The sequence below is a fragment of the Amycolatopsis sp. H20-H5 genome (assembly GCF_035828755.1).
Classification (GTDB): Bacteria; Actinomycetota; Actinomycetes; order Mycobacteriales; family Pseudonocardiaceae; genus Amycolatopsis.
Genome location: NZ_JAYMZS010000007.1, coordinates 91,389 through 146,882 on the forward strand (window position 1 = coordinate 91,389; position 55,494 = coordinate 146,882).

Here is a 55,494-nt window from a genome sequence, read left to right on the forward strand (position 1 = left end):
AGGTCGATCCGGTCGAGGCCGAGGTGCTCGCGCAGCGCCTCGACGTCGTCGACGAGCCGGTCACAGCGGTAGGACGTCGTGTCCACGGGCACCGCGGAGGCGCCGGTGCCGCGCAGGTCCAGCAGGATCAGCCGCCGGTGGGCGGACAGGCCGCCGAGTTCGTCGAGGTACGCCGAGGCCTGCATCGGGCCGCCGGGCAGGCAGATCAGCGGCGAGCCGTCGCCGAACACGTGATAGGCGAGCTCGGTTCCGTCGGCCGCGGTGAAGGTAGGCATGCCGCCATCTTGTCAGCGCGTCTTGTCCAACCGGGCCAGGGTTTCCGCATAGCCGCTCACGAGTTCGGCGATCACGTCGGCGACCGGGCGGATCCGGTCCATCCGGCCGACGATCTGGCCGACCGGCATCGACACCACCGTCGGGTCGCCGGACTGGTGGATCCTGTTGTGCGCGGGGGAAACCAGCAGGTTCTGCAACGGCATCGGCAGCGGCTCGGGCGCGTCCGCGGCGGCCCACGCCTCCGTCCACCGCGTCTTCAGCAGGCGGGCCGGTTTTCCGGTGTAGATCCGCGTTCGGACGGTGTCGGCCGACCCCGCGGCGACGAGCGCCTGCTGCATCGCCTCGGACCCGGTCATGGTCTGGCGGTATTCCTCGGTCGCCAGCCAGAACGAGCCCATCCAGACGCCGGCCGCCCCGAGCGCGAGCGCCGCGGCCACCTGCCTGCCCGAACCGATGCCGCCCGCGGCGAGCACCGGCACCCGGTCGCCGACGGCGTCGACGACCTCCGGCAGCAGGACCATCGACGCGATCTCGCCGGTGTGCCCGCCCGCCTCGTAGCCCTGCGCGACGACGAGGTCCACGCCGTTGTCGACATGTCGAACGGCGTGTTCGGCCTTGCCGGCCAAGGCCGCCACCGGGACGCCGTGGGCGTGTGCCTGCTCGATGACGTCCACCGGCGGTGAGCCGAGCGCGTTCGCGATCAACCCGATCGGGTGTCTGAGCGACACCTCGACGTGCGCCCGTGCGACGGAATGCAGCCAGCCGAGCACGCCCGCGCGCTCGTCGACGTCGTCGGGAAGGGGTGGCACCGCGAGCTCACGCAGGGTCCGGTCGACGAACTCGCGGTGTGCCTGGGGGATCAGCTTCGCGAGATCCAGCGAGGTCCCCTCGGCGGGGACCTTCGCGGGCATCACGATGTCGACCCCGTACGGCTTGCCGCCGGTGTTCTCGTCCATCCAGCCGAGGACCGCGTCGAGCTCCTCGGCGTCGTTGAACCGCACGCAGCCGAGCACGCCCATCCCGCCCGCGCGACTGATCGCGGCGGCGACGTGCTCGGACGGGGTGAACCCGACAATCGGCAGGTCGATGCCCAGTCGGTCACACAGTGACGTGCGCATCGGGGCCCTCCGTGGGTTCGTGCTCGTCGGCGTAGGCCTGCGCCCACCGGTAGTCCGGTTTCCCGCTCGGGGTGCGGCCGATCTCGTCGGCCACCCAGACCGTGCGCGGCACCTTGTACCCGGCGATCTCGGTGCGCACGTGCGCCTCGATCCCGGCGAGGTCCGGCGTCGTGCCGGGCCGGGCCTGGATCACCGCGGCGACGCGCTGGCCCAGCCGCTCGTCGGGAACGCCGATGACGAGCGCGTCGAAGACGTCCGGATGCGACTTCAGCGCGCCCTCGACCTCTTCGGGATAGACCTTCTCGCCGCCGGTGTTGACGCATTGCGAGCCGCGCCCGAGCAGCGTGACCGTGCCGTCCTCCTCGTATCGCGCGTAGTCGCCGGGCACCACGTACCGCGCGCCACCGGCCTCGACGAAGATCGTCTTGCTCTTCTCGGGATCGTTGTAGTAGCCCAGCGGTACGTGCCCACGACGGCCGATGAGCCCGATCGCGCCCGGTTTCGCCTCGACGATGCCGCCGTCGTCGTCCAGCAGGATCGCGTCCTTGCCGAAGCTGACGCGCGGGCCCGCGGAGTGGTCGGAGTCCTTGCTGACCATGCCGATCCCGGTGAAGCCGCTTTCCGACGAGCCGATCGCGTCGGTGACGACGACGTTGGGCAGCGTGCGCAGGAACTCCTGTTTGACGCTCTGAGAGAACAACGCGGCGTGGCTCGACACCGCGACGATCGAGGAGACGTCGTAGTCGCCCTCGCGGTAAGCCTCGATCAGCGGGCGGGCCATCGCGTCACCGACGATGGTGAGGACCTGGACCTTGTTGTCCTGCACGGCTTTCCAGACCTCATGCGGATCGAACCGCGGCACGAAGACCACCGTGCTGCCGGTGAAGAGCGCCCCGAAGGCCGCCCATTGAGCGGCGCCATGGATGAGCGGTGCGGCCGGGAGGCGGACGAGGCCGCCCGCCTTGCCCTGCTCGGCGAGCGTCCATTCGTCCTTGACGTACTCGCCGGTGACGAAATTGATGCCGCCACCGAGCGCACGCCAGATGTCCTCGTGGCGCCAGAGTACGCCCTTCGGATAGCCGGTAGTGCCGCCGGTGTAGAGGATGTAGAGGTCGTCGGCGCTGCGCTGCGCGAAGTCCCGCTCGGGGGAATTGCTCGCGAGCGCCTCGTCGTAGTCCACGCCGCCATAGGGCGACGGGTCGCCGTCGCTGCCGTCGTCGATGACGACAACGTGTTTCAGTTTTGGCATTTCGGGCAGGACGGCGGCGACCTTGTCGCAGTACCGCCGTTCGTGGACCAGCGCGACGAGATCGGCGTTGCCGAACAGGTATTTCAGTTCACCGTGGACGTACCGGTAGTTGACGTTGATCGCGATCGCGCGCAGCTTGTACGCCGCGATCATCGATTCCAGTGCCTCGATGGAGTTCCGTGAGTAGACACCGAGGTGGGACCCTGGCCCCACGCCGTGTGCGGCGAGATGGTGCGCCAGCCGGTTGGCGCGCTCCTCCAGTTCGGCGAAGGTGACCCGCCGGTCGCCGCAGACGACCGCGACGCGTTCCGGCACGGCGTCGACGGCGTGCTCGATGAGATCCGCGATGTTGAGTGCCACTCCCCCAAAGTAGAACATGTTATCGTTCTGGGCAATGGCCCCGACCGAGGAGGAGTGCCCGGTGACCGAACCGCACGCGCTGGTGGACAAGCACGGGCACACCCTGGTGGTCACGATGAACCGGCCCGAGGCGCGCAACGCGCTCACCGGCGAGATGCTCGGGCTGATGGTCGAGGCCTGGGACCGGGTCGACGCCGACGCCGACGTCCGGTGCTGCGTGCTGACCGGGGCGGGCGGCGCGTTCTGCGCGGGCGCGGACCTGAAGTCGATGTCCCGGCGGGCGCCGAGCGACGCGTTCGCGAGCGGGTTCGACCCGAGCCGGATCGAGGGACTGCTCAAGGGCCGCCGCCTGACCAAACCGCTGATCGCGGCCGTGGAGGGCCCGGCGATCGCGGGCGGCACGGAGATCCTGCAGGCCACCGACCTCCGGGTGGCCGGGGAAAGCGCGAAAGTCGGGGTGTCGGAGGCCCGCTGGGGCCTGTACCCGATGGGCGGCTCGGCCGTCCGGCTGCCGCGGCAGATCCCGTACACGGTCGCGGCGGACCTGCTCCTGACCGCACGTCACATCACCGCCGCCGAAGCGCGCGAGATCGGCCTGATCGGTCACGTCGTCCCGGACGGCACGGCCCTCACCCGTGCCCTGGAACTGGCGGACCTGATCGCCGCGAACGGTCCCCTCGCGATCCGCGCGATCCTCAAGACCATGCGCGACAGCGAGGCCATGCACGAGCACGACGCCTTCAAACTCGACGCCCAGTACGGCATCGAGGTCTTCGCCAGCGCCGACGCCAAGGAAGGCCCCCGCGCGTTCGCCGAAAAACGCCCACCCCGCTACACCGGCCACTGACCCGCCCAATCACGCGTGTGCGCTCCCCAATCACGCGTGGCGTCCGTCTGATCACGTGTGTCCGCCGTCTGATCACGTGTGGCTGAATCGGTGGGAGTGTGATCGGAAGGAGGGCATGCGTGATCAGACGGCGCACACGCGTGATTGGGAAGCGCACAAGCGTGATTGGACGGACGGGACTCGGGAGTCAGGGCCAGTAGGGGGCGCGGAGTTTGCGTTTGTAGAGCTTGCCGTTGGGGTCTCGGGGTAGGGCGTCGGTGTAGTCGATGGTGCGGGGGAGTTTGAAGCGGGCCAGGCGGGTGGCGGCGTAGGCGAGGATCTCGGCGGTGAGGGCCGGGGTGGGGGTGACGCCGGGGGCGGGCTGGACGACGGCCTTGATCTCCTCGCCCCAGTCCTCGTGGGGGATGCCGAAGACGGCGATGTCGGCGATCTTCGGGTGCATGATCAGCTCGCCCTCGATCTCCGCCGGGTAGATGTTGACGCCGCCGGAGATGATCATGTCGGCCTTGCGGTCGTGCAGGTAGAGGTAGCCGTCCTCGTCGAGGTGGCCGACGTCGCCGAGCGTGAACAGGTCCCCGGCGCGCGCTTTCTCCGTCTTCGCCCGGTCCTTGTGGTACTCGAACTTCGAGTCACCCATCCGCATGTACACCGTGCCGGGCTCCCCCACCGGCGCTTCCGCGCCGGCGTCGTCGAGGACCTTGATCGTCGAGCCCGGCCACGGCAACCCGACCGACCCGGGCTTGCGCAGCCACTCCTCCCCCGAGATCACCGTGCCGCCGCCCTCGGTCGCCGCGTAGTACTCCGTGACCACCGGCCCCCACCACTCGAGCATCCGCCGTTTGACTTCCAGCGGGCAGGGCGCGGCACCGTGGATCATCACGCGCAGCGAGCCGAGGTCGTAGCGCGAACGGACCGCGTCAGGCAGCCCGAGCAGACGCCGGAATTGCGTCGGCACCAGGTGACTGTGCGTCACCCGGTGCTCCTCGATCAGCCGCAGCATGTCCTCGGGGTCCCACCGGTCCATCAGCACCGCGGTATGCCCCAGCTGCACCGAAATCGCGACGAAGTTGAGCACCGCCGTGTGATAGAGCGGCGAACCGCACAGGTGCACGTGGCCGTCGGACGGGCGGATGCCGAAGACGCCGAAGAACCACGTCGACGCCGCCGGGACGTCGTCCGGGTCGGCGCCGGTCAGCGGCCGCCGGACGCCCTTGGGCCGCCCGGTCGTGCCCGAGGTGTACAGCATCGGCGAGCCCGCCGTACGCCGCTCGGGCCGTCCGTCGCCCTCGCCGGAGCCGAGCTCCTCGATCCGCCGGAACCCCGGCACCTCCCCGACCGCGAATCGGGCCTGAGCAGGCACACCTGCCTCGTCGGCCGCCGCAACCGCGACATCGGCGAAGCGCTCGTGCGCGAGAAACGCCTTCGCGCCGCTGTCGGCGAGGATGTACGCGACCTCCGGGCCGATCAGATGCCAGTTCACCACCACCACGTACAGCCCGGACTGGACGGCCGCGAAGTACGCGGCCAGCAGCTCGTCGCCGTTGGGCTGGAGGATGACGATCACGTCGCCGGTCTCCAGCCCGAGCGTCTGCAGCCCGCGCGCGTGGGAATTCGCCTTCGCCGCCAGCTCCCCGTACCCGACCGAACGGCCGTCCGGGTCGACGAGCGCGACCCTCTCCGGCTCCTGTTCGGCGATGCTCCACAGCCCGAGCGTCTCCGCGGTTGTCGTCGCCATACCCGCAAATCTAGAACCTGTTCCACCTCTAGGCAACCGTCCAGACCCATTTGCACGGCGATCTTGCCGACGAATCGAGAACGTGTTTCACTCAGGACGTGACTGAGACCACGCTGTCGGCACCCCTGGACGTGGGGTTCGACTACACGCGTTCGACCGGCCCGATCGTCGGCCGGTTCGTCAACTCGCTGCGCGAACGCCGCATCGAAGGCGTGCGCGGTAGCGACGGCCGGGTGCACGTCCCGCCGATCGAGTACGACCCGGTGACCGCGGCTCCGCTGACCGAGTTCGTCGAGGTCGCGACCGAGGGCACCGTCGTCTCCTGGTCCTGGATGGCCGGGCCCCTCGAAGGCCAGCCGCTGAGCCGCCCGTTCGCGTGGGCTCTGATCAAGCTCGACGGCGCCGACACCGCGATGCTGCACGTGGTCGACTCGGACACCGTCCACACCGGACTCCGGGTCCGCGTCCAATGGGCAGCCGAGACCGTCGGGCACATCCGCGACATCGCCTACTTCGTCCCCGTCGGCAGCGAGGGCACCGAGCCGACGTCACCGCCGCCGCCCGTCGCGAAACGCGACGAAGGCGCGCCGGTCACCGTGGTCATGACGCCCGTGCACCTGCACTACCTGCACTCCGTGTCCCCCGGGGAAAGCCGCTACCTGCGGGCACTCGGCGAAGGACGGCTGATCGGCCAGCGCTGCCCCGCCTGCGAGAAGGTCTACATCCCGCCGCGCGGCGCCTGCCCGACCGACGGCGTCCCGACCACGGACGCCGTCGAACTCGCGGACACTGGCATCGTCACCACGTTCTGCGTCGTCAACGTGCCGTTTCTCGGCCAGCGCATCACACCGCCGTACGTCGCGGCGTACATCCTGCTCGACGGCGCCGATATCGCGTTCCTGCACCTCGTGCTGGGCTGCGACGCCGCCGACGTCCGGATGGGCCTGCGCGTGCGGGCCGCCTGGAAACCCCGGGGCGAGTGGCAGACCTCGCTGGAGAACATCAGCCACTTCGCGCCGACGGGCGAGCCCGACGCGTCGTACGAATCCTTCGCCCACCACCTGTGAGGTCGCCATGCCAGACGTAGCCGTGGTCGGCTTCGCGCAGGCTCCCAACGTCCGCGAGACCGCGGGCACCACCAACGGCGTCGAGATGCTCGTGCCGATCTTCGCCGAGGTTTTCGCGCGAACCGGATTGTCCAAAAAGGACATCGGGTTCTGGTGCTCCGGCTCGTCGGACTACCTTGCCGGGCGGGCCTTCTCGTTCATCGCGGCGGTCGACGCCATCGGCGCGTTCCCGCCGATCCACGAATCGCACGTCGAGATGGACGCCGCCTGGGCACTGTACGAGGCCTGGCTGAAGATCAGGATGGGCGAGGTCGACACCGCGCTCGTCTACGGCTTCGGCAAGGCGAGCGCCGGGCAGCTACGCCGGGTGCTCTCCCTGCAACTCGACCCGTACGTCGTCGCGCCGCTCTGGCCGGACTCCGTCAGCATCGCCGGGCTGCAGGCCAGACTCGGCCTGGACGCGGGGCTGTGGAGCGAGAAGGACCTCGCCGAGGTCGCCGCCCGCAGCCGCCGGGACGCCGTCGGCAACCCCGCGGCACAGCTGTCCGGCGAGGTCGAGGTCGCCGACCTGCTCGACACCCCCTACTTCGCGGATCCGTTGCGGGCGCACGACATCGCGCCGGTCACGGACGGCGCGGCCGTCATCGTGCTGGCCTCGGCCGAACGCGCCAGCGACCTCGTCGACCGGCCCGCGGTCATCACCGGCATCGAGCACCGCGTCGACTCCCCCGAGCTCGGCGGCCGCGACCTGACCCGCTCGCCGTCGACCGAACTCGCCGCGCGGGCACTGGACCTCGACGGCGTCGAGATCGCCGAACTGCACGCGCCGTTCACCCACCAGGAGCTCATCCTGCGGACCGCGCTCGGGCTCGGCGACGGAGTCAGGATCAACCCGTCGGGGGGTGCGCTGACCGGGAACCCGATGTTCTCCGCCGGACTCGCCCGCATCGGCGAAGCCGCGGCGCGGATCCACCACGGCGACGCCCGCAAGACGCTGGCGCACGCGACCAGCGGCCCCGCGCTGCAACAGAACCTCGTGACCGTGCTGGAGGCGCGATGAGCAGGCAGCTCGCGGCGGTGCTCGGCACCGGCCAGACCCACCACCGGGCCAAACGCCAGGACGTCTCGATGCCAGGACTGCTGCGCGAGGCGATCGACCGCTCGATGGCCGACGCGCAGGTCGGCTGGGCCGACATCGACGCCGTCGTGCTCGGCAAGGCGCCGGACCTGTTCGAGGGCGTCATGATGCCCGAGCTGTTCCTCGCCGACGCACTGGGCGCGACCGGGAAACCGTTGCTGCGCGTGCACACCGCCGGTTCGGTCGGCGGGTCGACGGCACTGGTGGCGACGTCACTGGTCCAAGCAGGCGTCCACCGGCGCGTGCTGACCGTGGCGTTCGAGAAGCAGTCCGAGTCCAACGCGATGTGGGGCCTGTCGATCCTGCCGCCGTTCCAGATGCCGGTCGGCGCGGGCGCCGGTGGGTACTTCGCGCCGCACGTGCGCTCCTACATCCGGCGGTCGGGCGCGCCGGACCACATCGGCGCGATCGTCGCGGCGAAAGACCGTCGCAACGGCGCGCTGAACCCGTACGCGCACCTGCGGCAGGCGGACATCACCGTCGAGTCCGTCCAGGCGTCGCAGATGCTGTGGGACCCGATCCGCTACGACGAGACCTGCCCGTCTTCAGACGGCGCGTGCGCGATGGTGATCGGTGACGAAGCCGCCGGTGACGCCGTCGAAGGCGGCGCGGCCTGGATCCACGCGACGGCGATGCGCACCGAGCCGACCACGTTCTCCGGCCGCGACCAGGTCAACCCGCAGGCCGGTCGGGACGCCGCCGCCGCGTTATGGCACGAGGCCGGGATCACCGATCCACTGTCCGAAGTGGACGTCGCCGAGATCTACGTGCCGTTCTCCTGGTTCGAACCGATGTGGCTGGAGAACCTCGGGTTCGTGGCCGAGGGCCAGGGCTGGAAAGTCACCGAGTCCGGGGAGACCGCGCTGGGCGGCCGGTTGCCGGTGAATCCCTCCGGTGGGGTTCTGTCGTCCAATCCCATTGGGGCGTCAGGAATGCTGCGGTTCTCCGAGGCGGCCAAGCAGGTCATGGGCCGGGCCGGGGCGTACCAGGTCGACGGGGCGCGGGTTGCGCTCGGGCACGCGTATGGGGGCGGGTCGCAGTACTTTTCGATGTGGGTGGTGGGGGCGGGTAAGCCCGGCTCGTAGTCTTCGCTTCGCTGGTTTTAGGGATTTGTCCTCACCGGACGGGCTGGCTCCGGGAAGGCCTGGGTTGGGCGGGCCCGTTGCTGTTGTTTAGGTGCTGCGACGCAGGAGTTGTCCCCGCCGTGCTCAACGGTGCCGGGGAGGTCCTCGACCTCGGCCGCACCGTCCGCACGGCCACTCCGGCGCAGCGACGAGCGTTAACCCTGCGGGACAAAGGTTGTACCGGACCAGGTTGCTCGCGAGGTCCGAAGTGGTGTGTGGCTCACCACCTGGCCCACTGGAGCGACCCCGGTGGTGCCGGAGGCCGGACAGACATCATCAACCTCAGCCTGGTCTGCGAAGGATGCCACCGCCTGATCCACCATGGCGAGTGGGATATGCGACTACGCCACGGAATCATCGAATGGCTACCCCCGAAGTGGCTTGATCCGGAGCGAAGACCCATCCGCAACACCGCACACGACCCACCCCGCCAGTGCAACCGACGGCAGAAACTCACGAACCCTTGCGCCGCCACGGTTTGAGCGCCCACAACGTCCCGAGCACGCCCGTCACCACGCCCAGCGCGGCGGGCCCGACCGGGCTCGAGCGCGGCACCACCATCGGGCGCAGGACCACCGGCGACGGCGGCTGGACCGGCCGCGGCGGCGCGTCGGAGCCGGTGGCCGTCCACGCCGTGATGAACACCAGCAGCCGGGCGACCAGCGAAATGAAGAACAGCAGGCCGATCACCGAGCCGAAGGTCGCGCCCGTCGGGGAGTCGCTGATCAGCCGGAGGTAGATGCCCCCGGCCTGCTTCAGCAGCTCGAACCCGATCGCCGCCGCGATCGCGCCACGGACCGCGCTGCGGACGCCGACCGGATCCCGGGGCAGCCGCGTGAGCACCCACAGGAACACGAGCCAGTCGGCCAGCAGCGCCAGCGGGATCGACGCCGCGGACAGCAGCTGATGCCCCCAGCTGGTGTCCGCCAGCCCGGCGAGCCGCAGCAGGTAGCCGCCCAGCGCCGTGCCGGAGATCGTGATGGAGAACGAGACGAGCAACGCCGCGGACAGCCCGAGCAACGCGACCAGGTCCTTGACGATGAGCTGCCAGAACGGGATGTCGGCCCGTTTCTGGCCCCACAGCGCGGTGAGCGCGTCCCGCAGCGCGTTCGTCCAGTTCCAGCCGGAGTACAGCCCGACGATCAGGCCCAGCACGCCGACGTTGGTGCGCTGGTCGATGAATTTCTTCAGCACCTTGCTCGCGTCCTCCCCGAACGAGCCCGGCAGCGTGTTGGTGATCGCGTTGAGCAGCGAGTCGCGCAGGTGCGGCTGGCTGGCCAGCACGAACCCGGCGATCGACGTCCCGACCATCACGAGCGGGATCAGCGACAGCAGGCTGAAGTAGGTGATCGAAGCGACGTACTGGTACCCGCCGTAGTCGACATAGCGGTTCGTTGCCCTGGCGAGGTGGTCGAGCCACCGGTACCGGGCCCGCAGCCGCTTCCAGCGGCTGGGCGGGGCCGGCTGGGGCGCCGGGAGGTGCGGATGACGGTTCACTGTCCCTGTCTACCCAACGCTTCCGGCCCACGGCCGGACAGACACGCGTTTGCCCCGGTGCCGCTCTGGGTATTCACCCCCGGAAGAGCTTCGGCTCACTCATCGAGAGGATGACGTCATGGCTCGCTCACCACGCGCGCGTGTCCGGGTGGAAGGTCTGCAACCAGTGCAGATCCTGGCCGGCTTGATCGGCCTGGTCTTTCTGGTCGCGGGAATCGTGGGCTTCACGCGCACCGGTTTCGGGAACTTCACCGGTCATCACGACGAGACCCTGTGGCGCTTCGGGATCAACCCGTTCCACAACCTCCTTTCCGTGGTCACCGGCCTGGTCGGCCTGGTGTTCGCGCTGAGCCGTGGACTGTCGAGGTTCTACGGCCTGCTGCTGCTCGTCGGCTACGGCGCGTTGTTCGTCTGGGGCCTGATGATCTCCGGCACGGTCTCGGGCAACCCGGTTTCGCGGGCGGGCAACCCGTTCGACCTCAGCACCAACGTCACCTGGCTGCACCTCGGCGTCGCGGTGCTGGGCCTCATCGTCGCGATGCTGCCCGCGCGCAAGATCGCCCGCGTGGACGAGCCGGAGCCGGTGCGGGACGAGGAAGCCGCCGACGACCTCGGCGGCAAGCACACCACCGAACAGCACTCCGTCGCGCGGAGCGACGTCATGCAGAACGACGTGGTGCGGAACAAGACCGCCGCGATCGACCCGCCGACCCAGCCGGTCCCGGCCCAGCCCGTCGGTGCCCGTTCGGCCGACGAGCAGCCCACCGACGAGCACGCCACCGGGCCTGGGTGGCGCCCGCGTCGCTGGACCCGGCACGCCAAGCAGGACAGCTGACACACGGCAGTCCGGCGCTCTTGACATCCCGGCGACGCAGGCGTTAATCCTTGACGAACCTCCCGGCACTTTCGCGAGAAGGTGCCGGGAGGTTTTTCGGCCGCTGCCAACGTTGTCGCCCCTGGCGCCCGCGCGGGCGTCACCGGCGCCGTCACCATCGATCCCGCCCGGCGCGAGATCTCGGGCGACAACCCCGATCGGCAGGACTCGAACCTCGGCCCGTTCAAGGTGCCGAACTTCAAGGGCTCTTCGTCGCGACCTTCGACACCGCGTTCGACAGCTTCGGCGCCAGCTAACGGCGCCGGTCAGCCGTGTCGTGTGGCGCGCACGACGACGTCGTGTAGCGGGACGCTCCGGCCGTCCGGGGCGGTCAGCGTGCGGACGTGCTCTTCGGCGGTGACGATCGTCCAGCCGCCGGTGTCCAGGCCCGCGGTGATGGCCGCGGACGTAACCGACGCCTCGGCGGGAGAGCGGTGGCCGTGCCCCGTCGATCCCGCGGCGGGCAGGTGCCCGACGATGAGCAGCGTGCCGCGGGGCGCCACCCAGCGGGAGACGCGGTCGTAGAACGCCAGCTGCGACATCGACGGGTGGGCGTAGTGCGTCACGACCAGATCGAACGGCGCGACGGGCGCCCAGACGGTCAAGTCCGCCTGTACCCACTGCACCTTTTTCGAGACGTCGGCACCGGCCGCGCGGGCGAGGACCTCGGTGGAGATGTCAGCGGCCGTGACGTCCCAGCCGCGGGAGGCGAGCCAGCGGGCTTCGCCGCCTTCACCACATCCGGCGTCCAGCGCCGTGCCCGGTGTCAGGCCGCTGGTCTCGCGGGCCAGGTACGGATTGGTGCCTGTCGCGGGTTCGCCGCGGTGCGCCTGCTGCCAGTGCTTCTCCCAGTAGGGCCGGTCGAACTCGTGCGATGCCTCTGTGTGCTCGGCCATCTGCGTTCTCCTGGTCCGTTCGTGCGGTGTCGAGAACCACCGTGCATCGCGACCGGACCGATTGGCAAACTCTCTTGCCGAATGGCAAAGTGGCGGGATGGACGAAGCGACGGACCGGACCCTCGACGCCGTCGGGCCGAGGCTGAAGCGCCTCCGGCAACGGCGTGAAACCACGCTCACCGCGCTGGCCGACCAGACCGGCATCTCGGCCAGCACCCTGTCCAGGCTGGAGGCGGGCCTGCGTCGCCCCACGCTCGAGCAGCTCCTGCCGCTGGCGCGGGCCTACGGGGTCACTCTCGACGAGCTCGTCGACGCGCCGACGACGGGCGACCCACGCCTCAACCTGCGTCCGATCGCCTGCCAGGACGGCTCGACGATCCTGCCCCTGACCCGGCGGGCGGGTGGCATCCAGGCCTACAAGTTCGTCCTGCCCACCGGGAACGACGACGAGGAACCCGGCCTGCGCACGCACGAGGGTTACGACTGGGTCTACGTTCTGGACGGAACACTCCGCCTGGTCCTCGGCGAGCACGACCTCGTCCTCGAGCCCGGGGAGGCGGCGGAGTTCGACACCCGCACGCCGCACTGGTTCGGCGCCACCAGCTCAGGTCCCGTCGAGTTTCTCAGCCTCGTCGGCAGGCAGGGCGAGCGTGCCCACGTCCGCGCGGCGCCCAAACCGGCAGGGTAGCGCGCCCGCTCAGCGGAGGGCGACGAGCGAGGTGCCGTCGTCCTCGGGCAGGCCGGGTTCGCTCGTCGCGAGGACGGTGGCGCCGAGGAAGTCCAGCTCGCAGCCGAGGGTGGAGAGGAACGCGGTGTCGGCGGCGTCGCGGCCGGTCGCGATGCGGCTCATGCTCTGCCGCGGCGCCAGGTGGGTGGCGTCGAAGACATACCAGTGGCCGTCGATCGCGGCCTCGAACACGGCGTGGAAGTCCATCGGCGAGAGCCCCGGCGCGTAGACGGCCACGAACCGGGCCGGGATGTCGATCACCCGGCACAGTGCGATGCAGACGTGGGCGAAGTCGCGGCAGACGCCCTCACCCGCGAGGTAGCTGTCCACCGCGTCGTCGTTCGGGCCACCGGAACCGACCACATAGGACAGCTGGCCCGCGACGTGCGCGACGATGGCGTCGACCTTCGTCCGGTCGTCGGGCAGGTCGGCGAAGCGGCCCATCGCCAGCCCGCCCATGCGGTCCGAAGGGCAGTACCGGCTGGGCCGCGTGTAGAGGATCAGGTCGTCGGTGGAGACCGGCTCGGGTGCCGCGGCGGCCATCGCGCGCTCGGCGCGGTAACGGACCGTGTGCTCGCCGAGCGGCAGGTCCAGCACCTGGACGCGGGTGCCGCGGTCGAACTCAGCCGAGCGGGGCGGCACCGGGTAGACGAACTCCTCGCGCTCGGCCCCGCCCGCGATCGCGATCACGAAAGCGGCCGGACCGGGCTTCGTGACACGGAACGACATTTCGACATCGACGAGCGCGCGTGGGGACATGGCCCCCATGGTGCACGACGGCCTCAGGCGTAGCGGACCTGGTAGTGCTTGATCCCGTTGAGCCAGCTCGACCGCAGCCGTTCCGGCGGGGCGAGCTCGCTGATGGCGGGCATCACCTCGGCGATGGCGTTGAAGATCAGGTCGATCTCGAGCCGCGCCAGGTTCGCGCCGATGCAGTAGTGCGAGCCGGTGCCGCCGAAGCCCACATGCGGGTTGTCCGCGCGCAGGATGTCGAACTCCTCTGGCCGCTCGAACACCTCCGGGTCGAAGTTGGCCGAGCTGTAGAACATGCCGACCCGGTCGCCCTTGCGGATGTGCTGTCCGCCGAGGACGGTGTCGCGGGTCGCGGTGCGCTGGAACGCGACGACCGGGGTCGCCCAGCGGACGATCTCGTCGGGCGCGGTCTTCGGGCGCTCGGCGCGGTAGAGCTCCCACTGGTCCGGATGGTCGATGAACGCCTTCATCCCGTGGGTGATCGCGTTGCGGGTGGTCTCGTTCCCGGCGACGGCCAGCAGGATGACGAAAAAGCCGAACTCCTCCGACGCCAGCGACTCGCCGTCGATGTCGGCCTGGACGAGCTTGGTGACGATGTCGTCCATCGGGCACTTGCGGCGTTCCTCGGCCATGTTCCAGGCGTAGCCGACGATCTCCGCCGAAGCGGTCAGCGGCTCGACCTCGTACTCGGGGTCGTCGTAGGAGACCATCTGGTTGGACCAGTCGAAGATCTTGAGCCGGTCTTCCTGCGGGATGCCGAGCAGTTCCGCGATGGCCTGCAAGGGAAGTTCACACGCGACGTCGGTGACGAAGTCGCCGGAGCCCTTGGCCTTCGCCGCCGCGACGATGCGCTCGGCGCGGTCGCGCAGCGCGTCCTCCAGCTTCGCGATCGAGCGGGGCGTGAAGCCCTTCGACACGATCCGGCGGAGCTTGGTGTGCTGCGGGGCGTCCATGTTCAGCAGGACGAGGCGGTTGGCGTCGAGCTTCTGCTCCGTCATGTTCTCGTCGAAGCGGATGATCGCGGTCTTCTCTCGCGAAGAGTAGAGCTCGCTGTCGCGGGAGACCTCTTTGACGTCCTCCAGCCGGGTGACCACCCAGTAGCCGTCGTCACCGAACCCGGCAGTGTTGCGCGGCTGGGGATTCCACCAGACGGGCGCCGTCCGGCGCAGCTCCGCGAACTCCTCCAAGGGGAGCCTGGTCGCGTAGATGTCCGGGTCGGTGAAGTCGAAACCGGTGGGGATCAGCGGGACGGCCACGGTGCCTCCTGCAGGATTCGGCCATGGAACACGTTCTACGAACGATTAGAGCATACGGCGTTTACTTAGTGAAGAGTCCGCAGTGAAACCCGTTAACTCGATCATGAAATGCCAGGTAGAGCGCCGTTCGACGACTGTGCACCGATCGGCGGTTGACCTATCGATCTCTTGTCAAAAACAAGAACCTGTTCTAGTTTATGATCGTGTTCCGAGCTTCAAAGCAGTCGAGCTTCAAAGCAAAGGAGGCGAGCGTGGGTTGTCCCGTGATCGTGGAGGCCGTGCGCACCCCGATCGGCAAGCGGGGCGGCGTGCTCGCCGGCCTGCACGCCGCCGAACTCCTGGGCGCCGCCCAGCGCGCGCTGCTCGACCGGGCGGGTCTCGAACCGGCACTCGTCGAGCAGCTCATCGGGGGTGCGGTCACCCAGGCAGGTGAGCAGGCGGGCAACATCACGCGAACCGCGTGGCTGCACGCCGGGCTGCCGGAAACGACCGGCGCCACCACCATCGACGCGCAGTGCGGCTCCGCCCAGCAGGCCACGCACCTGATCGCCGGGCTCATCGCCGCCGGCGCGATCGAAGCCGGGATCGCCTGCGGCGTCGAGGCGATGAGCCGGGTCCCGCTCGGCGCGAACCGGGGTGACGGCGTGGGCTCCCCCCGGCCGGACTCCTGGTCGCTGGACCTGCCGAACCAGTACGGCGCGGCCGAGCGGATCGCCGTGCGGCGCGGCCTGACCCGCGACGACGTCGACCGGTTCGGCGCGGCTTCCCAGGCCAAGGCGGCCGCGGCGTGGGCCAAGGGCCGGTTCGACCGCGAGGTCGTGCCGGTGAAAGCCGGGACCACGCTCGTCACGCGCGATCAAGGGCTGCGGGAAACCACGGCCGACGGGCTCGCGCGGCTCAAGCCGGTCGTCGAGGACGGGGTGCACACCGCGGGCACGTCCTCCCAGATCTCCGACGGCGCCGCCGCCCTCCTGCTGATGGACTCCGACCGCGCGCGCGAACTCGGCCTGCGGCCCCGCGCGAAGATCCTCGCCCAGGCGCTGGTCGGCGCCGAGCCGTACTACCACCTCGACGGCCCGGTGCAGTCGACCGAACGGGTGCTGGCCCGCGCGGGCATGACGATCGCCGACCCAGACCTGTTCGAGGTCAACGAGGCCTTCGCCTCGGTTGTCCTTTCGTGGCAACAGGTTCACCGGCCAGACGTCGATCGCGTCAACGTCAACGGCGGCGCGATCGCCCTCGGCCACCCCGTCGGCAGCACCGGAGCCCGCCTGCTCACCACGGCCCTGCACGAACTGGAACGCCGCGACGCGAGCACCGCGCTGATCACGATGTGCGCGGGCGGCGCCCTCTCCACCGCCACGATCATCGAACGCCTCTGACCGCCCGGCCAGGGATCGAGCACGCGAGTCGCGGGTTTGCGGCGCACCCCCTTGAAGTCCCTGAAGGCCACCATGACGGCGTTTAACGCCGTCATGGTGGCCTTCAGGGACCTTGACGCAACCATGCGGTTGCCATAGTGTGGCAATCAATCGGTTGCTACTTACTGGAGGTCGTCATGGGTTTTCCTGATCGCATCGAACGGACCGTGGAGATCGCCCACCCGCCGGGCCAGGTGTGGACGGCGCTCACCACGGCCGAGGGACTGGGCACCTGGTTCGGCGACGAGGCGACGATCGACCTGTGTCCCGGCGGCGCGGGCCGGATGAGCTGGACGGACGGGCACACGGCGGGCCTGCGGGTGGAACGGGTCGAGGAGCCCACGGTGTTCGGGTTCACCTGGCAGATCTACGGGCTGCCCGAGGACGATCCCCGTCGCACCTACGTCGAGTTCACCCTCGAACCGACCGGCGCGGGCACCCGCCTGAAGGTGGTCGAAACCGGTTTCAGCCAGCTGCCGGACGACACGTACCGCAAGGAGTACGACGCCCACATCGAGGGCTGGGCGAACGAACTGGGCGAGCTGGCCGACTACCTCGATGCAGCCGCCTGACACCGAAGCGATCGCCGAACAGGTCTTCGGCGCTCTGGCCGACCCGAGCCGGCGCGCCATCCTGGCCGCACTGGCCGCGCGGGGACCGGCCACGGCCACGGACCTGGCCGAGCGGCTGCCGATCACGCGGCAGGCGATCGCCAAACACCTGGCCCTGCTGACCGAAGCCGGACTGGTGACGGCCGAGCCGGGCGAGCGGCGCCGGGTCCGGTACCGGCTGCGCTCCGCGCCGATGCGGGTGGCGCAACAGTTCCTGGCCGCGCTGGCCCGCGACTGGGACGGCCCGCTCGACGCGCTGAAAAACCACCTGGACCGCACTGTCGGCGGCCCAGCAGACGAAACCTGAGGACGTCATGACCGCATACGAGCAAGACCTGCCCCCGATCGTCGACCGCGCCACCTGGCAGGCCGAGCGGGACGCACTGCTGGTCCGGGAAAAGGCGCACACGCGCGCGGGCGACGCCATCGCCGCGGCCCGCCGACGACTGCCGATGGTGGAGGTGGACCCCGCCACACCGCTGCTCGGACCGGACGGGCCGGTCACGCTGCTGGACGTGTTCGAGGGCCGCCGACGGCTGATCGCCTACTTCCACATGTGGCACACCGGCCACGCCGCCGCCGGACAGTGCGAAGGCTGCACGTTCTACAACGGCCAGGTCCGCGAGCTGTCCTATCTGCATTCGCGCGACGTCACCTACGCCACGCTGTGCCAGGGCCCGTACGACCAGAGCGTCCGCTACCGCGACTTCATGGGCTGGGACGTGCCCTGGTACTCCGCGCGGGACTCGCTCGACACCCTTCTCGCCGGGCGCGCCGCCTTCATGCTGGCGTGCTACCTGCGCGACGGCGACCGGGTGTTCGAGACCTACTGGACCACCGGCCGCGGCGTCGAAGTGATGGCCCCCAGCTACGGGCTGCTGGATCTGACCGCCCATGGCCGCCAGGAGGCCTGGGAGGACTCCCCCACCGGCTGGCCCCAGCCGTGGAAGGTCGACAGCGAGAACCTCCGCGCCAACGGGCGCCCCACGGCTCAGTGGTCCCGTCTCGAAGCCGGACGCTCCGATGACCTGGACGCCGTCATACGTTGAGACCCGCGACATCATGAGAGACCCGCGACTTCAGCCACCGTAGACGGGATCGGCGGCGGGGGCCTCGGCCAGCAGCTCGGTGACGACCGGGCCGAGCTCGGCCGGGGTCCAGCGGGATCCCTTGTCCCGCACCGGTCCGTGCCGCCAGCCGTCGGCGATCGAGACCCGGCCACCGTCCACTTCGAACACCCGGCCGGTGACCCCGGAGGAGGCGGCACTGCCCAGCCAGACCACGAGCGGCGACACGTTTTCCGGTGCCATGGCGTCGAAACCTTCGCCGGGGGCGGCCATGCCGGCGGCGAACGCCTCCTCGGTCATGCGGGTCCGCGCGGCGGGCGCGATCGCGTTCACGGTGACGCCGTACCGGCCGAACTCGGCCGCCGCCACCAGCGTGAGCCCGAGGATCCCGGCCTTCGCGGCCGAGTAGTTCCCTTGCCCGACACTGCCGAGCAGCCCGGCGCCGGAGCTCGTGTTGATCACGCGGGCGTCCGGCTTCCGCCCGGCTTTCGTCTCGGCGCGCCAGTACTGCGCGGCGTGCCGGGCCGGGGCGAAATGCCCCTTCAGGTGTACGCGGACCACCGCGTCCCACTCCTGCTCGCCGAGGTTGACGAGCATCCGGTCCCGCAGGAATCCGGCGTTGTTCACCAGCACGTCGAGCCGCCCGAACGACTCGATCGCCGTTCGCACCAGCCTGGCCGAGCCTGCCCAGTCGGCGACGTCGTCCGTGGTGGCGACGGCCTCGCCCCCGAGCGCCTCGATCTCGTCGACGACGTCCTGCGCGGGGCCCGCCGAGCAGCCGCTGCCGTCCGGCGCGGCACCGACGTCGTTGACGACCACGCGCGCGCCCTCCGCGGCGAAGGCGAGCGCGTGCGCCCGGCCGATGCCCCGCCCGGCGCCGGTCACGACGACCACCCTGCCCCCGGCGATCACACCGGCTCCTTGCCCAGCGCGGCGGAACTCGCGGCGAGGAAGGCGGGAACCTCTCCCCCGCCATGGACGGCGAGCCGCGCGCCGCTGACGTAGGACGCCAGCGGCGAGGCCAGGAACACCGCGCAGGCACCGATCTCGTCCGGCTCCGCCAACCGTCCTAACGGGACTGTCGCGCCCACCGCGGCGACCGCGTCCTCGCCGCCGTAGTGCAGCTGCGCGAGCTCGGTGCGCACCATGCCGACGTCCAGCGCGTTCACCCGGACCTTCGGCGCCCACTCGATCGCCAGTGTCGAGGTGAGGTTGTCGAGCCCGGCTTTCGCGGCGCCGTAGGACACCGTGCCCGGCGAGGGGCGGGTGCCGCTGACGCTGCTGATGTTCACGATCGAACCACCGGCTTCCTGGTGTTGCATAACGGCGTTCGCCGCCCGCGCGAGGTTCAGGGGGGCCAGCAGGTTCAACGCCACCACCTTGGCGTGGAACCGCGGCGAGGCGCTCGCCGCGTCGGCGAAGGGAGCGCCCCCGGCGTTGTTGACGAGCACGTCGAGGCGCCCGTAAGTCCGCCGCACCTCGTCGATCAGCCACTCGACGGACTCGGGCTCGCGGACGTCGCAACGCAGGAACGCCGCGCCGGGCAGCGGGTTCTCCGGTTCGGTGCGCGCGCACGTCACCACCCGGGCGCCCGCCAGGAGGAACGCGCGGGTGATCCCGGCGCCCACCCCGCGCACCCCGCCGGTGACCAGCACCACCGCGTCGTCGAGCCGAAGTTCCAGTGCCACCGGCGACCTCCCGCGTCCGCTGTACCCCGGCCGGGCACCCTGCTAACGTACCAAGCAAGTGCTAGGTTTGTAACCCGGAAGGGACCGTGACCACGGCGATGCCCATCTCGACGCACTCGCCCGAGCCCGGCATCGCCGTGGTCACGGTGGACACACCGCCGGTGAACGCGCTGACCGCGCGGGGCTGGCTCGAGCTGGCGGCCGCGCTCACCGCCGCCGGGCGCGAACCGGCGACCCACGTCGTGGTGCTGCGGGCCGAAGGGCGCGGGTTCAACGCCGGGGTCGACATCAAGGAGATCCAGCGCGACCCCGGCCACTCCGCGCTGATCGGCGCGAACACCGGCTGCGCGGCGGCCTTCTCCGCGGTCTACGACTGCGAGGTGCCGGTGATCGCCGCGGTGCAGGGGTTCTGCCTCGGCGGCGGGGTCGGCCTGGTCGGCAACGCCGACGTCGTGGTCGCGAGCGAGGACGCGCGGTTCGGGCTGCCGGAGGTCGACCGCGGCGCGCTCGGCGCGGCCACCCACCTCGCGCGGCTCGTCCCCCAGCACCTGATGCGCGCGCTCTACTACACCGCCACCACCATCGACGCGCACCAGCTGCACCACCACGGTTCGGTGTACGCCGTCGTCCCGCGCGCGGACCTGGACGAGACGGCACTCGGCGTCGCGCGCCTGATCGCGGCGAAGGACACCCGCGTGATCCGGGCGGCGAAACAGGCCATCAACGGCATCGACGTGCAGCCGGTGCACCGCAGCTACCGGTTCGAGCAGGGCTTCACCTTCGAACTGAATCTCGCGGGGGTCTCCGACGGCGCTCGCGCCGCGTTCCTGGAGGGCAAGACGTGACGGACAAACGGATGACCCCCGACGAGGTCGTCGGCGAACTGCGGGACGGGATGACGCTCGGGATCGGCGGCTGGGGCTCGCGGCGCAAGCCGATGGCACTCGTCCGGGCGATCCTGCGATCGCCGCTGAAGGACCTCACGGTGGTGTCCTACGGCGGCCCGGACGTGGGACTGCTGGCGTCGGCCGGGAAGATCCGGCGGCTTGTCTTCGGCTTCGTCACGCTGGACTCGATCCCGTTCGACCCGTGGTTCAGCCGGGTCCGCGAAGCGGGTGGGATCGAGGTGACCGAGTACGACGAAGGCGTCTTCGGCACCGGCCTTTCCGCCGCGGCACAACGACTTCCCTTCCTCCCGACCCGGGCGGGCCTCGGCTCGGACGTGCCGCGGTTCACCCCCGGCCTGCGTACGATTCGCTCGCCCTATGCCGACGGCGAGGAGCTGCTGGCGGTGCCCGCGTTGCGGCTCGACGCGGCGCTGGTGCACCTCAACCGCGCCGACGCGCGCGGCAACGCGCAGTACCTCGGCCCGGACCCGTACTTCGACGAGCTGTTCGCACTCGCCGCGGACCGTTGTTACGTGTCGGTGGAGCGGGTCGTCGAGACCGCCGAACTGACGGTGGACGCGCCGGTGCAAAGCCTGCTGCTGACCCGCGCGAGCGTGCACGGCGTCGTGGAAACCCCGCACGGCGCGCATTTCACGACCGCCGCACCGGACTACGGCCGCGACGAACGGTTCCAGCGGCACTACGTCGAAGCCGCGAAGGACCTCGACGCGTGGCCGCGGTTCGCCGACCGGTTCCTCTCCGGCGGCGAAGGCCGCTACCAGGCCGAAGTCGCGAAATTCCGGGAGTCCGCATGAGTGACGTGACGCGCGCGGAGGTCGCCGTCGTGGCCTGCGCCGAGCTGTTCCGTGGCGACGGCGAGATCGTGGTGAGCCCGATGGGGTTCGTCCCGGCGCTGGGCGCGCGCCTGGCGCGGCTGACGTTCGAGCCGGACCTCCTGCTGTCCGACGGCGAGGCGTACCTGCTCGCCAACACCACCGGCACGCCGGTGATCGAAGGCTGGCAGCCGTTCCGCAAGGTGCTCGACACCGTGGTGCCCCAAGGGAAACGGCACGTGGTGATGGGCGCGAACCAGGTCGACCGGCACGGCAACCAGAACATCTCGGCCATCGGCGACCACGCGCACCCGAAGAAGCAGCTGCTCGGCGTGCGCGGCGGGCCGGGCAACACGGCCAACCACCGCACGAGCTACTGGGTACCCCGGCACAGCAGGAGGGTCTTCGTGGAGCACGTCGACGTCGTGTCCGGCGTCGGGTTCGCCAGGGCGCGCGAGGCCGGGCTGCGCTATCACGACGTGCATCGGGTGGTGACGAATCTCGGCGTCCTGGACTTCGGCGGCGAGGACCACGCCGCCAGGCTGCTGTCGGTGCATCCGGGCGTCTCGGTCGACGAAGTCACCGACGCGACGTCGTTTCCCCTGGAGACGTCCTCGGTGGCCGAAACCCGCCTGCCGAGCGAGGAGGAACTCCGGCTGATCCGTGCGGTGCTGGATCCGAAGTCCTTGCGGGACAAGGAAGTCCCGTCGTGAAGACCGCGCTCACCGAGCTGGTGGGCGTCCGTCACCCCGTGGTGCAGACCGGGATGGGCTGGGTCGCGGGGCCGCGGCTCGTGTCGGCGACCGCCCAGGCGGGCGGGCTCGGCATCCTGGCCTCGGCGACGATGTCCTACGACGAGCTCGAAGCGGCGATCAAGGAGACCAGGAGCCGGACGACCCGGCCGTTCGGCGTGAACCTGCGGGCCGACGCCGACGACGCCCAGCGCCGGGTGGAGCTGCTCATCGCGTCCGGGGTCCGGGTCGCGTCGTTCGCGCTGGCGCCGAAGAAGGACATGATCGCGCGGCTGAAGGACAACGGGATCGTGGTGATCCCGTCGGTCGGCGCCGCGCGGCACGCGGAGAAGGTCGCGGGCTGGGGCGCGGACGCGGTGATCGTCCAGGGCGGCGAGGGCGGCGGCCACACCGGCGGCGTCGCGACGACCCTGCTGCTGCCTTCGGTGCTCGACGCGGTGGACATCCCGGTGGTCGCGGCGGGCGGTTTCTTCGACGGCCGCGGGCTGGCGGCCGCGCTGGCCTACGGCGCGGCCGGGATCGCGATGGGCACCCGGTTCCTGCTGACCAGGGAAAGCACGGTGCCCGACGCCGTCAAGCAGGCATACCTCGAGCACGGCCTCAACGGCACGGTTGTCACCCGAAAGGTGGACGGGATGCCGCATCGGGTGTTGCGGACCGACCTGGTCGACGCGCTCGAAGGGTCCGGTCGCGTCACCGGACTGGCCCGCGCGGCCGCCAACGCGGTCCGGTTCCGCAAGCTCACCGGCCTTTCGTGGGGTGCGCTGGCGCGGGAAGGACTCTCGATGAAACGTGGCGGCGAGCGGACGTGGTCGCGGCTCGTGATGGCGGCCAACACCCCGATGCTGTTGCGCGCGGGCCTCGTCGAGGGCGACACGAGAGCGGGAATACTGGCGTCGGGCCAGGTAGTCGGCCTGCTCGGCGATCTTCCCCCGGTCGAGGAGCTGATCGACGGGATCGTGGCGGACGCCGCGGCGATCCTGAACCGGTTGGGCACCGGCTGAGGCCGCGATTCGCTGTGCTTGACTGCCGTCATGATCTCGGAAAGCCGTTGCCCGGTCGTGGACGGCGAGCTGTACGTCCGCAGCGGAGGCACCGGCCCGGTCCTGCTGATGATCCCAGGCGGGATCGGCTCGGCCGACACCTACCGGACGCTGGCCACGGCGCTGGCGGCGCAGTACACCGTCGTGACCTACGACCGGCGCGGGCACTTCCGCAGCACCGACGAGACGACCGGCTCGATCTCGGTCGAGCTCCAGGCGGACGACGCGTACGCGGTCGCCAAACATCTCGGCACCGGCCCGGTGCTCACCTTCGGCACCAGCGCGGGCGCCCTGATCGGCCTCGACCTGGTGGCCCGTTACCCCGACGCCGTGTCGGTGCTGGTCGCCCACGAGCCGCCCGCGGTCCAGCTCCTGCCGGACGCGCTGGGCTGGCTCGACGCGGCCGCGGGCCAGGTCCGGCTGGCCCGCTCCGGCGACCTGATGGGCGCGTTCAAGCGGTTCACCGGCGCGATCGCCGGCGCCGCGCTGCCGGAGCTGCGCGCGGTCCGCCTGCCCAACGAGCAGGACTGGAAGATGCTGTTCGATCGGGAGATCACGGCGTTCTTCGACTACCTCCCCGACCTGCGCGCGCTGCGCAAGGCCCGAGCCGACATCATCCCGGCGGCAGGCAAAGAGAGCCGTGGCCACTACCATTACCAGCCCGCGAAGGTGCTGGCCCTGGAGCTAGGCCTCCCGTTCGCAGAGATGCCCGGCGCCCACCTGGCCCCCCAGCGCAACCCAGCCCAGTTCGCCCCAGCCCTCACCAACCTCCTAACCGCAACAGACTAACCCAGCAGCCCTGTCCTGAAGGCCGCAGTTAGGGCGTCTAACGCTGTCAAGGTGGCCTTCAGAGACAGTCAAACCCAGCCACACAAAACCCAGCCACAACACCAACAACAAAAACCCAACCCCAGCAGTCCGCCCCAGCCACAGCGTCTCCCCGAGCCCTGCGAGGGGAGACTTCACCGCCGCGCGCCCTCTTTCAGGCCCGCCAGGGCCTCCCAACTCGCGACGGTAGGTCGCCCCCGTAAAAACAAAGCCGCACTTTCGTACATGGTCAGGGGCGACCTGGCGGCGCGAGTTTGTGAGCGCGCTGGCCAAAAAACACAGGCTTCTAACCGCACCTCAGGACTAGACCACAAGCCGCGCCTACGCAGGGCCAAGAGCGACCTGGCGGCGCGAGTTCGTGACCGCACCGGCCAAAAAACCGCACCTCAGGACCCAGCCACCAAAACCCCGTCCTGCCAAACCTCCCGAACATTCCCAGCGAGCCCCCCAAAGTCAAAAACATCCCCGTCAACAACCACCAGATCCCCCCGAAATCCCGGCGCGACCAGCCCCAGATCCTCCATCCCCAGCAACCGCGCGGCCGAGGACGTAGCAGCCTCCAGCACCTCAGCGGGCCGCATCCCGCACGCCGCCATCAGAGCCAGCTCCTCAAGGTTGGTCCCATGTGGACCGACCCCGCTATCGGTCCCCATGGCGATCCGCACCCCGGCCTCAACAGCCCGCCGCACCGAGTCGGCATGGATCTCCACGACTTCCCGTGCCTTACGCACCACCGCATCCGGCAGCCCGGCCCCCGCTTCCGCGGCCCGGATCACATTCACCGGCGCGACCAAGGTGGGCACCAGCCAAGTCCCATGCGCCAGCATCAGCTCAATGGCCTCGTCATCAAGATAGATCCCGTGCTCAATAGACCGAATCCCGGCCCGCACGGCGTTCTTGATCCCCTCAGCCCCTTGAGCATGAGCCATCACGGCCCGGCCCTGCATCCGCGCCTCGGCGACAAGCACATCCAACTCGACCGGCGTGAACTGCGAATGCCGCGGATCATCACGCGGCGACAGCACGCCCCCGGTGGTACACACTTTGAGCACATCGGCCCCGGCGCGCAACAGCGTGCGCGCGATCCGGCGCATCTCGTCGGGCCCGTCGACGACGGAATCGGGCCGCCCGGGATGCGGGACCGAGAGTGGGACGCAGTGCCCGGAGGGCAGCCAGCCGTCGCCGTGCCCGCCGGTGGGGCTGATCAGGCCGATGGAGATCTGCAGTCGCGGGCCCGCGATCAGGCCGTCTTCCACGGCCTGTTTGATGCCGAGGTCCGCGCCGCCCGCGTCCCGCACGGTGGTGATGCCCAGTGCGAGTGTCTTTTCCAGGTTCCGCGCCGCTTGGTAGAACTGGTAGGAGAACGGCCGCTGGACGCGGGTCAGGATGCTCAGTTCGGTCACCGTGACGTGGACGTGGCAGTCGAACAGCCCGGGGAGCAGCGTCGCGCCGGTGCAGTCGATCACCTGGTCGCCGTCGAGGCCGGTCCCGACCTCGGCGATCAGGCCGTTCTCGAGGACGACGTCGGCGAGGGCGGGCTCGCTGCCGGAGCCGTCGAACAGCTTGCCACCGCTGAACACCGTGCGCGTCATACCAGTTCTCCTGTCTTCTCCGGAACCTCCGCGCGCCGGGTCGCGAAGGCGACCAGGAGGAGCACGACCACGTTGACGCCGAGCCCGACCAGGCCCGCGTTGAAGTTCCCGGCGAGATGAGTGTCCACAAAGGTCAGCCACAGCACGACGACCTCGCCAGAGACGAGCCCGGCCAGCACCGGCACCTTCCCCACCGGCACCCGGCGCAGGAAGCCCAGCGCGTTGGCGGGCGCCAGTTGCACCGAACCGGAGAAGGTGAGCAGGAGCAGGTTGGCCAGCAGGTCGGGGCGGAAGATGCCGAGCACCAGCGCGAGCGCACTGGCGATGACGACCGTGCCGTGGTTGATCCAGAACTGCCTGCGTTCGCTGCGCACGCGGACGATGTTGCGCGCGACGAGCGAGGAGATCCCGATCAGGATGCCCGCCGCGGGCACCATCGCGGTGGCGATGGCGGCGACGACCACCAGCCCGGTCGCCCAGGGCGGCAGCACGTCCTTGCTCAGGCTCAGCAGCACCCCGTTGGAGTTGGCGGTCTTCGGCACCACCAGTATCGCCGCGAAGCCGACGATCATCGGCAGCATCAGGCACAGCTCGTACACCGGCATCCAGGTGTAGTTGCGGCGCAGCACCTTCGGGTCACGCGCGGACATCAGCGCGGGCCAGGAGTGCGGCAGGGTCATCAGCCCGACGCCGATCGCGCTGACCAGCATGCTGGTGATGAACCAGACGTGGTCGTTGGCCCCGGCGTGGATGATCAGCTTGTCCGGGTGCAGCTGCTCGATCTTGTGGAACACCGCGGAGATCCCGCCCGCGAAGTGCGTCGGGATGGCCACGATCAGCACCACCAGCACGACGAGCATGATCGCGTCCTTGAAGTACGACGTCGTCGCGACGCCGCGCAAACCGGCCCACAGCACGAAAGCGACCACCAGCGCGCAGCCGATGACCATGCTCAACGTGCCGGAGGCCGCGTCGCCGGTGACCAGTTTGACGATCAGGCCGAGGCCGGTGATCTGCAGCTGCAGGTATGGCAGCACGAACAGCACCCCGAGCACGGCGGACAGCGTGCCGAGGGCCTTGCTGCCGAAGCGGTCCTGCAGGAAGTCGCCCTGGGTCAGGTAGCCGCGTTCCTTGCCGAGCGTCCACAGGCGTTTCGCGAGGAAGAACAGCACGATGTAGCCGATCGGCACGTACGGCAGCGCGTACATCGCCGCGACGCCGCCGCTGAAGGCGAGCCCGGCCATGCCGAGGAAGGTGAAGGTGGTGAACACCTCCCCGGCCTGCAGGAACCACATGGTGAGTGCGCCGAACTTGCGCCCGCCGACGGTCCATTCGGCGAGATCCGCGGCCGGTTTGCGCCGCCCGACGAAGCCGAGCACGCCGATCAGCACGATGCCCGCGAAGGTGAACACGACGATGGTGGTCATTCGCTCTCCTCCCCCCTGGCCATGAGCCGCTCGCTGAGCAGCAGTGCCGGGGTGAACATGAGGCACCAGAACCCGCCCCAGACGAGCATCCGGGGCAGCCCGAGCCACAGGCCGGTGGTGTTGACGAAGGGCAGGAACGGCATGAGCACGAGGGCGAGCGCCGGGAGCATCGGCGGCAGGTGATGGCTGCGCACGGTTTCCCCCTCAGCCCAGCGCCGCGAGTTGCCGGGTGGCCAGTTCGGCGAGCAGCGCGGCGCCGTCGGCGAGCACACCGTCGTCGAACGACGCGAGCGGGGAATGGTTGCCCGCCGTGGACTTCGGGTCCGCCGCGGTGCTCGCGCCGAGGAACACGAACGCGCCGGGCACCCGCGCGAGCACGCGGGAGAAGTCCTCGGAGCCGGTCATCGGGTTGGGCAGTTCCTCGAAGCGGTGTTCGCCGAAGACCTCCCGGACGGTGTCGGCGACGAACTCGTGCCCGGACTGGTGGTTGACCGTCACCGGGTATTCGGCCGCGCAGGCGACCTCGAGGTCGAGCCCGTGCGCGGCGGCGATGCCCCGGCAGATCCGGACCGACTGTTCCCGCACCCGATCCCTGGCCTCCGGCAAGAACGAGCGCACGGTGGCTTCGAACGTCGCGTCGTCGGGGATGATGTTGTGGCGGGTGCCCGCGTGGAACGTCCCGACCGTGACCACGACCGGGTCGAAGACGTCGAAGCCGCGGGTGACCATCGTCTGCAGCGCGGTGACCATTTCGCAGGCAGCGGGGATCGGGTCGAGCGACTCCGACGGCCGCGAGCCGTGCCCACCGGCGCCGATCACCCGCACGCTCAACCGCTCCGAAGCGGCCATCAGCGGTCCCGGCCGGGAGACGAACAGGCCGTTCTCGAAGGTCGAAGACGTCACGTGCAGGCCGTACGCCGCGTCGATCGGGCGCCCGGCGGCTTCGAGGACGCCTTCCTCGATCATGTGGCCCGCGCCGTCGTAACCCTCTTCGCCGGGTTGGAACATGAACACGACGTCGCCCGCGAGCTCCTCCCGCCGGGCCGACAGCAGGCGGGCCGCGCCGACGAGGCCCGCGGTGTGCAGGTCGTGGCCGCAGGCGTGCATGGCGCCGTCGATCCGGGAGGTGAACTCGGCCCCGGTCCGCTCGGTGACCGGCAGGGCGTCCATGTCGCCACGCAGCAGCACGACACCGCCGGGCTTGCCCCCGCGGAGCACGCCGACGACGGAGGACAGTTCCTCGCCGGCACTGAGTTCCAGCGGCAGCCCGTCGAGGGCTTCGAGCACCTTCTCCTGCGTGCGCGGCAGGTAGAGGCCGATCTCCGGGGTCTGGTGCAGGTCGCGGCGGACGGCGACCAGCTCGTCGTGCAGGGCGGCGGCGTCGGAGCGCAGGCTCATCGGTCTCCCTCGCAGGATCATCGACATATGCTGATTCGAGAATGATGCGAGTATCGAACGCCAGGAGCCTCAGTTTGCCAGGAATCCGCCATTCGCCGGCCCTCCAGACGAGGAATCCACCATGCTGAGCGAGAACGACCTCAAACTGGTCGAAGCCCTCCAGGTGAGCCCCCGGGCGCCGTGGTCGGTGGTCGGGCAGACCCTGGGCGTCGGCGCGGTCACCGCGGCCCGCCACTGGGAGACGCTGGTGGAGCGCGGCGACGCCTGGATGACGGCGTATCCGGGCGGCGGGCCGAGCTCCCAGATGGCGCTCGTCTTCGTCGAGATCGACTGCGGGCCCGGCGAGCTGCTGCGCGTCGCGCACGCCCTCGCCGACGACGTCCACGTGGCGACCGTCGAGTACGTGGCCGGCCATTGCGACCTGCTGGTCCACGTGGTCGCGCCGACGTTGCGCGAGGTCTCGGACTACGTGCTGCACCGGCTTTCCGCGCTGCCCGGCGTGGTCGCGACACGGACGGTCGTCTCGCCCCGGTTGTTCACCGAGGGCAGCCGCTGGCGCGTCCGCGCCATCACCCCCGGCCAGCGCGAGGCCCTGGCGCCGAGGCCCCCGCGAAGCCACGGAGCCGTGAAGTTCGGGGAGCCGGACCGCGCGCTCATGCTCGCGCTGGGCGAGGACGGCCGGGCGTCCGCGGCGGCGCTCGCGCTGCGGCTCGGCGTCGGCGCCAGTACCGTCCGCCGTCGCCTCGACGGCCTGCTCGACAGCGGCTACCTGCGCCTGCGCTGCGAAATCGCCCGCTCGCTGTCACCAGCGCCGGTGACCGCGATGCTCTGGCTGCGGGTGCCGCCGGACAAACTGGAGACGACCGCGCGGTCGCTGGCGATGCTGACCGAGGTCCGCATGTGCGCGGCGATCAGCGGTTCGGCCAACCTGATGCTGGTGGTCTGGCTGAGCTCGCAGCACGAGACGGTCACCCTGGAGAGCGCGCTGGCGGGCAAACTGCCTTGGCTGGAGATCGTCGACCGGGCCGTGACGCTGCGCGGCATCAAGCTGATGGGCCGCCTGCTCGACGAAACCGGCCGTTCGCGCGGCCGGGTTCCGCTCGACTTCTGGGCGCCCGTCCCGGCCTGAGCGAGAGACCCGGCCGCCCTGGGCGAATCGTCAGTCCCTCGCGCGATCGGACCCCCTGCGGCCGACCCCGCGCACAGCGGCCAGGTCTCTCGGGCCCCAGTTTGCGCGACCGGCAATGCACGTGCAACTGCACGTGCCTCGTTCACCCGGAAGTGTGACCCGATGTTCAGGTTCGCTGTCAGAATCCACTTGTCAGAGGCGCTCGAGGACGGTGACGTTCGCGGTGCCGCCGCCCTCGCACATGGTCTGCAGGCCGTACCGCCCGCCACGACGCTCCAGCTCGTGCAGCAGGGTCGCGAACAGTTTGGTGCCGGTCGCGCCGATGGGGTGCCCGAGCGCGATGCCGCCGCCGTTGACGTTGACCCGTCCGGGGTCGGCGCCGGTCTCCTCGAGCCAGGCGAGCACGACGCTGGCGAAGGCCTCGTTGACCTCGAACAGGTCGATGTCGCCGATGGCGAGACCAGTCCTGCGCAGCGCGTGCGCGGTCGCCGGGATCGGGCCGGTCAGCATCCACACCGGATCCGCCGCCCGCACCGACAGGTGGTGGATCCGCGCGCGCGGCGTGAGCCCGTGCGTGCGCACGAAGTCCTCGGACGCGATGAGCGTGGCGCTGGCACCGTCTGAAAGCTGGCTCGCGACCGCGGCCGTGATCCGCGAACCCTCGCTGAGCGGCTTCAGCCCGGCCATCCGCTCGAGACTGGTGTCGCGCCGGGGGCCTTCGTCGTGCCGGACGCCGTCGAACGGGACGATCTCGGCGTCGAACCGGCCCTCGTCGATCGCCGCGGCCGCCCGCCGATGGCTGCGCAGCGCGTACGCCTCCATCGCCTCCCGGCTCAGGTCCCAGTGCTCGGCGATCATGTCCGCGCTGCGGAACTGCGAGATCTCGACGTCGCCGTAGCGGTCTTGCCAGCCCTTCGAACCGGAGAAGGGATCGGCGAAGCCGTACTCGCGCCCGGCCAGCATCGCCGCGCTGATCGGGATGGCACTCATGTTCTGCACCCCGCCCGCGAGCACCAGGTCCATCGTGCCGCTGAGCACCGCCTGCGCGGCGAAGTGGACGGCCTGCTGGCTCGACCCGCACTGCCGGTCGATGGTCACGCCCGGCACGTGGTGCGGGAACCCGGCGGCGAGCCAGGCCGTGCGCGCGATGTTGCCGGACTGCGGCCCCAGCGTGTCCGTGCAGCCCAGGATCACGTCGTCCACCAGCGCGGGATCGACCCCGGCCCGCTCGACGACCGCGCGGATCACGTGCGCGCCAAGCTCAGCCGGGTGGACGCCGCTCAGTGCGCCGCCGCGACGGCCGACGGGCGTGCGCAGTGCGTCCAGGACGTAGGCCTCAGCCACGCTTCCTCCTCTTCGTCGCGATGCCGTCGAGCAGGATCCCGAGGTACTGCTGCGCGACGTCGTCCGCGCTCAGCGCGCCTTCGGGGTTGTACCAGCGGACCGCGACCCACACCGTGTCCCGGATGAACCGGTAGACCAGCTCGACGTCGAGGTCCTCGCGGAACACCCCGGCCGTGACGCCGTCGGTCAGGATCCCGTTCCACAGCTTGCGGAACTCGGCGTTGCGGTCGTTGAGATAGGCGAAGCGCGGCAGCTGCATGAGGTGCTTGGCCTCGCTCTGGTAGATCGCCACCTCGGCCGGCCGCCGGTGGATCGACTCGAAGGACGCGACGACGACGGCTTCGAGGGTCTCGCGCGGCCCCTTGCCCTGCCCCACGATCTCGGCGTACGCCCCGAACAGCTCGTCGAGGAAGCCGGTCAGGATCTCGTCCGCCATCGACTCCTTCGAGTCGAAGTGGTGGTAGAGACTGCCCGACAGGATCCCGGCGGCGTCCGCGATGTCCCGTACCGTCGTGGCCACGTAACCACGTTCGGCGAACAGCTTCGCCGCCAGCGCCAAGAGCTCGGCGCGCCGGGATCCGGGGGTGCTCTTCACTGTTACCTCACGCATGCTGGGAACTCACGGACACGACTTCGCCGGTCAGGTACGAGGCGTACTCGCTGGCGAGGAACACCATCACATTCGCCACCTCCCATGGCTCCGCCGCCCTCCCGGAAACCTCCCGCGCGGTCAGTTCGGCGAGCAGCTCCTCGCTGGTGACCTTGGTCAGGAAGGGATGCATCGCCAGACTCGGGGCGACGGCGTTGACGCGGATCCCGTACGGCGCGACGTCCACGGCGGCGCAGCGTGTCAACGCCATCACCCCGGCCTTGGCCGCCGCGTAGTGCGCCTGCTCGGCCTGCGCCCGCCAGCCGATCACCGACGCGTTGTTGACGATCGCGCCGCCACCGCCCTGCGCGATGAACCGCCTGATCGCCGCGCGTGTGGCCCGGAACGTGCCGTTCAGGGTCACGTCCAGCACCCGGGACCACTCGTCGTCGGTCATGTCCACAATGGACTTCGAGCCGCCGAGCCCGGCGTTGTTCACCAGGACGTCGATCCGGCCGAAATGCGCGGCCGCGCCGTCGATCAGGGCCTGGACCTGCTCCTCGTTCGTGACGTCACAAGCGATCGCGTGGACCTCGCCGAACTCCGCGAGCTCGACGGCCTTTTCGCCGAGCCGCCGCTCGTGCCAGTCACTGAGCACGACGTGCGCGCCTTCCTCCAGCGCGCGGCGCGCGACGGCAGAGCCGATGCCGGTGCCCGCGGCCGCCGTCACGACGACCACCTTGTCCCGCAACAGGTTCGAGCCCTCGGGGTACTTCGGCACAGCGATCACGGACGGGCCTCCCTTGGCAGTCCGAGCACGCGCTCGGCGATGATGTTCCGCTGGATCTCGTTCGAGCCGCCGTAGATCGTGTCGGCCCGGCTGAACAGGTAGAGCCGCTGCCACTCGTCCAGGCCGCCCTCGGTGACCAACCCCACGGCGCCGCGCACGAGCATCGCCAGCTCGCCGAGCGAGCGGTGCCAGTTCGCCCAGACCAGTTTGGACACTTCGGCGACACCGGGCGCCGGGTCACCCAGCGTGCGGATCGCGTGTGCCCGCATGACTTCCAGGCCCACCCACGCGCGGTCGATCCGTTCGGCCACCAGGGGGTCGTCACAGCTCGCGGCCAGCTCCGTGAGCGTTTCGAGCTCACGCCGGAACCCGACCTGCTGGCCGAGCGTCGCGACACCACGTTCGAAGGCCAGCGTGCCCATCGCGACACGCCAGCCGTCACCGGGCTCGCCCACCACGAGGTCCCGCGCGGTGCGGGCCCCGTCGAAGAAGACCTCGTTGAACTCCGAGGTGCCGGTGAGCTGGCGGATCGGGCGCACCTCGATCCCCGGCTGGTCCATCGGCACCAGCAGACAGGAAAGCCCGTGGTGACGCCGGGAACCCGGCTCGGTGCGCGCGAGCACGAAACACCACCCGGCGACGTGGGCCAGCGAGGTCCACACCTTTTGCCCGCGCAGCACCCAGTCGTCCCCCTCCAGGGTGGCCGTGGTGGCCACCGCCGCGAGGTCCGAACCGGCGCCGGGTTCGGAGTATCCTTGACACCACAGGTCTTCGACGGCGGCGATGCCCGGCAGGAACCGGCGCTGCTGCTCCGGTGTGCCGAACGCGATCAGCGTGGGGCCGAGCAGCTCCTGCCCGAGGTGACTCACCTTGGCCGGGGCGTCCGCCCGCGCGTACTCCTCGTGGAAGACGACCTGCTCGGTGAGCGTCGCGCCGCGGCCACCGTGCTCGACCGGCCAGCCGACGCACGCCCAGCCCGCGGCGGCGAGGTGCCGTTCCCAGGCCAGGCGTTCGCCAAAGGCCTCGTGCTCACGCCCCGGCCCGCCCAGACCTCTCAGCGAGGCGAACTCGCCGCTGAGGTTTTCGGCCAGCCAGGAGCGAATCCGGGCCCGGAAGTCCGCCACGGTTCCTCCTCTAGCCAACTCGCGCACTGCTGCGTACGCTACCCTACCAAGCACTTGCTAGGGAGACTTCATGGACGAAGTGACCATCCCGGCGGCGCTCGATCACGCGGCGGACCGGTTCGGCGCGCGGGAGGCGCTGGTCGACGGGCCGCTCCGGCTCACCTACGCGGAACTGGCCCGGCGCGTCCGCCAATGCGCCCGTTACTTCGACGCCCATGGCGTCCGGCGGGGCGACCGGGTCGCGCTCTGCTCCCCCAACACCTGGCACTGGGTCATCGCGGCGCTCGGCGCGCTGTACACCGGGGCCACCCTCGTGCCGGTCAACACCCGTTTCACCGCAAGGGAAACTCGGGACGTCCTGACCAGGGCGAACGTCTCCGCACTGGTGATCACCGGCCGGTTCCTCGGCTCCGACCGGCTCGCGGACCTCGGCGACGACCTGCCGCCCGCCCTTCTGCGCATCCCGGTGGAAGGCACCGACGAACCCCGGGAGGGCGTCACCGAGTGGGCCGGCCTCGCGCGGTTCGAGCCGGAGTTCACCAGTCCCGCCGAGCCCGGCGACGTCAGCGACATCCTGTTCACCTCGGGGACCACCGGCCGCGGCAAGGGCGCGATGAGCAACCACCGGCAGGCGCTCGGGGTCGCCGCGGCCTGGGCCGCCTGCGGCGAACTGACCGAGCAGGACCGCTACCTGGTGATCAACCCGTTCTTCCACAGTTTCGGGTACAAGGCGGGCATTCTCGCGGCCATCCTGCGCGGCGCGACCCTGCTGCCGCAGGTCACCTTCGCCGTCCGGGACACGCTGGCGCTGATCGAGGCCGAGCGGATCACCGTGCTGCCCGGCGCGCCGACGATCTACCAGGTCCTGCTCGACGCCCCCGAACGGCGGGCCCACGACCTGTCCAGTCTGCGGCTCGCGGTCACCGGCGCGGCGAACGTCCCGGTGGCGCTCGTCGAGCGGATGCAGCGGGAGCTGAGTTTCGACACCGTGCTCACCGCGTACGGGCTCACCGAGGCGGTGGTCGCGACCATGTGCCGCCCGGACGACGACGCCAAAACGGTCGCGCACACCTGCGGCCGCCCGGCCGCCGGGTTCGAGGTCCGGCTCGGCGACCTCGGCGAGGTGCTGCTGCGCGGGCCGAACGTGATGCTCGGCTACCTCGACGATCCCGAGGCCACCGCACGGGCGATCGACGCCGACGGCTGGCTGCACACCGGCGACGTCGGCGTGCTGACCGCGCGCGGGCACCTGCGCATCACCGACAGGATCAAGGACATGTACGTCTGCGGCGGGTTCAACGTCTACCCGGCCGAGGTCGAGCAGGCGCTCGGCTGGCTCGACGGCGTCGCCGAGTCGGCGGTGGTCGGCGTGCCGGACAAGCTGCTCGGCGAGGTGGGCAAGGCGTATGTCCGGCCACGGCCGGGCGTCACACTGTCCACAGAGGACGTGCTGGCGCATTGCAAGAAGAACCTGGCCAACTACAAACAGCCCCGGCAGGTGGAGTTCCGCGGGGAACTGCCGCGCAACGCGTCCGGGAAAGTCCTCAAACGGGTGTTGCGGGAGGAGAACAGATGACCGTGGCCTACGAGCGGCGGGGGCCGGTCGCGCTGGTGAGCATGAACCGCCCCGAGTACCGCAACGCGCAGAACTCCGCCATGACCTACGCGCTCGACGAGGCGTTCACCCGCGCCGTCGAGGACGACGAGGTCAAGGTGATCGTGCTGGCGGGCAAGGGAAAGCACTTCTCGGCCGGGCACGACATCGGCAGCCCCGGGCGCGACGCCGACGTCTCGTTCGAGCGCAAGGCCGTCCTGTGGTGGGACCACGTGGGCGCGCCGGGCGGTGACCAGCGGTTCGCCCGCGAGTCGGAGGTTTATCTCGGCATGTGCCGCCGGTGGCGGGAGATCCCGAAACCGACCATCGCGAGTGTGCAGGGCGCGTGCATCGCGGGCGCGCTGATGCTGGCCTGGGTGTGCGATCTCATCGTCGCCTCCGAGGACGCGTTCTTCGCCGATCCCGTGGTGCGCATGGGAATCCCGGGCGTCGAGTACTTCGCCCACCCCTGGGTTCTCGGGCCGCGCGCGGCCAAGGAGGTCCTCTTCACCGGTGAGCGGTTCAGCGCCCAGCAGGCCAAGGAGTGGGGCATGCTGAACCGCGTCGTCCCACGGGCGGATCTCGAGACCGAGACGTTCGCGCTGGCCGGGAAGATCGCCGAGATGCCCCGGCTCGGCCTCGCGCTGGCGAAGAAGGCCGTGAACCAGGCGGAGGACCTGATGGGCCTGCGGTCCGGAATGGACTCGGTGTTCGGGCTGCACCATTTCGCCCACGCGCACAACGCCGAGGTCTCCGGCGGCGACTCCCTCGGCGGGCAGGACGCGCGCTCGATGCGTGACGCGAACAGGAAGCCCTGATGGACCTGGAGCTCGACGAGCACGCGGTCGCCTTCCGTGACGAAGCCCGTGCCTGGCTCGCGCGGAACGTCCCGCGCGAGCCGCTGGCTTCCTTCGACACCGCCGAGGGTTTCGAGCAGCACCGCGGCTGGGAGCGGAAGCTCGCCGACGCGCGCTGGTCCGCCGTGTCCTGGCCGCGGGAGTTCGGCGGCCGCGCGGCCAGGCTGCTGGAATGGGTGCTGTTCGAGGAGGAGTACTACGCGTCGGGCGCGCCCGGACGGGTGAACCAGAACGGGATCTTCATGCTCGCCCCCACCCTGTTCTCCCATGGCACCGAAGAACAACTGCGCCGGATCCTGCCCGCGATGGGCCGCTCCGACCAGGTCTGGGCGCAGGCCTGGTCCGAACCCGAGGCGGGCAGCGACATCGCGGCGTTGCGCAGCAGCGCGACGCGCACCGACGGCGGCTGGGTACTCAACGGCCAGAAGACCTGGAGTTCGCGCGCCGCGTTCGCCGACCGCGCGTTCGGCCTGTTCCGCAGCGACGCCTCGAGCACCCGGCACCACGGGCTCACCTACCTGATGCTGGACCTGCGCGCCGGCGGCGTCCGCGTCCGGCCGATAGCACAGCTCGACGGCGAGCCCGGGTTCGCGGAGATCTTCCTCGACGACGTCTTCGTGCCTGACGAGGACGTCATCGGCGAGCCGGGGCAGGGCTGGCGGGTGGCGATGACCACGGCGAACAACGAGCGCGGCCTGTCGCTGCGCAGCCCGGGCCGGTTCCTCGCCGCCGCGGACCGGCTCGTCGCGCTCTGGTCGTCGGCGGGGAGCCCGGCGTCGCTCGCGGACCGGGTCGCCGACGCCTGGATCGGCGCGCGGGCCTACCAGCTGCACACCTTCGACACGGTCACCCGTGGCGCCTTGCCGGGCCCGGAATCGAGTGTCACCAAGCTGTTCTGGTCACAGCTCGACGTCTCACTGCACGAGACGGCGCTCGAGCTGCTCGGCCCGGAGTCGGAGCTGCGGGGGCGCTGGGCCGACGGCTGGCTGTTCTCGCTGGCCGGGCCGATCTACGGCGGGACCGACCAGATCCAGCGCACGATCGTCGCCGAACGGCTGCTCGGCCTGCCGAAAGGGGCCCGATGAGATTCGCGCTGTCGGCGCAGCAGCAGCAGTTCTCGGCGAGTCTCGGCGATCTACTGTCCACTCTGGACACAGCAGGCGCGAACCGGGCCTGGGGCGCCGGAGATCCCGGACCCGGACTCAAGATCTGGCGGCGGCTGGCCGAGCTCGGCGTGACAGCGCTGGTCGTCCCGGAAACCCACGACGGGCTGGGCGCCGGGCCGGTCGACCTCGTCGTCGCGTTCGAGCAGCTGGGCCGCCACTGCGTGCCCGGCCCGTGGACCGACACCGTCGCCGTCCTGCCGTCACTGCTGGACGACGAGCTGCTGGCCTCGGTGGCGACCGGCGAGACGCTGGCGTCACTCACCTTCGCCCCGCACGTCCCGTACGCACTCGACGCCGACGTGGCCGATGTCCGGATCGCGGTGGACGGGGATCGTCTGCGCACTTTCGGTCCCGGCCGCTGTCTGTCCTCTGTGGATGCGTCACGGCGGCTGTTCGAAGTCACCCCGGGCGACAAGCTGGGCCCCGCGCTCGACGTCGGCCGAGCAGGCGAACTGGGCACCCTCGCCACCGCCGCCCAGCTGCTGGGAGCCGGGCGCTGGCTGCTCGAAACCTCGGTCGCCTACGCCGGGCACCGACGTCAGTACGGCCGTGAGATCGGCGGATACCAGGCTGTCAAGCATCTGCTCGCCGACGCCGCGACCGGCCTGGAACTGGCCGCGCCACTGGTGTTCGGCGCGGCCGTGACCCTCGATCCCCGCGACGTCTCGGCGGCGAAGGTCGCGGCGGGCGAGGCCGCACACCGCGCGGCGCGGACCGGCCTGCAGGTGCACGGCGCGATCGGCTACACCGCCGAACATCCGCTCGGCCTGCGGCTGACCAGGGTGCGGGCGCTGGTCGCGGCTTGGGGCACGCACCGCTTTCACCGCGACCGGATCTTGGCGGCGCGATGACCTTCACCACGGAACAGGACGCGCTGCGCGACAGCGTCCGCACGTTACTCACCCGCGAAACCGAGCCGTGGAAAGCGTTGTGCGAACAGGTCGGCGTGGCCGGGCTGACGATTCCCGAGTGGCACGGCGGGTCGGGCGCGGGCACGGCGGAGCCGCAGATCGTCGCCGAGGAACTGGGCCGGGTGCTGTCGGACGCGCCTTTCCTCGGCACGGCCCTGGCCACCCGCGCGGTCCTCGCCACCGGAGACGACCACCTGCCGCCCCGGCTGGCCAAGGGCGCGGTCGCCGCTCTGGCGTGGACCGGTCAGGAGGGCCGCTGGTCACCGGACACCGTCGCCTGCGTGACTGACGGGTCCACTGTGGACGGCGTCGCGCACTACGTCCTGGACGGGGCCACGGCGGAGATCCTGCTCGTGGTGGCGGACACCGGTGACGGCCTCGCGCTGTTCGAAGCCGAGCCCGGCGCGGCGTGCCGGGTCCAGACCCCCACGCTGGACGAGACCCGGCACCTCGCGCGTGTCGCCTTCGACCGCACACCCGCGCGGCCGCTGGGCCCGATCGACCTCGGCCCGGTCCGCGACTTCGCCTGCGCCCTGCTGGCGGCGGAACAGGCGGGCGCGGCGGCACGCGCGCTCGAAATCACCGTCGAGTACACCAAGCAGCGCCACCAGTTCGGCAGGCCCATCGGGGGTTTCCAGGCACTCAAGCACCGGATGGCCGACCTGTACGTCCTGGTCGAGACCGCGCGTTCCGCGGCCTACGCGGCGCCGACGTCGAGCCGCTTGGCGGCCGTGGCCAAGGCACACTGCGCCGAGACGCTGTCGGCGGTCGCCGCCGAGATGATCCAGCTGCACGGCGGCATCGGGATCACCTGGGAACACCCCGCACACCGCTACTTCAAACGCGCGCACGCGACATCCCACCTCTTCGGCCCGGTCCACAGCCACCTCGCACGAGCCCGCCCCTGACCCTCGCCACCCCGTCCACCAGTGCCCCTGAAGGCCACCTTCACCGCGTTTTACGCCGTGAAGGTGGCCTTCAGGGGCACTGGAAACGACCACCGCGTCGGGGGTGGGGCCAGCCCCCGTGGCGGCCCTCGGGCCCACCGGCTTCTCCCAGGTCAGGGCACACAGCAGGCTGGGCGGGTGACCACAGAGAACCTCACACAGCGCACCAGCAGCGACTTCGCGCAGCTGTCCCGTCGCGTCGCCGACGCCGGGCTCCTCGCGCGGCGCCCCGGGTACTACGCCTTCCGGATCGCGCTGGTCGCGACCCTGTTCACCGGAGGCTGGGTCGCGCTGTTCGCGCTCGGTGACTCCTGGTGGGCGCTGGCGGTGGCCGTGTTCCAGGCGGTGATGTTCGGCCAGATCGCCCTGCTGTCCCACGACCTCGCGCACCGCCAGGTGTTCCGCACGCGGCGGCCCAGCGAGATCGCCGGGTGGATCTCGGGCAACCTCTGCGTCGGCATGAGCTACGGCTGGTGGATGGACAAGCACACCCGCCACCACGCCAACCCGAACCACGAGGAGCTCGATCCGGACGTCGACCCCGACATCCTCGTGTGGTCGAAGGACCAGGCCCGCGCCAGCCGCGGCCTGCCCCGGTTCGTCGGCCGCTACCAGGCGTTCCTCTTCTTCCCGCTGCTCACGCTCGAAGGCCTCAACCTGCACCTGTCCGGCATCCGCGCGGTGCTCAAGCCGACGCTGAAGCACCGGGGCCTGGAGGCGGCGCTGCTGCTGGCCCACTTCGCGCTCTACCTGTCCGCGCTGTTCGTGGTCCTCTCCCCCGGCAAGGCGCTGGTCTTCTTCGCCGTCCACCAAGGACTGTGGGGCATCTACATGGGATCGATCTTCGCGCCCAACCACAAGGGGATGCCGCTGCTGACCGGGAAGCCCGAGCTGGACTTCCTCCGCAAGCAGGTACTGACCTCACGCAACGTCGAGGGCAGCCACGTAGTGGACGTCGCGCTGGGCGGGCTGAACTACCAGGTCGAGCACCATCTGTTCCCCAGCATGCCGAGCCCGCACCTGCGCCGGGCACAGCCGATCGTCGAGGACTACTGCGCCGAGCTGGGCATTCCCTACCTCAAAACCGGGCTGATCGACTCCTACGCCCAGGCACTGCGGAGCCTCCACGAAGCTGGGGAACCTCTCAGGAAAGCCTCGTAGACTCGGCTCATGAGCAAGAAGACGATCGCGGCCTGCCTGGGACTCGCCGGGCTGGCCTGGGTGTTCCGCGACTTCCCGGCCCAGTTCGGGGCGAAGGCCGCCGGTGCGCGGGCCGAGCGGATGCGGAACTCACCACAGTTCGCCGACGGTCTCTTCCACAACGCCGCGACCACCCGCGCCACGCCGGACCGGGGCTCCTTCGGGGACCTCGCCCGGGAGTTCCTCTTCGACGAGAACCGCGGGCTGCGGCGCCCAGGCGGCGAGATCCCGCTGGTCAGGACCACGCCGCGACCGGCGGGCGACGGGCTCCACCTGACATGGTTCGGGCACGCGTCGACGCTGGTCGAGATCGACGGCGCCCGCGTGCTGCTCGACCCGGTCTGGAGCGACCGGGTGTCCCCGGCCACGTTCGCCGGGCCGAAACGGCTGCACGAGCCGCCGGTCTCCCTCGACGCGCTCGGCCGGATCGACGCGATCGTGATCTCGCACGACCACTACGACCACCTCGACATGCCGACCGTGCGGCGCCTGCTGGAGACGCAGTCCGCGCCGTTCCTGGTGCCGCTGGGCGTCGGGGCGCACCTGGAGCGCTGGCAGGTCCCACCGGATCGCATCATCGAGCTCGACTGGGCCGAGGAAGCCGAGGTCGCGGGCATCCGGTTCATCGCCACCCCCGCCCAGCACTTCTCCGGCCGCGGGCTGTCCAACGACAGCACACTCTGGGCGTCCTGGGTACTCGCCGGAGCTGCCCACCGCGTGTTCTACACCGGCGACTCGGGCTACTTCGACGGCTTCGCCGCGATCGGCGAAGAGCACGGCCCATTCGACGCGGCACTGATCCAGATCGGCGCGTACGCCCCGCAGTGGCCCGACATCCACATGACCCCGGAGGAAGGCGTCGCGACCTGCCTCGACGTCCAGGCCCGACTGCTCGTCCCGGTGCACTGGGCCACGTTCACCCTGGCCCTGCACCCGTGGACCGAACCGGTGGACCGGGTCTGGCGCGAGGCGAAAGCCCACGACGTCACCCTCGCGATCCCCCGGCCCGGCGAACGAATCGACGCCGCGGAACCACCCGCGGTCGACGGCTGGTGGCAGGCACTGGCATGAAACTGAAACTCGACCTGCACGACATCTACAACCACGGCGGCGAGATCGACAAAGCGCTGCGAGACATCATCGACGAGGCCGTGGCGAAGAAGGCGCCGCTGGTGGAGATCATCCCCGGTAAGGGTTCTGGTCAGCTGAAGAAACACGTGCTGCGGTTCCTGGACCGGAAGGACATCAAGGCGCTCTACCACCGGGTCGAGAAGGACTCTGACAACTTCGGGCGAGTCTTCGTGCACTTTCGGTGGAAATGAGTGGGCGGGTTTTTTGGTTTAGTCCTGAGGTGCGGCTAGAAGCCTGTGTTTTTTGGCCAGCGCGCTCACAAACTCGCGCCGCCAGGTCGCCCCTGACTTCCAGCGTAAGTGCGGCTTTTGCTTGTAGGGGGGCGACCTACCGTCGCGAGTTGGGGCGGCCTGGCGGCCGCGAAAGAGGGCGCGCGGCGGTGAAGTCTCCACTCGCAGAGCTCGCGGAGACGCTGTGGTCCCGGACCACGCGGGGGTTGGGTTTTGGTGGTGCGTGTCGGGGGCGAGACTGGATGAACCGGTGACACGCGTGGCTGAGTCTGGGCGGTTCCGCGCACTGTGAAGTCTTGGGGTCCGAGGCCAGACGTGGCCAAGTCTTGACGGCCGGTGACTGGCGTGGCTGGGTCTGGGCGGTTCCGCACACCGGGAAGTCTTGGGGTCCGAGGCCAGGCGTGGCTGAGTCTTGGCGGCCGGTGAGTGGTGTGGCTGGGTCTGGGCGGTTTTGCACAGCGTGAAGGCTTGGTGGTGGGGGTTATGGACGGAGTTTTTGGGGTGTTTTTTTGTCTTAAACGGTCCGTTTATGGTGCGCTCTCGCTGAGGGTGGGCGTGGGGTGGTCGGTTTTGTTATTCTTGGGGGTGACGGAGCGGAAGCCGCCGGGGGTCAGCTTTGAGACGTGGATCGACAAGCAGGTTCGCGAGGCTACCGAGCGTGGGGAAATGGATGACCTTCCTGGGGCTGGGAAACCGCTGTCCGGGCTGGGTGGTCCGCAGGATGAGCAGTGGTGGCTGAAGCAGTATCTCGCTCGCGAGGGGTTGTCGGGCGATGGGCTTCTGCCTGAGTCGTTGCAGTTGCGCAAGGAACTGGAGCGGCTGCCCGCTGTTGTGCGCGAGCTCCTGGCGGAGGATGAGGTGCGCGGCGTTGTCGCGGAGCTCAACCTGCGGATCGTCGCTTGGATGCGGATGCCGTCGGGCCCGCAGATCGTGGTGGGTCTCGCTGATGCGGACGAGGTCGTCGCGCGGTGGCGTGAGGAGCGGCCCGCGCCGGAGGCTCGGCCCGTTTCGGAGGCCGCTGTCGAGGAGGCCGCTGTCGAGGAGGTGCCGACGCGTGGTGGCTGGTGGCGCAGGGTGACTCGCAAACTGCGCTGAGTCCCGTCAGACCGTCCCTGAGCTTGGGCGATCCGAAACTGTCGGTGGTCGCTGGCATGCTTCGCTCCACAAGCCGCTGATGCGGGCTTCCGGTGCTTGGCGGCGCCGGGGAACGCCCGGACGGCAAGGGATCGAGGGGGTCTGGTGACGGCATCGGTGGTGCCCTGGGGTGCCGAGCGCGTGATCGAGCTCGCGCCGGACGCGGCGTCGGCCAAGGCGGGTCGCGCGCAGGCTTCGGCGTCGAAATGGTCGGGGCTGGGCGCCTCGCCCGACGCGGTTTGGGGCGCCTGCAAAGGCAGCGGGCAAAAGCCTTACCAGGCGTGCGTGGAGCTCGACGAGCCCGCGTTCCGCTGTTCCTGTCCCAGCCGTAAATTCCCGTGCAAACACGCGCTCGGCCTGTTGCTGCTCTGGGCCGCTGGCGAGGTGCACGAGGGGCCACCGCCGGAGTGGGTCGGAGGCTGGCTCGACGGGCGCGCGGCCAAGGCCCAGCGCGCGGAAAAACGGGCCGCGCCTTCGACTCCGCGAAGTACGGAGGCTTCGGCGAAACGGGCCGGGGACAGGGCCGAGCGGGTCGCCGGTGGTGCCGCCGAGCTTCGTGAGTGGCTGACCGATCGGGCCCGGTCCGGGTTCGGCGGCCTGAGCGTGGGCGGCGCCGACGAGCTGCGCACGGTCGCCGCGCGCATGGTGGACGCGCAGGCTCCCGGGCTGGCCGGTGGCCTTCGCCGCGCCGCCGGGCTCGTCGGCCGTGGGCGTGACTGGCCCGGCGCCCTGCTTTCGGAACTCTCCCTGCTGTACGTGCTCGCGGAGGCGTGCACGCGGCTCGGCGAGCTGCCCACCGAGCTCGCCGAAACAGTGCGGACGCGGCTGGGGTTCACTGTGGACAGTGCGAAGGTGCTGGAGCACGGGGATCGGGTGGCCGATCTCTGGCTGGTCTGCGGAGTGGCGGACGAGGAGCACGACAGGCTCATCACCCGGCGGACATGGTTGCGCGGCAAGCACACCGGGCGGTTCGCACTGGTGCTGTCCTTCGCCCCGCAGGGCCGCCCACTGGACGGCTCGCTGCCCTCCGGCCACGTCGTGCCCGGCGAGCTGGCGTATTACCCGGGCTCGTCACCGCTGCGGGCGATGGTGGCCGAGCGCGGTGAACCCGTTCCCGCGCCCTGCCCCGATGGCGATTCCGTGGCGGCCTCGCTCGGCGCCCATGCCCGCGCCCTGGCGGCCGATCCCTGGCTGGACCGGTGGCCGATGCTGCTCTCCCGGGTGATACCGGCCCGGTACGAAAACGGGTTCGCACTGTCCGATGTGGAGGGTTCAGCGCTGCCGCTGGTGCCCGCCGCGGACCATTGGCCGTTGCTGGCGTTGTCCGCGGGCGCGCCGATCACCGTGGCCGCGGAGTGGACGACGTCCGGCCTGCGGCCGTTGGCCTGCTGGCACGAGGATCGGGCGGTGCGGCTGTGAAAGCCTGGGAAGAGCTGGTGAGCACGGCATTGCTCGGCACCCAGCGCCGAACCACCGACCCGGCCGCGTTACCCCCCGCGGTCGGCGCGAAGGTCGAGACGCGGGAAGATCCCGCCGAGGCGCTGCTGGCCACCGCCGCGCTGCTGACGAACTACCGGCGAGCCGGGCAAGTCCCCCTGTCCGGCACACTGCCGATGCCGGTCGCCGCCCCCGACGGCAGGCCGCTCATCCGGCCCGCCGCACGAGAGCGGCTGGCCCGGCTGCTGTCGGCGAACCGGCCCGAGCTGCTCGACGAATGGCTCGGCGCGGTCGCCGCCGCCGGGCTCCGGGTGCCGCCCGAACGGCTGCCCGCGCTGGCGGACGCGGCCCGCGCCCGGATCTCCCTGCGGGCGCCGCTGGTGGCGGTCGCGGGTTCGGCAGGCGGCTGGCTCGGCGAGCACAATCCGGAGTGGACGTTTCTCGCTTCGCCCATCCCGGACGGTGACGCCGACGTCTGGCGCTACGGCAACCTCGTCCAGCGCCGCGAGTGGCTGAGGAAGGCCCTCGCCGAAGACCCGGACGCCGCGCGTGTAGCGCTCACCGGCGCCTGGCGCGGCGAACCGGCCGAGGTGCGGGCCGGTTTTCTCGGTCTGCTCGGCGAGCATCTCCGCACAACGGACGAGCCGTTCCTCGAAGCCGCGCTGGACGATCGGGCCGTTTCGGTGCGCCAGCAGGCGATCGGCCTGCTGGGCACGCTTCCCGGGGCCGCGCTCGGGCACCGGATGGCCGAGCGGCTGCGGCCGCTCGTGCGGGTCCGCAAACGGGCGCTGCGCCCGGACGTCCTGCAGATCACCCTGCCGGACGCCGTGGACACGGCGCGCGACGGCGTCCGCGTGCCGGCGGGCCCCGAGCAGGGCACCGGGTGGCTGCGCCAGATCGTCGCGGCGACACCGCTGGCCTTCTGGGCGGAGTTCGGCCTGCCGCCCGGGGTGCTGCGCATGCCCGTCGAGGGGTGCGCGGCGGGCGTACTGCGCGAAAGCTGGGCCGCCGCCGCGGTCCGGCAGCGTGACGAACCGTGGGCGCGGGCGCTGCTGGCGGCGGACCCTGGCGGTCGCGGCGCGGCCGCGCTCGTCGGCGCGCTGGAGCCTCGAGCGCGGGCCGCGGCGGTCCTGGACCTCGCCACCCATGTGAACGCCGAGACGATGGCCAAGCTGATTCTCGAGCTGCCCGCGCCGTGGCCACGCGAGCTGGGGAGTGCCCTGCTCGGCTGGGTCGCCGCGCAGGGCGATCAGCGAGTAGTCGCCCACGCCGCGGTCGTCATCGCCCGGTCCGTACCGCCGAGCTGCCTGCGAGCCGTTGATCCCCTGCCCGAAGACGCCGCCCCCTGGCGGCGCGCACTGACCGAAACCCTGACCTTCCGTCGCGAAATGCATGAGGAGCTCGTATGACGTCCACGGTGCATTCCCCAGTGCCTTCCCGGGTGCCTTCCCCGGTGCTCCGGCCCCACGCCGAGCAGGACTACGCCGAGGAGCTGGCCGCACTGGCCGCCGACGACGATCGTGCCCGCCCGCCGTCCTGGCGGCTGTCGCCGTGGGCGGTGGTCCGGTACCTGCTCGGCGGCACCCTGTCCGACGGGACGGTGATCAGCCCCAAGTACGTCGGGCCACGACGGCTGATCGAGGTCGCGGTCGCCACCCTCGCCACCGATCGCGCGCTGCTGCTGCTCGGCGTCCCCGGCACGGCGAAGACCTGGGTGTCCGAGCACCTGTCCGCGGCGATCAGCGGGGACTCGACGCTGCTGGTCCAGGGCACCGCGGGCACGTCCGAGGAATCCATCCGCTACGGCTGGAACTACGCGCGGCTGATCGCCGAGGGGCCGAGCGAGCAGGCGATCGTGGAAAGCCCGGTGCTGCGCGCGATGCGGGACGGCAAGCTCGCCAGGCTCGAGGAGCTCACCCGCATCCCGGCCGACGTCCAGGACACGCTGATCACCATCCTGTCCGAGAAGACGCTGCCGGTGCCCGAGCTCAACACCGAGATCCAGGCGACACCGGGCTTCAACCTGATCGCCACGGCGAACAACCGGGACAAGGGCGTCAACGAGCTGTCCAGCGCGCTGCGCCGCCGGTTCAACACGGTGATCCTGCCGCTGCCGGACTCCGCGGACGCCGAGGTGGAGATCGTCAGCCGCCGGGTGGCCCAGCTCGGGACGTCGTTGCAGCTCCCCGCCGAAGCCGCCGAACTGTCCGAGATCCGCCGGGTGGTCACGGTGTTCCGCGAGCTGCGCTCGGGCCGCACCGAGGACGGCCGCACGGCCGTGAAGTCGCCGTCCGGCACGTTGTCGACCGCCGAGGCGATCAGCGTGCTCACCGGCGGGCTCGCGCTGGCCGCGCACTTCGGCGACGGGGTGCTCCGGCCGCACGACGTGGCCGCCGGGATCCACGGCGCGGTGGTGAAGGACCCGGTGGCCGATCGCGCGATCTGGATCGAGTACCTGGAGACCGTGGTCCGCGAACGCGACGGCTGGGCCGATTTCTACCGGGCGGGCCAGGAGTTCACGGGATGAGCCAAGCCTGGTTCGAGGGGGCACAGCGTGAGGGGGCACAGCATGAGTGAGCCCGCCACCCAGCTGCTCGGGATCCGGCACCACGGGCCGGGGTCCGCGCGCGCGGTGGCCGCCCGGCTGGCCGAGCTGGCGCCGGACGTCGTGCTGATCGAAGGTCCCCCGGAGGCCGACGCGCTGGTGGCGCTGGCGGCGGAGGACGCGATGCGGCCGCCGGTCGCGCTGCTGGCCTACGCGACGGACGACGTCTCCCGCGCCGCGTTCTGGCCGTTCGCCGTGTTCAGTCCCGAGTGGCAGGCCGTCCGCTACGCCACCGCGGCCGGTGTCCCGGTGCGGTTCTGCGACCTGCCCGCCGCCTACCAGTTCGCGGCCGAGCCGGCGGAACCGGGCGCCGGCCGCTCGGCCGACCCGCTGGCCGAGCTGGCCGCCGCGGGCGGGTACGACGATCCCGAACGCTGGTGGGACGACGTGATCGAGTCGCGGCGCGGCGGCGCCTCGCCGTTCGCGGTGATCGCCGAGGCGATGAGCGCGTTGCGGGAGGGCGAAGGCCCCGGCGAGGTGCGGGAGCAGCGTCGCGAGGCGTACATGCGGACGGTGTTGCGCAAGGCCCGCAAGGACGGGTTCGAGCGGATCGCCGTGGTCTGCGGGGCCTGGCACGTGCCCGCACTGTCCGAGCCGCTGCCGCCCGCCGCGCGGGACCAGTCCGTCCTCAAAGGACTCGCGAAGCGGAAGGTCGCCTGCACCTGGGTGCCGTGGACGCACGGCAGGCTCGCGGCGGGCAGCGGTTACGGCGCCGGGGTGCGCTCGCCCGGCTGGTACCACCATCTGTTCACCACCGCCGAGGACGTGACGGCCCGCTGGCTGACCGAGGTCGCCGGGGTGCTGCGCGAGGAGGATCTCCCGGTCTCGACGGCGCACGTGATCGAGGCGGTCCGGCTGGCGGAAGCCCTCGCCGCCCTGCGCGGCCGGTCCTCCGCCGGGCTGGCCGAGGTCTCCGAGGCGACCAGGGCCGTGCTCTGCGCGGGGGACGACGTCCGGGCCGGGCTCGTCACCCGCAGGCTCGTGGTCGGCGAGCGGCTGGGCGAGGTGCCGGACCACGTTCCCCAGGCCCCGCTCGCGGCCGACCTGATCGCCACGGCGAAACGGCTGCGGCTCAAGCGGGATCCGCTGGTCCGCGAGCTCGACCTCGACCTGCGCACCCCCGGCGGGCTCGAGCGTTCCCAGCTGCTGCACCGGCTGCGAGTGCTCGGGATCGCTTGGGGCAGCAGGGACGCGTCGGCCCGGCGGAACAAGGGCACGTTCCGCGAAACCTGGCAGCTGGCCTGGGAGCCGGGATTCGAGGTGGACCTGGTGGCGGCCGCGGTGCACGGGACCACCGTGGCCTCGGCCTCGGCCGAGGTCGTCCGCGGCGCCGTCGCCGGGACGCCCCCGCTGGCCGAGATCACCACGGCGGTCGAGGACTGCCTCCTGGCGGATCTGCCCGCCGCCCTGCCCGAAGCGCTGGCCGCGCTCGACGCCCGCGCCGCCGCGGACGCGGACGTGGCACAGCTCATGGCGGCGCTGCCCGCTCTGGCCAGGGCGACGCGGTACGGCGATGTCCGCGGCACCGGCACCGAGGCGCTGCGCGCGGTGGCCCTGCGGATGCTGGCGCGGGTCTGCGCCGGCCTCCCGCCGGCGACACACGGCATCGACGACGAAGCGGCCGCGCTGTTCTGCAAGCTGGTCGGCGGCGTGCACGACGCGACCACCCTGCTCGGTGACCCGGCGAAGGAGCGGTGGCTGTTCGCGCTGTCCCGGCTCGCCGGACGCGAGTCCTTGCCGCCGTTACTGGCCGGGCGGCTCACCCGCATCCTGCACGACGCCGACAGGCTGGACGCCGAAGCGGTGGAGCGGCGGCTCGGCCTAGTGCTCACCGCGGGCGTCGAACCCGCGGCCGGCGCGGCCTATGTCGAGGGCTTCTTCGACGGCGGCGGCCTGCTCCTGGTGCACGACGAGCGGCTGCTGCGGGTCATCGACGGCTGGCTCGCGGCGATCCCCGCCGGACTGTTCACCGAGGTGCTTCCGTTGCTGCGACGCACATTCGGGGCCTTCGCGCGCCCGGAGAAGCGGGCGATCGGGGAACGGGCGGCCGCGCTGTCCGGCCCGGCGGTGGTGGCCGTGGCGGACAGCGAACTGGACGAACGGCGGGCGGAGAGCGTCCTGCCGGTATTGGCGACCTTGCTGGGGGTGGGTGGATGACCACGCGGATCGAAGAGGCGGACCGGCTGCGCCGCTGGCGGCTGGTGCTCGGCGGCGCGGACGACGGCACCGCGCGGGCACTGTCCGGTGAGGACAGTGAGATCGACGCGGTGCTGGCCGCGCTGTACGACGGGCGCGAGGACTCCGCGCGCGGCGAGCCGCGCGGAGCGAACCTCGCGGCGTCCGCGCCCAAGGTCGCGCGCTGGCTGGGCGACATCCGGAAGTACTTCCCCAGCACTGTCGTCCAGGTGATGCAGCGCGACGCGGTCGACCGGCTGGGACTGACCAGGCTCCTGCTCGAACCGGAGCTGCTGTCCGCGGTCGAGCCTGACGTGCACCTGGTCGGCACGCTGCTGTCCCTCAACGGGGTGATCCCCGAGGAGACGAAGGAAACCGCGCGCGAAGTAGTGCGCAAGGTGGTGACCGATCTGGAACGCCGGCTCGCCGAACGCACCAGGGCCGCGGTCAAGGGCGCCCTCGACCGCGCCACCAGGACCCACCGCCCGCGCCCGGCCGACATCGACTGGTCGCGGACCATCCAAGCGAACCTTCGGCACTACTCCCCCGAGCTGAAGACGATCGTGCCGGAACGGCTGATCGGCTACGGACGGCGTCAGCACAGCGTGCGGCGGGAGGTGATCCTCGCCGTCGATCAGTCCGGTTCGATGGCGGAGTCGGTCGTCTACTCAGGACTGTTCGGCGCCGTGCTCGCCTCGATGCGCGCACTGCGCACGAGGTTCGTCGCGTTCGACACCGCGGTGGCCGACCTCACCGAGCTCCTGGACGACCCGGTCGACGTGCTGTTCGGCACCCAGCTCGGGGGCGGCACCGACATCAACCGGGCGCTGGCCTACTGCCAGGGCCTGATCACCCGCCCGGAGGACACGCTCTTGGTGCTGATCAGCGACCTCTACGAGGGCGGCGTCCGCGAGGACCTGCTCCGCCGGGTCGGCGAACTGGTCGGGGCCGGGGTGCAGGTGGTGGCACTGCTGGCCCTGTCCGACTCCGGGGCGCCCTCCTACGACCGGGAGAACGCGGCGGCGCTGGTGGAGCTGGGAGTGCCCGCGTTCGCCTGCACCCCGGACCTGTTCCCCGAGCTGTTGGCGGCCGCGATCCGCCGCGAGGACCTCGGCGGCTGGGCGGCCACCATGACGGCTTGACTCAGCTCGCGGGCCGGTTTCGTGCTGACTGTGGTCATGCTCGGTCCGTCCGGGTGGCACGGTCGAACAACCCCACCACGTCTCGGGTGTCGCCGGTCAGGTGGGAACCGCAGCGGAGGGCCGATGGCCGCCGGATGGTCATCGCCATGGTCCGGGTGCCGAACGGGCCCGCGGGCTGTCCGCGGCGCAGGACGTCCTGCAGGGGCCCGGGACTCGCGCCGTAGGCCGACGCGTCGACGTCGCGCTTGGTGTCCTCGGCCGCGTCGGTGAAATGCATCGCGATCGCCATCAGTGCCCGCACCGCTCGGTCGACTTAGCGTCAAGGACCAGGTTCAGCGCACGAGCCAGTCGCGAATCCCGCGTCGCGGGCGAGCACGATCGCTTGCGCCCGGTCCGGCACGCCGAGGCCCGCCAACACTGCGGAAACGTGGTTGCGCACCGTTTTCGGGGTCAGCCGCAGTCGCCGCGCGATGGCGCCGTTCGGCAGGCCTTCGGCCACGAGCGCGAGCACTTCCCGCTGACGAGCCGTGAGCCGGGAAAGCCGCTCTGGCGGACCGGCGAACAACGCGGTGACGTACCGGGTCACCGAAGCGTCGAAGACGGCCGAGCCGCGGGCGACGCTGATGATCGCTTGCCCGAGCTGGTCCGGCTTCACCGGCTTGAGCAGGTATCCCCGGGCCCCCGCCCGGAACGCCGCCCGCACCGAACCGCGGTCCTCGGCGTCGGTCAGCACGAGGCCCGCCGTGCCCGGGGCCGAGCGCCCGCTCTCCGCGATGGCCTCGAAACCGTCCCGTTCACCCGACCGGGGGTCGATGAGCAGGACGTCCGGACGACACCGGAGGACCTCCCGCACCGCCTCCTGCCCGATACCCGTCTCGGCGACCACCGTGACGCCCGTCCGCGCCAGTAGCGCTCGCACCCGCTCGCGCGCGACGCCGTGGTCGTCGGCGAGCACGACGGTCGGGCCGGTCACGGCTTGCTCGCGAAACACGGCGGAATCCGGTCCCGCCATGGCACCGCTTCTTCGAGCTGGGCCGCGACCCGGATCAGCACGTCTTCGCGTCCGTACGGGGCGGCGAACTGCACGCCGATCGGCACGCCGCCCACGCTGTGCCCCAGCGGCAGGCTCAACGCGGGCTGCCCGGCCAGGTTGAACACCACTGTGAACGGCCCGTGCGCGAACAGCTTTTCCAGCCAGCCGCGGAGGGTGTGCCCCTCTTCGCCGGACGACAGCGTGCCGTGCGGTGGCGGCAGCTCGCCGAGCGTCGGGGTCACCAGCAGGTCGTAGCCGGTGAAGAACGCTCCCACCACCCGGCTGACGCGGTTCTGCGCGTCGAGCATGGCCACCAGGTCGAGCGCGCTGAGCTCCGCGGCTTCCGCGAGCAGAGCCCGCGAGACCGCTTCCAGCCTGGCCGGGTCCGGGCGTCCCGGCGCGGTGAGGAAGGGCGCGGCGATGGCGGCTTCCGCGGCTTCCGTGCCGTGGACGACGTCCTCCCAGTCGAGTGCCGGGCTCGCCTCGGTGACGTCGTGGCCCAGCTCCGCCAGCAGTTCGGCGGTCTTCAGCGTCACCTCGGCCACCTCGGGATCCACCGCCACCCCGGACCAGGCTCGGACCGTCACCGCCACCCGCAGGCGGCCGGGCCCGATTCCAAGCTCGTCGGCGTACGGCCGCGGCGGCGGGGGCGCGGTGTACTTGTCCCCGACGCCGGGGCCCTGGACGGCGTCGAGCAGGTGGGCCGCGTCGCGCACCGTGCGGGTGAGCGCGAACTCCGCCAGCGCCCCGAAGGCCGGGTCACCGGAGTCCGGCCCGGTCGGCGTGCGGCCCCTGCTCGGCTTCAGCCCGACCAGCCCGCAGCACGAGGCGGGGATCCGGACGGAGCCCGCCGAGTCGTTGGCGTGGGCCATCGGCACCGCGCCGGCCGCGACCAGCGCGGCGGCTCCCCCGCTGGACCCGCCCACCCCCCTGGCGAGGTCCCAGGGGTTGCGGGTCGGCCCGGTCCTGGCCGGCTCGGTGGCGTAGCTGAGCCCCAGTTCCGGCGCCGTTGTCAGGCCGAGGACGGCCAGACCGGCGGCGCGGAAGCGGCGCGTCAGGTCGTGATCGTGCCGGGCGCGCACCCCCCGCAAGCTGCGGCTGCCCGCGAAGAACTCGACGCCTTCGGCCATCGGCCCGCTGTCCTTGAGCAGGAACGGCACGCCGCCGAACGGTCCCGCGCCCGCGTGGCCGAGCGCGGTCTCGAACACCGGCGAGGCCAGTCCGTTGACCTCGGGGTTCACCCGGTCGAGGGCCCGCCGCGCCGCGGACTCGACCTCGGCGGCGGTGACCTCGCCCGCCACGATGAGGGCGCGGAGCCCGACCGCGTCGTACCGCGAGTACTCGTGAAGATCCATGTCCCCGAGCCTGACGGAGCTCGCGGCAGCCGGAAATCCCCAGATCTGGGGGGTAGGGCTGGTTCATACTGGCGGAATGGGCACCGACGCGAACACCGTGCCGGAACTGGGCCGCGATCTCTCCCGGCGGCTCTGGCGGCACGTCCCGCACGACGGGTTCATGCTGTCCGGGCAGGATCCGATCACCGGCGCGGGCTGTTTCCTCACCGAGGAACACGGCTACGGCGGCGAGTACTTCCACCGGTTGCAGCTCGACGACGTCCAGGGCCGGTCCGAGCAGCCGTTCAGCAGGCTCATCGAGGGACCGGTGCCCATCGCCACGATGAACTCCGGGCAGCCGGGCTTCGGCGACGAGCTGCGGCTCGCGCTGATCCACGGCGGGATCGCCTGGGGCACGCTCATCCTGCTGCGCGAAAGCGGACGCCCCTCGTTCTCGGCGGACGAGCTCGCCCACGCCCGGCAGCTCGTCGTGCCACTGGCACTGACGGTGAAGGCCTTCGTGACCCGCACCGCCCCACGTCCCCGGCGGTCGGCGGCCGCGCCGGGGGTGATCGTCGTCGGCCAGGACGACCGGATCAAGACCGCGACGCCGACCGGCCGCGACTGGCTGCGCGCCTGCGTGCCGTATCTCGACCTCCCCGACGACGAGGCGCTGGCGATCACGGTCTGGAACCTCACCTTCGCCGCGCGGCACGGCAGCGGGGCGGCACTGAGCCGCATCCCGGCCGCCGAAGGCTGGATCGGGCTGCGGGCTCAGCTGCTCGGCGACTCCGGCGAGGTGGCGATCACCGTGCAGGCCGCCACCGCCGAGGTGCTGCTGCCCGCGGTCGCGGCGTGGTACGGGATCACCCGCCGGGAACGCTCGGTGGTGGAACAAGCGCTGGAAGGCGCGCCCGCCAAGCAGATCGCCCGTCACCTCGACCTGTCGCCCCACACCGTGAACGACCACTTCAAGGCCGTGTACCGCAAGCTCGGCGTGCACAGCAGGGAAGAGCTCGTCGCCGTCCTCTCCGGCTGAACCGCTGCGCGAGGGGTCGCCGCCGGGCTAGCCTCCGAAGCATGACAGAGCAGAACATCGAAGGACGCGACGTCGGCTCGGGGATCTCGATCATCCGGGAGGCCACGGACGAGGTGGGCTCCGGTCCGCGGCTGCACCGGCACCCGTACCGGGAGACTTTCGTGATCGTGCGCGGGCGGGCGCTGTTCACCCTCGGGGACGAGCAGCGGGAGGCGGGCGGCGGCGAGGTGCTGGTGGTCGCGGCGGGCACCCCGCACAAGTTCGCGGTGCTCGGGCCGGGGACCTACGAAGCCGTGCACATCCACGAGAGCGACCACTTCATCACCGAATGGCTCGAATGAGCCCACGACTGTCCGATGAGGACGGTGCGACCGTCCTCATCGGACCTTTCGGGTCACTCCACGCCGAGCATGACCTCGGTGGACTTCACCAGCGCGGTGACCGGCTTGCCCACCTCGAGGCCGAGGTCCTCGGCGGCCTCCTTGGTGATGGACGCGGTGACCTGCTGGCCGCCGTCGAGGTCGACAGTGACGACCGTCATCACCGCACCGGCCTTGACGGCCGCGACGGTCCCGGTGAGCTGGTTGCGGGTGGAAAGACGCATCGGGGGAACTCCTCGGAAATCACTGGTGGGCACTGATCGAGCCCAGCTTAGAGAGCCCACGCGCACCGCGCTGACCAGCGAAAACACCGGATCCGCAGGTGCGTCGCCAAGATCAGGAGCGCGGCCGCAGCCACGGGGAAAGACCCGGTATCGCCCCGCGATATTCGCCCGGTGTCACCGGGCCTGTCCGCCGGAACGCGCCCAGCCGCGTCGCTCGCCCTCGTCGATGAGCCGCTTGCCCGCCTCCCAGAGCGCCGCCGAGGCGTCGCCGATGACGGCCTTGCGAGCCCGCACGGTCTCCGCGGTGACCCCGGGGGTCCGCCAGGTGCCGCCCTTCGCCATCCAGTTGAGCAGGAGCGGCTGGAGCCGGTCCATGGCCTTGGCGAACCGGGCCTCCGGCGTGGACCGCGCTTCGAACTCGTCCCACAACGACCGGAACTCCCGCGCCTGGTCCCCTGGCAGCAGGCCGAACAGCCTGTCCGCGGCCGCCGCTTCGCGCTCCTGCTGGCTCGTGCCCGCCTCGGTGTCGTAGAGCGGGGTGTCGCCCGCGTAGATCTCGATGAGGTCGTGGACGATGACGAGCTTGGTCGTGTGGCCGACGTCGATGGGCTCGTCGGCGTACTCCGCCAGCAACGGCACCATGAGCGCGAGATGCCAGGAGTGCTCCGCGTCGTTTTCGCGGCGATCGGCGGCGGCGAGCGGCGACTGCCTCAGGACGGTCTTCAGCTTGTCGGCCTCGATCAGGAAGGTGAACTGGGCGCGCAGCCGGGGATCGAGCGCGGCCGGGAGCGGGTTGGCGTCCTCGAGAAGCTCTGACTCGGAGTGGGTCACGCCACCAGGGTGCCAGACCGATCACGACCAATGGCGGAGTGACAACGCCCACCATGTGCAGTAGAACAACTATACTGTTCAATACTGCGCGATCGGAGCTCACATTGAGCACTTACTTGCATAGGCGCTCCAGGGGACGGCCGGTACTGCTGGTGCTGGCGTTGCTGCTGGGCCTCACCCTGCCCGGGGTCACCGCCGGTGCGGCGGGCGCCACCACACTGGGCGCCGTCACCGGATTCACCCCCGACCAGGCCACCGGTGCGTTCACACTGGCGGCGGGCAAGGCCAAGGTGAAGGTCGTCTTCCTGGCCGACGACGTCTTCCGGCTCTGGCTCGCGCCGGACGGGGTGTTCACCGACCCTGCCAACACTCCCCCGGCCGATCCCACGGCACCGGGCTCGAACATCGTGGTCAAGCACGACTACGCGGTGCCGTCCGTCCAGTGGACGGACGCCGGGGCCTACTACTCGCTGCGCACCAAGTCCGCCGAGGTGCGGGCGTACAAGAAGGCACTCCGGTTCGGGCTCTACCGGCCCGACGGCAGCCGGATCTGGGAGGAGCAGAAGCCGCTGAGCTGGACCGGCACGGCCACCACCCAGGAGCTCAGCCGCGGCCCGGCCGAGCAGTTCCTCGGCGGCGGCATGCAGAACGGCCGGTTCTCGCACCGCGACCAGACGATCAAGG

At 70.9% G+C, this 55,494-nt stretch carries 57 protein-coding genes (1 of these 57 cut by a window edge); 34 read left to right on the forward strand and 23 right to left on the reverse strand.

Annotated elements, in window-relative coordinates; translation table 11 throughout:
- The 3 genes from QMK34_RS05760 to QMK34_RS05770 all read right to left on the reverse strand — a co-directional run.
- The coding region (locus QMK34_RS05760; protein ID WP_326412295.1) for an alpha/beta fold hydrolase at positions 1–275 on the reverse strand (275 nt) is incomplete at its 3' end.
- A gap of 12 nt (positions 276–287) precedes the next feature.
- The gene (locus QMK34_RS05765; RefSeq protein ID WP_326412296.1) at positions 288–1,394 is read right to left on the reverse strand and encodes an NAD(P)H-dependent flavin oxidoreductase; all 1,107 of its coding nucleotides are present in this window, start codon (positions 1,392–1,394) and stop codon (positions 288–290) included.
- Entirely contained in the window at positions 1,375–3,003 is a 1,629-nt protein-coding gene (locus QMK34_RS05770) for an acyl-CoA synthetase (RefSeq protein ID WP_326412298.1), read from the reverse strand. Before QMK34_RS05770 ends, QMK34_RS05765 begins: the two co-directional genes overlap by 20 nt.
- Positions 3,004–3,064: 61 nt before the next feature.
- On the opposite strand from QMK34_RS05770, the gene QMK34_RS05775 reads away from it, so the two are divergent.
- Positions 3,065–3,850 (forward strand): crotonase/enoyl-CoA hydratase family protein, encoded by a 786-nt coding sequence (locus QMK34_RS05775; protein WP_326412299.1) that lies wholly within the window; start codon positions 3,065–3,067, stop codon positions 3,848–3,850.
- A 187-nt stretch (positions 3,851–4,037) separates the two neighbouring features.
- Here QMK34_RS05775 and QMK34_RS05780 read toward each other — a convergent pair whose 3' ends face one another.
- Positions 4,038–5,585, reverse strand: coding sequence for an acyl-CoA synthetase (locus QMK34_RS05780; protein WP_326412301.1), 1,548 nt, complete (start codon positions 5,583–5,585; stop codon positions 4,038–4,040).
- A gap of 98 nt (positions 5,586–5,683) precedes the next feature.
- Here QMK34_RS05780 and QMK34_RS05785 point away from each other — a divergent pair, with 98 nt between their 5' ends.
- The 4 genes from QMK34_RS05785 (at position 5,684) to QMK34_RS05800 (ending at position 9,396) form a co-directional block, all read left to right on the forward strand.
- Complete coding sequence (locus tag QMK34_RS05785; RefSeq protein WP_326412302.1) at positions 5,684–6,652, forward strand: Zn-ribbon domain-containing OB-fold protein; 969 nt, start codon at positions 5,684–5,686, stop codon at positions 6,650–6,652.
- A gap of 7 nt (positions 6,653–6,659) precedes the next feature.
- Complete coding sequence (locus tag QMK34_RS05790; RefSeq protein ID WP_326412304.1) at positions 6,660–7,712, forward strand: thiolase domain-containing protein; 1,053 nt, start codon at positions 6,660–6,662, stop codon at positions 7,710–7,712.
- A complete protein-coding gene (locus QMK34_RS05795; RefSeq protein ID WP_326412306.1) occupies positions 7,709–8,875 on the forward strand; it encodes a thiolase domain-containing protein in 1,167 nt (388 codons plus the stop codon). The genes QMK34_RS05790 and QMK34_RS05795 overlap by 4 nt, the downstream gene beginning before the upstream one ends.
- Before the next feature lie 254 nt (positions 8,876–9,129).
- Positions 9,130–9,396 (forward strand): HNH endonuclease, encoded by a 267-nt coding sequence (locus QMK34_RS05800; protein WP_326412307.1) that lies wholly within the window; start codon positions 9,130–9,132, stop codon positions 9,394–9,396.
- Here QMK34_RS05800 and QMK34_RS05805 read toward each other — a convergent pair.
- Positions 9,368–10,411 carry a YhjD/YihY/BrkB family envelope integrity protein gene (locus tag QMK34_RS05805; protein ID WP_326412309.1) on the reverse strand — a complete coding sequence of 348 codons (1,044 nt, stop codon included), beginning with the start codon at positions 10,409–10,411 and terminating at the stop codon, positions 9,368–9,370. The genes QMK34_RS05800 and QMK34_RS05805 overlap by 29 nt on opposite strands.
- 118 nt (positions 10,412–10,529) lie before the next feature.
- Here QMK34_RS05805 and QMK34_RS05810 point away from each other — a divergent pair, with 118 nt between their 5' ends.
- Positions 10,530–11,246: a DUF4383 domain-containing protein gene (locus tag QMK34_RS05810; RefSeq protein WP_326412310.1), complete on the forward strand. Its 717-nt coding sequence runs from the start codon at positions 10,530–10,532 to the stop codon at positions 11,244–11,246.
- A gap of 305 nt (positions 11,247–11,551) precedes the next feature.
- Here the strand turns inward: QMK34_RS05810 and QMK34_RS05815 are convergent, their stop codons facing one another.
- Positions 11,552–12,181: a class I SAM-dependent methyltransferase gene (locus QMK34_RS05815; protein WP_326412311.1), complete on the reverse strand. Its 630-nt coding sequence runs from the start codon at positions 12,179–12,181 to the stop codon at positions 11,552–11,554.
- A 97-nt stretch (positions 12,182–12,278) separates the two neighbouring features.
- Between QMK34_RS05815 and QMK34_RS05820 the strand changes: the two genes are divergently transcribed.
- A complete protein-coding gene (locus QMK34_RS05820; protein WP_326412313.1) occupies positions 12,279–12,869 on the forward strand; it encodes a helix-turn-helix domain-containing protein in 591 nt (196 codons plus the stop codon).
- A 9-nt stretch (positions 12,870–12,878) separates the two neighbouring features.
- On the opposite strand, the gene QMK34_RS05825 is transcribed toward QMK34_RS05820, so the two are convergent.
- Together QMK34_RS05825 and QMK34_RS05830 are read right to left on the reverse strand one after the other, a co-directional pair.
- On the reverse strand, positions 12,879–13,667 hold the full coding sequence (locus tag QMK34_RS05825; protein ID WP_326412314.1) for a transglutaminase-like domain-containing protein: 789 nt from the start codon (positions 13,665–13,667) through the stop codon (positions 12,879–12,881).
- A 23-nt stretch (positions 13,668–13,690) separates the two neighbouring features.
- Complete coding sequence (locus QMK34_RS05830; protein ID WP_326412315.1) at positions 13,691–14,917, reverse strand: cytochrome P450; 1,227 nt, start codon at positions 14,915–14,917, stop codon at positions 13,691–13,693.
- A gap of 251 nt (positions 14,918–15,168) precedes the next feature.
- Between QMK34_RS05830 and QMK34_RS05835 the strand changes: the two genes are divergently transcribed.
- The 4 genes from QMK34_RS05835 to QMK34_RS05850 all read left to right on the forward strand — a co-directional run bounded on the left by QMK34_RS05835 (position 15,169) and on the right by QMK34_RS05850 (position 17,998).
- Entirely contained in the window at positions 15,169–16,299 is a 1,131-nt protein-coding gene (locus QMK34_RS05835) for a steroid 3-ketoacyl-CoA thiolase (protein WP_326412317.1), read from the forward strand.
- Between the two features lie 176 nt (positions 16,300–16,475).
- Entirely contained in the window at positions 16,476–16,910 is a 435-nt protein-coding gene (locus tag QMK34_RS05840; protein ID WP_326412318.1) for an SRPBCC domain-containing protein, read from the forward strand.
- Positions 16,897–17,256, forward strand: coding sequence for an ArsR/SmtB family transcription factor (locus QMK34_RS05845; RefSeq protein ID WP_326412319.1), 360 nt, complete (start codon positions 16,897–16,899; stop codon positions 17,254–17,256). Before QMK34_RS05840 ends, QMK34_RS05845 begins: the two co-directional genes overlap by 14 nt.
- 7 nt (positions 17,257–17,263) lie before the next feature.
- Positions 17,264–17,998, forward strand: a complete 735-nt coding sequence (locus QMK34_RS05850; protein WP_326412321.1) for a DUF899 family protein — start codon at positions 17,264–17,266, stop codon at positions 17,996–17,998.
- Between the two features lie 30 nt (positions 17,999–18,028).
- On the opposite strand, the gene QMK34_RS05855 is transcribed toward QMK34_RS05850, so the two are convergent.
- Together QMK34_RS05855 and QMK34_RS05860 are read right to left on the reverse strand one after the other, a co-directional pair.
- Positions 18,029–18,925, reverse strand: coding sequence for an SDR family oxidoreductase (locus tag QMK34_RS05855; protein ID WP_326412424.1), 897 nt, complete (start codon positions 18,923–18,925; stop codon positions 18,029–18,031).
- Positions 18,925–19,704, reverse strand: a complete 780-nt coding sequence (locus tag QMK34_RS05860; protein WP_326412322.1) for an SDR family oxidoreductase — start codon at positions 19,702–19,704, stop codon at positions 18,925–18,927. The genes QMK34_RS05855 and QMK34_RS05860 overlap by 1 nt, the downstream gene beginning before the upstream one ends.
- 98 nt (positions 19,705–19,802) lie before the next feature.
- Between QMK34_RS05860 and QMK34_RS05865 the strand changes: the two genes are divergently transcribed.
- The 5 genes from QMK34_RS05865 to QMK34_RS05885 are packed head-to-tail and all read left to right on the forward strand — an operon-like array spanning position 19,803 to position 24,008.
- Entirely contained in the window at positions 19,803–20,549 is a 747-nt protein-coding gene (locus QMK34_RS05865) for an enoyl-CoA hydratase family protein (RefSeq protein WP_326412426.1), read from the forward strand.
- Complete coding sequence (locus QMK34_RS05870) at positions 20,546–21,406, forward strand: CoA transferase subunit A (RefSeq protein WP_326412323.1); 861 nt, start codon at positions 20,546–20,548, stop codon at positions 21,404–21,406. Before QMK34_RS05865 ends, QMK34_RS05870 begins: the two co-directional genes overlap by 4 nt.
- Positions 21,403–22,137 (forward strand): CoA-transferase subunit beta, encoded by a 735-nt coding sequence (locus QMK34_RS05875; RefSeq protein WP_326412325.1) that lies wholly within the window; start codon positions 21,403–21,405, stop codon positions 22,135–22,137. The genes QMK34_RS05870 and QMK34_RS05875 overlap by 4 nt, the downstream gene beginning before the upstream one ends.
- On the forward strand, positions 22,134–23,180 hold the full coding sequence (locus QMK34_RS05880; RefSeq protein ID WP_326412326.1) for an NAD(P)H-dependent flavin oxidoreductase: 1,047 nt from the start codon (positions 22,134–22,136) through the stop codon (positions 23,178–23,180). Before QMK34_RS05875 ends, QMK34_RS05880 begins: the two co-directional genes overlap by 4 nt.
- 30 nt (positions 23,181–23,210) lie before the next feature.
- The gene (locus QMK34_RS05885; protein WP_326412327.1) at positions 23,211–24,008 is read left to right on the forward strand and encodes an alpha/beta fold hydrolase; all 798 of its coding nucleotides are present in this window, start codon (positions 23,211–23,213) and stop codon (positions 24,006–24,008) included.
- A 425-nt stretch (positions 24,009–24,433) separates the two neighbouring features.
- On the opposite strand, the gene QMK34_RS05890 is transcribed toward QMK34_RS05885, so the two are convergent.
- Genes QMK34_RS05890 through QMK34_RS05905 form a run of 4 tightly spaced genes read right to left on the reverse strand, consistent with a single transcriptional unit; the run spans position 24,434 to position 28,464 of the window.
- Positions 24,434–25,639 carry a metal-dependent hydrolase family protein gene (locus QMK34_RS05890; protein ID WP_326412329.1) on the reverse strand — a complete coding sequence of 402 codons (1,206 nt, stop codon included), beginning with the start codon at positions 25,637–25,639 and terminating at the stop codon, positions 24,434–24,436.
- Positions 25,636–27,066, reverse strand: a complete 1,431-nt coding sequence (locus tag QMK34_RS05895) for a sodium:solute symporter family protein (protein ID WP_326412330.1) — start codon at positions 27,064–27,066, stop codon at positions 25,636–25,638. The genes QMK34_RS05890 and QMK34_RS05895 overlap by 4 nt, the downstream gene beginning before the upstream one ends.
- Complete coding sequence (locus QMK34_RS05900) at positions 27,063–27,260, reverse strand: hypothetical protein (protein WP_326412331.1); 198 nt, start codon at positions 27,258–27,260, stop codon at positions 27,063–27,065. The genes QMK34_RS05895 and QMK34_RS05900 overlap by 4 nt, the downstream gene beginning before the upstream one ends.
- A 10-nt stretch (positions 27,261–27,270) precedes the next feature.
- On the reverse strand, positions 27,271–28,464 hold the full coding sequence (locus tag QMK34_RS05905; RefSeq protein WP_326412333.1) for a M20 metallopeptidase family protein: 1,194 nt from the start codon (positions 28,462–28,464) through the stop codon (positions 27,271–27,273).
- A 121-nt stretch (positions 28,465–28,585) separates the two neighbouring features.
- On the opposite strand from QMK34_RS05905, the gene QMK34_RS05910 reads away from it, so the two are divergent.
- Entirely contained in the window at positions 28,586–29,593 is a 1,008-nt protein-coding gene (locus QMK34_RS05910; RefSeq protein ID WP_326412334.1) for an Lrp/AsnC family transcriptional regulator, read from the forward strand.
- A 192-nt stretch (positions 29,594–29,785) separates the two neighbouring features.
- On the opposite strand, the gene QMK34_RS05915 is transcribed toward QMK34_RS05910, so the two are convergent.
- The 4 genes from QMK34_RS05915 to QMK34_RS05930 are packed head-to-tail and all read right to left on the reverse strand — an operon-like array spanning position 29,786 to position 33,440.
- Entirely contained in the window at positions 29,786–30,937 is a 1,152-nt protein-coding gene (locus QMK34_RS05915; RefSeq protein WP_326412335.1) for an acetyl-CoA C-acetyltransferase, read from the reverse strand.
- The gene (locus tag QMK34_RS05920) at positions 30,930–31,547 is read right to left on the reverse strand and encodes a TetR/AcrR family transcriptional regulator (RefSeq protein ID WP_326412337.1); all 618 of its coding nucleotides are present in this window, start codon (positions 31,545–31,547) and stop codon (positions 30,930–30,932) included. The genes QMK34_RS05915 and QMK34_RS05920 overlap by 8 nt, the downstream gene beginning before the upstream one ends.
- On the reverse strand, positions 31,540–32,316 hold the full coding sequence (locus QMK34_RS05925) for an SDR family oxidoreductase (RefSeq protein ID WP_326412338.1): 777 nt from the start codon (positions 32,314–32,316) through the stop codon (positions 31,540–31,542). Before QMK34_RS05925 ends, QMK34_RS05920 begins: the two co-directional genes overlap by 8 nt.
- A complete protein-coding gene (locus tag QMK34_RS05930) occupies positions 32,313–33,440 on the reverse strand; it encodes an acyl-CoA dehydrogenase family protein (protein ID WP_326412339.1) in 1,128 nt (375 codons plus the stop codon). The genes QMK34_RS05925 and QMK34_RS05930 overlap by 4 nt, the downstream gene beginning before the upstream one ends.
- Before the next feature lie 70 nt (positions 33,441–33,510).
- Here QMK34_RS05930 and QMK34_RS05935 point away from each other — a divergent pair, with 70 nt between their 5' ends.
- The 14 genes from QMK34_RS05935 (at position 33,511) to QMK34_RS06000 (ending at position 49,969) form a co-directional block, all read left to right on the forward strand.
- Positions 33,511–35,016 carry a FadD3 family acyl-CoA ligase gene (locus QMK34_RS05935; RefSeq protein WP_326412341.1) on the forward strand — a complete coding sequence of 502 codons (1,506 nt, stop codon included), beginning with the start codon at positions 33,511–33,513 and terminating at the stop codon, positions 35,014–35,016.
- On the forward strand, positions 35,013–35,852 hold the full coding sequence (locus tag QMK34_RS05940) for an enoyl-CoA hydratase (protein WP_326412342.1): 840 nt from the start codon (positions 35,013–35,015) through the stop codon (positions 35,850–35,852). Before QMK34_RS05935 ends, QMK34_RS05940 begins: the two co-directional genes overlap by 4 nt.
- Complete coding sequence (locus QMK34_RS05945) at positions 35,852–36,976, forward strand: acyl-CoA dehydrogenase family protein (RefSeq protein ID WP_326412343.1); 1,125 nt, start codon at positions 35,852–35,854, stop codon at positions 36,974–36,976. Before QMK34_RS05940 ends, QMK34_RS05945 begins: the two co-directional genes overlap by 1 nt.
- Positions 36,973–37,908 (forward strand): acyl-CoA dehydrogenase family protein, encoded by a 936-nt coding sequence (locus QMK34_RS05950; protein WP_326412345.1) that lies wholly within the window; start codon positions 36,973–36,975, stop codon positions 37,906–37,908. The genes QMK34_RS05945 and QMK34_RS05950 overlap by 4 nt, the downstream gene beginning before the upstream one ends.
- Entirely contained in the window at positions 37,905–38,876 is a 972-nt protein-coding gene (locus tag QMK34_RS05955; protein WP_326412347.1) for an acyl-CoA dehydrogenase family protein, read from the forward strand. The genes QMK34_RS05950 and QMK34_RS05955 overlap by 4 nt, the downstream gene beginning before the upstream one ends.
- Positions 38,877–39,053: 177 nt before the next feature.
- Positions 39,054–40,076, forward strand: coding sequence for a fatty acid desaturase family protein (locus QMK34_RS05960; protein WP_326412348.1), 1,023 nt, complete (start codon positions 39,054–39,056; stop codon positions 40,074–40,076).
- 9 nt (positions 40,077–40,085) lie between these two features.
- Complete coding sequence (locus tag QMK34_RS05965; protein ID WP_326412350.1) at positions 40,086–41,186, forward strand: MBL fold metallo-hydrolase; 1,101 nt, start codon at positions 40,086–40,088, stop codon at positions 41,184–41,186.
- Complete coding sequence (locus tag QMK34_RS05970) at positions 41,183–41,437, forward strand: Smr/MutS family protein (RefSeq protein WP_326412351.1); 255 nt, start codon at positions 41,183–41,185, stop codon at positions 41,435–41,437. Before QMK34_RS05965 ends, QMK34_RS05970 begins: the two co-directional genes overlap by 4 nt.
- A 624-nt stretch (positions 41,438–42,061) precedes the next feature.
- Complete coding sequence (locus tag QMK34_RS05975) at positions 42,062–42,571, forward strand: J-domain-containing protein (RefSeq protein WP_326412353.1); 510 nt, start codon at positions 42,062–42,064, stop codon at positions 42,569–42,571.
- A gap of 144 nt (positions 42,572–42,715) precedes the next feature.
- Positions 42,716–44,029 carry an SWIM zinc finger family protein gene (locus QMK34_RS05980; RefSeq protein ID WP_326412354.1) on the forward strand — a complete coding sequence of 438 codons (1,314 nt, stop codon included), beginning with the start codon at positions 42,716–42,718 and terminating at the stop codon, positions 44,027–44,029.
- Positions 44,026–45,456 (forward strand): DUF5691 domain-containing protein, encoded by a 1,431-nt coding sequence (locus QMK34_RS05985; RefSeq protein ID WP_326412355.1) that lies wholly within the window; start codon positions 44,026–44,028, stop codon positions 45,454–45,456. The genes QMK34_RS05980 and QMK34_RS05985 overlap by 4 nt, the downstream gene beginning before the upstream one ends.
- Positions 45,453–46,574: an ATP-binding protein gene (locus tag QMK34_RS05990; RefSeq protein WP_326412357.1), complete on the forward strand. Its 1,122-nt coding sequence runs from the start codon at positions 45,453–45,455 to the stop codon at positions 46,572–46,574. Before QMK34_RS05985 ends, QMK34_RS05990 begins: the two co-directional genes overlap by 4 nt.
- A gap of 42 nt (positions 46,575–46,616) precedes the next feature.
- A complete protein-coding gene (locus tag QMK34_RS05995) occupies positions 46,617–48,809 on the forward strand; it encodes a DUF5682 family protein (protein WP_326412358.1) in 2,193 nt (730 codons plus the stop codon).
- Positions 48,806–49,969, forward strand: coding sequence for a VWA domain-containing protein (locus tag QMK34_RS06000; RefSeq protein ID WP_326412359.1), 1,164 nt, complete (start codon positions 48,806–48,808; stop codon positions 49,967–49,969). Before QMK34_RS05995 ends, QMK34_RS06000 begins: the two co-directional genes overlap by 4 nt.
- Positions 49,970–50,003: 34 nt before the next feature.
- On the opposite strand, the gene QMK34_RS06005 is transcribed toward QMK34_RS06000, so the two are convergent.
- From QMK34_RS06005 to QMK34_RS06015, 3 genes are read right to left on the reverse strand one after another with little or no spacing between them, the layout of a single operon-like run.
- On the reverse strand, positions 50,004–50,258 hold the full coding sequence (locus tag QMK34_RS06005) for a hypothetical protein (protein ID WP_326412361.1): 255 nt from the start codon (positions 50,256–50,258) through the stop codon (positions 50,004–50,006).
- 30 nt (positions 50,259–50,288) lie between these two features.
- Positions 50,289–50,981, reverse strand: a complete 693-nt coding sequence (locus tag QMK34_RS06010; protein WP_326412362.1) for a response regulator transcription factor — start codon at positions 50,979–50,981, stop codon at positions 50,289–50,291.
- Complete coding sequence (locus QMK34_RS06015) at positions 50,939–52,357, reverse strand: amidase (protein WP_326412363.1); 1,419 nt, start codon at positions 52,355–52,357, stop codon at positions 50,939–50,941. The genes QMK34_RS06010 and QMK34_RS06015 overlap by 43 nt, the downstream gene beginning before the upstream one ends.
- Positions 52,358–52,433: 76 nt before the next feature.
- On the opposite strand from QMK34_RS06015, the gene QMK34_RS06020 reads away from it, so the two are divergent.
- Positions 52,434–53,375, forward strand: coding sequence for a helix-turn-helix transcriptional regulator (locus QMK34_RS06020; protein WP_326412365.1), 942 nt, complete (start codon positions 52,434–52,436; stop codon positions 53,373–53,375).
- A 41-nt stretch (positions 53,376–53,416) separates the two neighbouring features.
- Positions 53,417–53,716, forward strand: a complete 300-nt coding sequence (locus tag QMK34_RS06025; protein ID WP_326412367.1) for a cupin domain-containing protein — start codon at positions 53,417–53,419, stop codon at positions 53,714–53,716.
- A gap of 53 nt (positions 53,717–53,769) precedes the next feature.
- On the opposite strand, the gene QMK34_RS06030 is transcribed toward QMK34_RS06025, so the two are convergent.
- Both QMK34_RS06030 and QMK34_RS06035 read right to left on the reverse strand, forming a co-directional pair.
- A complete protein-coding gene (locus tag QMK34_RS06030) occupies positions 53,770–53,979 on the reverse strand; it encodes a TOBE domain-containing protein (RefSeq protein WP_326412369.1) in 210 nt (69 codons plus the stop codon).
- Between the two features lie 174 nt (positions 53,980–54,153).
- Entirely contained in the window at positions 54,154–54,810 is a 657-nt protein-coding gene (locus QMK34_RS06035; RefSeq protein WP_326412371.1) for an HD domain-containing protein, read from the reverse strand.
- Between the two features lie 104 nt (positions 54,811–54,914).
- Between QMK34_RS06035 and QMK34_RS06040 the strand changes: the two genes are divergently transcribed.
- Positions 54,915–55,494 carry the 5' end (the start) of a TIM-barrel domain-containing protein gene (locus QMK34_RS06040; protein ID WP_326412373.1) on the forward strand. Its footprint extends 2,729 nt past the window's final position, so 580 of the gene's 3,309 nt are visible here — the first part of the coding sequence; the start codon lies at positions 54,915–54,917; its stop codon lies beyond the right edge, outside the window.

What these genes read in the sequence shown, in the direction of transcription:
- QMK34_RS05780 (WP_326412301.1), bottom strand. Translation starts at nt 5,585, where the DNA reads ATGGCGACGACAACCGCGGAGACGCTCGGGCTGTGGAGCATCGCCGAA.
- QMK34_RS06010 (WP_326412362.1), bottom strand. Translation starts at nt 50,981, where the DNA reads ATGGCGGGACCGGATTCCGCCGTGTTTCGCGAGCAAGCCGTGACCGGC.
- QMK34_RS05955 (WP_326412347.1), top strand. Translation starts at nt 37,905, where the DNA reads ATGACCTTCACCACGGAACAGGACGCGCTGCGCGACAGCGTCCGCACG.
- QMK34_RS05845 (WP_326412319.1), top strand. Translation starts at nt 16,897, where the DNA reads ATGCAGCCGCCTGACACCGAAGCGATCGCCGAACAGGTCTTCGGCGCT.
- QMK34_RS05895 (WP_326412330.1), bottom strand. Translation starts at nt 27,066, where the DNA reads ATGACCACCATCGTCGTGTTCACCTTCGCGGGCATCGTGCTGATCGGC.
- QMK34_RS05910 (WP_326412334.1), top strand. Translation starts at nt 28,586, where the DNA reads ATGCTGAGCGAGAACGACCTCAAACTGGTCGAAGCCCTCCAGGTGAGC.
- QMK34_RS05935 (WP_326412341.1), top strand. Translation starts at nt 33,511, where the DNA reads ATGGACGAAGTGACCATCCCGGCGGCGCTCGATCACGCGGCGGACCGG.
- QMK34_RS05905 (WP_326412333.1), bottom strand. Translation starts at nt 28,464, where the DNA reads ATGAGCCTGCGCTCCGACGCCGCCGCCCTGCACGACGAGCTGGTCGCC.
- QMK34_RS05825 (WP_326412314.1), bottom strand. Translation starts at nt 13,667, where the DNA reads ATGTCCCCACGCGCGCTCGTCGATGTCGAAATGTCGTTCCGTGTCACG.
- QMK34_RS05850 (WP_326412321.1), top strand. Translation starts at nt 17,264, where the DNA reads ATGACCGCATACGAGCAAGACCTGCCCCCGATCGTCGACCGCGCCACC.
- QMK34_RS06005 (WP_326412361.1), bottom strand. Translation starts at nt 50,258, where the DNA reads ATGGCGATCGCGATGCATTTCACCGACGCGGCCGAGGACACCAAGCGC.
- QMK34_RS05920 (WP_326412337.1), bottom strand. Translation starts at nt 31,547, where the DNA reads ATGCGTGAGGTAACAGTGAAGAGCACCCCCGGATCCCGGCGCGCCGAG.
- QMK34_RS05820 (WP_326412313.1), top strand. Translation starts at nt 12,279, where the DNA reads ATGGACGAAGCGACGGACCGGACCCTCGACGCCGTCGGGCCGAGGCTG.
- QMK34_RS05795 (WP_326412306.1), top strand. Translation starts at nt 7,709, where the DNA reads ATGAGCAGGCAGCTCGCGGCGGTGCTCGGCACCGGCCAGACCCACCAC.
- QMK34_RS06020 (WP_326412365.1), top strand. Translation starts at nt 52,434, where the DNA reads ATGGGCACCGACGCGAACACCGTGCCGGAACTGGGCCGCGATCTCTCC.
- QMK34_RS05865 (WP_326412426.1), top strand. Translation starts at nt 19,803, where the DNA reads ATGCCCATCTCGACGCACTCGCCCGAGCCCGGCATCGCCGTGGTCACG.
- QMK34_RS06000 (WP_326412359.1), top strand. Translation starts at nt 48,806, where the DNA reads ATGACCACGCGGATCGAAGAGGCGGACCGGCTGCGCCGCTGGCGGCTG.
- QMK34_RS05940 (WP_326412342.1), top strand. Translation starts at nt 35,013, where the DNA reads ATGACCGTGGCCTACGAGCGGCGGGGGCCGGTCGCGCTGGTGAGCATG.
- QMK34_RS05840 (WP_326412318.1), top strand. Translation starts at nt 16,476, where the DNA reads ATGGGTTTTCCTGATCGCATCGAACGGACCGTGGAGATCGCCCACCCG.
- QMK34_RS05890 (WP_326412329.1), bottom strand. Translation starts at nt 25,639, where the DNA reads ATGACGCGCACGGTGTTCAGCGGTGGCAAGCTGTTCGACGGCTCCGGC.
- QMK34_RS06025 (WP_326412367.1), top strand. Translation starts at nt 53,417, where the DNA reads ATGACAGAGCAGAACATCGAAGGACGCGACGTCGGCTCGGGGATCTCG.
- QMK34_RS05990 (WP_326412357.1), top strand. Translation starts at nt 45,453, where the DNA reads ATGACGTCCACGGTGCATTCCCCAGTGCCTTCCCGGGTGCCTTCCCCG.
- QMK34_RS05945 (WP_326412343.1), top strand. Translation starts at nt 35,852, where the DNA reads ATGGACCTGGAGCTCGACGAGCACGCGGTCGCCTTCCGTGACGAAGCC.
- QMK34_RS05965 (WP_326412350.1), top strand. Translation starts at nt 40,086, where the DNA reads ATGAGCAAGAAGACGATCGCGGCCTGCCTGGGACTCGCCGGGCTGGCC.
- QMK34_RS05970 (WP_326412351.1), top strand. Translation starts at nt 41,183, where the DNA reads ATGAAACTGAAACTCGACCTGCACGACATCTACAACCACGGCGGCGAG.
- QMK34_RS05810 (WP_326412310.1), top strand. Translation starts at nt 10,530, where the DNA reads ATGGCTCGCTCACCACGCGCGCGTGTCCGGGTGGAAGGTCTGCAACCA.
- QMK34_RS05765 (WP_326412296.1), bottom strand. Translation starts at nt 1,394, where the DNA reads ATGCGCACGTCACTGTGTGACCGACTGGGCATCGACCTGCCGATTGTC.
- QMK34_RS05815 (WP_326412311.1), bottom strand. Translation starts at nt 12,181, where the DNA reads ATGGCCGAGCACACAGAGGCATCGCACGAGTTCGACCGGCCCTACTGG.
- QMK34_RS05885 (WP_326412327.1), top strand. Translation starts at nt 23,211, where the DNA reads ATGATCTCGGAAAGCCGTTGCCCGGTCGTGGACGGCGAGCTGTACGTC.
- QMK34_RS05995 (WP_326412358.1), top strand. Translation starts at nt 46,617, where the DNA reads ATGAGTGAGCCCGCCACCCAGCTGCTCGGGATCCGGCACCACGGGCCG.
- QMK34_RS05790 (WP_326412304.1), top strand. Translation starts at nt 6,660, where the DNA reads ATGCCAGACGTAGCCGTGGTCGGCTTCGCGCAGGCTCCCAACGTCCGC.
- QMK34_RS05875 (WP_326412325.1), top strand. Translation starts at nt 21,403, where the DNA reads ATGAGTGACGTGACGCGCGCGGAGGTCGCCGTCGTGGCCTGCGCCGAG.
- QMK34_RS06015 (WP_326412363.1), bottom strand. Translation starts at nt 52,357, where the DNA reads ATGGATCTTCACGAGTACTCGCGGTACGACGCGGTCGGGCTCCGCGCC.
- QMK34_RS05950 (WP_326412345.1), top strand. Translation starts at nt 36,973, where the DNA reads ATGAGATTCGCGCTGTCGGCGCAGCAGCAGCAGTTCTCGGCGAGTCTC.
- QMK34_RS06030 (WP_326412369.1), bottom strand. Translation starts at nt 53,979, where the DNA reads ATGCGTCTTTCCACCCGCAACCAGCTCACCGGGACCGTCGCGGCCGTC.